At 57.5% G+C, this 56,918-nt stretch carries 57 protein-coding genes and 1 riboswitch (1 of these 58 running past the window's edge); of the genes, 33 read left to right on the top strand and 24 right to left on the bottom strand.

The window, feature by feature from the left end; all coding sequences use genetic code 11:
* From Q0955_RS11710 to Q0955_RS11685, 6 genes are all read left to right on the top strand, one after another.
* Positions 1-556 carry the 3' portion of an SPFH domain-containing protein gene (locus tag Q0955_RS11710; protein ID WP_299424463.1) on the top strand. Its footprint begins 329 nt before the window's first position, so only the last 556 of its 885 coding nucleotides appear in the window; its start codon lies off the left edge, out of view; the stop codon is at positions 554-556.
* 3 nt (positions 557-559) lie between these two features.
* On the top strand, positions 560-835 hold the full coding sequence (locus Q0955_RS11705) for a hypothetical protein (RefSeq protein WP_299424461.1): 276 nt from the start codon (positions 560-562) through the stop codon (positions 833-835).
* A gap of 196 nt (positions 836-1,031) precedes the next feature.
* Complete coding sequence (locus Q0955_RS11700; RefSeq protein ID WP_299424460.1) at positions 1,032-1,406, top strand: SUF system Fe-S cluster assembly protein; 375 nt, start codon at positions 1,032-1,034, stop codon at positions 1,404-1,406.
* A 28-nt stretch (positions 1,407-1,434) separates the two neighbouring features.
* Positions 1,435-1,833: an iron-sulfur cluster assembly accessory protein gene (locus tag Q0955_RS11695; RefSeq protein ID WP_299424458.1), complete on the top strand. Its 399-nt coding sequence runs from the start codon at positions 1,435-1,437 to the stop codon at positions 1,831-1,833.
* A gap of 67 nt (positions 1,834-1,900) precedes the next feature.
* The gene (gene tpiA / locus Q0955_RS11690; RefSeq protein ID WP_299424456.1) at positions 1,901-2,644 is read left to right on the top strand and encodes a triose-phosphate isomerase; all 744 of its coding nucleotides are present in this window, start codon (positions 1,901-1,903) and stop codon (positions 2,642-2,644) included.
* A gap of 4 nt (positions 2,645-2,648) precedes the next feature.
* Positions 2,649-3,263: a class I SAM-dependent methyltransferase gene (locus Q0955_RS11685; RefSeq protein ID WP_299424455.1), complete on the top strand. Its 615-nt coding sequence runs from the start codon at positions 2,649-2,651 to the stop codon at positions 3,261-3,263.
* A gap of 244 nt (positions 3,264-3,507) precedes the next feature.
* Here Q0955_RS11685 and Q0955_RS11680 read toward each other — a convergent pair whose 3' ends face one another.
* From Q0955_RS11680 to Q0955_RS11670, 3 genes are all read right to left on the bottom strand, one after another.
* On the bottom strand, positions 3,508-4,887 hold the full coding sequence (locus Q0955_RS11680; protein WP_299424453.1) for a TRAP transporter large permease: 1,380 nt from the start codon (positions 4,885-4,887) through the stop codon (positions 3,508-3,510).
* Positions 4,887-5,552 carry a TRAP transporter small permease gene (locus Q0955_RS11675; RefSeq protein ID WP_299424452.1) on the bottom strand — a complete coding sequence of 222 codons (666 nt, stop codon included), beginning with the start codon at positions 5,550-5,552 and terminating at the stop codon, positions 4,887-4,889. The genes Q0955_RS11680 and Q0955_RS11675 overlap by 1 nt, the downstream gene beginning before the upstream one ends.
* Positions 5,553-5,641: 89 nt before the next feature.
* Positions 5,642-6,646, bottom strand: coding sequence for a DctP family TRAP transporter solute-binding subunit (locus tag Q0955_RS11670; RefSeq protein ID WP_299424450.1), 1,005 nt, complete (start codon positions 6,644-6,646; stop codon positions 5,642-5,644).
* Positions 6,647-7,078: 432 nt separating this feature from the next.
* Between Q0955_RS11670 and Q0955_RS11665 the strand changes: the two genes are divergently transcribed.
* From Q0955_RS11665 to Q0955_RS11650, 4 genes are all read left to right on the top strand, one after another.
* Entirely contained in the window at positions 7,079-8,176 is a 1,098-nt protein-coding gene (locus Q0955_RS11665) for a fatty acid desaturase (RefSeq protein ID WP_299424449.1), read from the top strand.
* 60 nt (positions 8,177-8,236) lie between these two features.
* A complete protein-coding gene (gene pth, locus Q0955_RS11660) occupies positions 8,237-8,959 on the top strand; it encodes an aminoacyl-tRNA hydrolase (RefSeq protein ID WP_299424447.1) in 723 nt (240 codons plus the stop codon).
* A gap of 5 nt (positions 8,960-8,964) precedes the next feature.
* Positions 8,965-9,993, top strand: a complete 1,029-nt coding sequence (locus tag Q0955_RS11655; protein ID WP_299424446.1) for a DUF2332 family protein — start codon at positions 8,965-8,967, stop codon at positions 9,991-9,993.
* A gap of 71 nt (positions 9,994-10,064) precedes the next feature.
* The gene (locus Q0955_RS11650; protein WP_299424445.1) at positions 10,065-11,228 is read left to right on the top strand and encodes a serine hydrolase; all 1,164 of its coding nucleotides are present in this window, start codon (positions 10,065-10,067) and stop codon (positions 11,226-11,228) included.
* Between the two features lie 74 nt (positions 11,229-11,302).
* Here the strand turns inward: Q0955_RS11650 and Q0955_RS11645 are convergent, their stop codons facing one another.
* Positions 11,303-12,667, bottom strand: a complete 1,365-nt coding sequence (locus Q0955_RS11645) for an FAD-dependent oxidoreductase (protein ID WP_299424443.1) — start codon at positions 12,665-12,667, stop codon at positions 11,303-11,305.
* A gap of 127 nt (positions 12,668-12,794) precedes the next feature.
* Here Q0955_RS11645 and Q0955_RS11640 point away from each other — a divergent pair, with 127 nt between their 5' ends.
* Entirely contained in the window at positions 12,795-13,178 is a 384-nt protein-coding gene (locus Q0955_RS11640; protein WP_299424442.1) for a DUF2237 domain-containing protein, read from the top strand.
* A gap of 20 nt (positions 13,179-13,198) precedes the next feature.
* On the opposite strand, the gene Q0955_RS11635 is transcribed toward Q0955_RS11640, so the two are convergent.
* The 10 genes from Q0955_RS11635 to Q0955_RS11590 form a co-directional block, all read right to left on the bottom strand.
* The gene (locus Q0955_RS11635; protein ID WP_299424440.1) at positions 13,199-13,690 is read right to left on the bottom strand and encodes a LuxR C-terminal-related transcriptional regulator; all 492 of its coding nucleotides are present in this window, start codon (positions 13,688-13,690) and stop codon (positions 13,199-13,201) included.
* 39 nt (positions 13,691-13,729) lie between these two features.
* Positions 13,730-14,140, bottom strand: coding sequence for a hypothetical protein (locus tag Q0955_RS11630; RefSeq protein WP_299424438.1), 411 nt, complete (start codon positions 14,138-14,140; stop codon positions 13,730-13,732).
* A 158-nt stretch (positions 14,141-14,298) separates the two neighbouring features.
* Positions 14,299-14,691: a PepSY domain-containing protein gene (locus tag Q0955_RS11625; RefSeq protein WP_299424437.1), complete on the bottom strand. Its 393-nt coding sequence runs from the start codon at positions 14,689-14,691 to the stop codon at positions 14,299-14,301.
* A gap of 154 nt (positions 14,692-14,845) precedes the next feature.
* A complete protein-coding gene (locus tag Q0955_RS11620; RefSeq protein ID WP_299424435.1) occupies positions 14,846-15,145 on the bottom strand; it encodes a hypothetical protein in 300 nt (99 codons plus the stop codon).
* Positions 15,146-15,307: 162 nt separating this feature from the next.
* Positions 15,308-16,561, bottom strand: a complete 1,254-nt coding sequence (trpB, locus tag Q0955_RS11615; protein ID WP_299424434.1) for a tryptophan synthase subunit beta — start codon at positions 16,559-16,561, stop codon at positions 15,308-15,310.
* A 95-nt stretch (positions 16,562-16,656) separates the two neighbouring features.
* Positions 16,657-17,496, bottom strand: coding sequence for a LysR family transcriptional regulator (locus tag Q0955_RS11610; RefSeq protein WP_299424432.1), 840 nt, complete (start codon positions 17,494-17,496; stop codon positions 16,657-16,659).
* A gap of 256 nt (positions 17,497-17,752) precedes the next feature.
* Positions 17,753-18,397: a phosphoribosylanthranilate isomerase gene (locus tag Q0955_RS11605; RefSeq protein WP_299424431.1), complete on the bottom strand. Its 645-nt coding sequence runs from the start codon at positions 18,395-18,397 to the stop codon at positions 17,753-17,755.
* A 39-nt stretch (positions 18,398-18,436) separates the two neighbouring features.
* A complete protein-coding gene (locus Q0955_RS11600) occupies positions 18,437-18,787 on the bottom strand; it encodes a LapA family protein (RefSeq protein WP_299424429.1) in 351 nt (116 codons plus the stop codon).
* A gap of 3 nt (positions 18,788-18,790) precedes the next feature.
* Positions 18,791-19,072: an integration host factor subunit beta gene (gene ihfB, locus Q0955_RS11595; protein WP_294113766.1), complete on the bottom strand. Its 282-nt coding sequence runs from the start codon at positions 19,070-19,072 to the stop codon at positions 18,791-18,793.
* Between the two features lie 252 nt (positions 19,073-19,324).
* Positions 19,325-20,605: a DUF3422 domain-containing protein gene (locus Q0955_RS11590; RefSeq protein WP_299424427.1), complete on the bottom strand. Its 1,281-nt coding sequence runs from the start codon at positions 20,603-20,605 to the stop codon at positions 19,325-19,327.
* 189 nt (positions 20,606-20,794) lie between these two features.
* A riboswitch (FMN riboswitch) is annotated at positions 20,795-21,001 on the top strand.
* Between the two features lie 84 nt (positions 21,002-21,085).
* Between Q0955_RS11590 and Q0955_RS11585 the strand changes: the two genes are divergently transcribed.
* Positions 21,086-21,973 carry a DMT family transporter gene (locus tag Q0955_RS11585; RefSeq protein WP_299424426.1) on the top strand — a complete coding sequence of 296 codons (888 nt, stop codon included), beginning with the start codon at positions 21,086-21,088 and terminating at the stop codon, positions 21,971-21,973.
* A gap of 241 nt (positions 21,974-22,214) precedes the next feature.
* Here Q0955_RS11585 and Q0955_RS11580 read toward each other — a convergent pair whose 3' ends face one another.
* The 3 genes from Q0955_RS11580 to Q0955_RS11570 all read right to left on the bottom strand — a co-directional run bounded on the left by Q0955_RS11580 (position 22,215) and on the right by Q0955_RS11570 (position 25,836).
* Positions 22,215-23,657: an NAD(P)(+) transhydrogenase (Re/Si-specific) subunit beta gene (locus Q0955_RS11580; RefSeq protein WP_299424424.1), complete on the bottom strand. Its 1,443-nt coding sequence runs from the start codon at positions 23,655-23,657 to the stop codon at positions 22,215-22,217.
* Positions 23,658-23,670: 13 nt separating this feature from the next.
* Positions 23,671-25,242, bottom strand: a complete 1,572-nt coding sequence (locus Q0955_RS11575) for a Re/Si-specific NAD(P)(+) transhydrogenase subunit alpha (protein WP_299424422.1) — start codon at positions 25,240-25,242, stop codon at positions 23,671-23,673.
* Between the two features lie 135 nt (positions 25,243-25,377).
* On the bottom strand, positions 25,378-25,836 hold the full coding sequence (locus tag Q0955_RS11570) for an isoprenylcysteine carboxylmethyltransferase family protein (protein ID WP_299424421.1): 459 nt from the start codon (positions 25,834-25,836) through the stop codon (positions 25,378-25,380).
* Positions 25,837-26,185: 349 nt separating this feature from the next.
* On the opposite strand from Q0955_RS11570, the gene Q0955_RS11565 reads away from it, so the two are divergent.
* From Q0955_RS11565 to Q0955_RS11555, 3 genes are all read left to right on the top strand, one after another.
* Entirely contained in the window at positions 26,186-26,938 is a 753-nt protein-coding gene (locus Q0955_RS11565; RefSeq protein ID WP_299424419.1) for an SDR family oxidoreductase, read from the top strand.
* A 129-nt stretch (positions 26,939-27,067) separates the two neighbouring features.
* Complete coding sequence (locus tag Q0955_RS11560; RefSeq protein ID WP_299424417.1) at positions 27,068-27,754, top strand: pentapeptide repeat-containing protein; 687 nt, start codon at positions 27,068-27,070, stop codon at positions 27,752-27,754.
* Between the two features lie 374 nt (positions 27,755-28,128).
* Entirely contained in the window at positions 28,129-29,388 is a 1,260-nt protein-coding gene (locus Q0955_RS11555) for an NAD-dependent epimerase/dehydratase family protein (protein ID WP_299424416.1), read from the top strand.
* Between the two features lie 170 nt (positions 29,389-29,558).
* On the opposite strand, the gene Q0955_RS11550 is transcribed toward Q0955_RS11555, so the two are convergent.
* Together Q0955_RS11550 and Q0955_RS11545 are read right to left on the bottom strand one after the other, a co-directional pair.
* Positions 29,559-30,338: a gamma-glutamyl-gamma-aminobutyrate hydrolase family protein gene (locus tag Q0955_RS11550; RefSeq protein ID WP_299424414.1), complete on the bottom strand. Its 780-nt coding sequence runs from the start codon at positions 30,336-30,338 to the stop codon at positions 29,559-29,561.
* 126 nt (positions 30,339-30,464) lie between these two features.
* Entirely contained in the window at positions 30,465-32,597 is a 2,133-nt protein-coding gene (locus Q0955_RS11545) for a malate synthase G (RefSeq protein WP_299424413.1), read from the bottom strand.
* A 210-nt stretch (positions 32,598-32,807) separates the two neighbouring features.
* Between Q0955_RS11545 and pepN the strand changes: the two genes are divergently transcribed.
* The 5 genes from pepN (at position 32,808) to gatB (ending at position 39,578) form a co-directional block, all read left to right on the top strand.
* A complete protein-coding gene (gene pepN / locus Q0955_RS11540; RefSeq protein ID WP_299424412.1) occupies positions 32,808-35,393 on the top strand; it encodes an aminopeptidase N in 2,586 nt (861 codons plus the stop codon).
* Positions 35,393-36,130, top strand: coding sequence for an SDR family oxidoreductase (locus Q0955_RS11535; RefSeq protein ID WP_299424410.1), 738 nt, complete (start codon positions 35,393-35,395; stop codon positions 36,128-36,130). The genes pepN and Q0955_RS11535 overlap by 1 nt, the downstream gene beginning before the upstream one ends.
* A 2-nt stretch (positions 36,131-36,132) precedes the next feature.
* Positions 36,133-36,558, top strand: a complete 426-nt coding sequence (locus tag Q0955_RS11530) for a hypothetical protein (protein ID WP_299424409.1) — start codon at positions 36,133-36,135, stop codon at positions 36,556-36,558.
* A gap of 110 nt (positions 36,559-36,668) precedes the next feature.
* Positions 36,669-37,994 (top strand): hypothetical protein, encoded by a 1,326-nt coding sequence (locus Q0955_RS11525; RefSeq protein ID WP_299424407.1) that lies wholly within the window; start codon positions 36,669-36,671, stop codon positions 37,992-37,994.
* A gap of 75 nt (positions 37,995-38,069) precedes the next feature.
* Complete coding sequence (gatB, locus tag Q0955_RS11520; protein WP_299424406.1) at positions 38,070-39,578, top strand: Asp-tRNA(Asn)/Glu-tRNA(Gln) amidotransferase subunit GatB; 1,509 nt, start codon at positions 38,070-38,072, stop codon at positions 39,576-39,578.
* 90 nt (positions 39,579-39,668) lie between these two features.
* Here gatB and Q0955_RS11515 read toward each other — a convergent pair whose 3' ends face one another.
* Entirely contained in the window at positions 39,669-41,873 is a 2,205-nt protein-coding gene (locus tag Q0955_RS11515; protein ID WP_299424404.1) for a S8 family peptidase, read from the bottom strand.
* 200 nt (positions 41,874-42,073) lie between these two features.
* Between Q0955_RS11515 and Q0955_RS11510 the strand changes: the two genes are divergently transcribed.
* The 3 genes from Q0955_RS11510 to Q0955_RS11500 all read left to right on the top strand — a co-directional run bounded on the left by Q0955_RS11510 (position 42,074) and on the right by Q0955_RS11500 (position 43,752).
* Positions 42,074-42,547, top strand: coding sequence for a thioesterase family protein (locus Q0955_RS11510; protein WP_299424403.1), 474 nt, complete (start codon positions 42,074-42,076; stop codon positions 42,545-42,547).
* A 96-nt stretch (positions 42,548-42,643) separates the two neighbouring features.
* A complete protein-coding gene (locus tag Q0955_RS11505; RefSeq protein WP_299424401.1) occupies positions 42,644-43,237 on the top strand; it encodes a class I SAM-dependent methyltransferase in 594 nt (197 codons plus the stop codon).
* 32 nt (positions 43,238-43,269) lie between these two features.
* Positions 43,270-43,752 carry a DUF4177 domain-containing protein gene (locus Q0955_RS11500; protein ID WP_299424399.1) on the top strand — a complete coding sequence of 161 codons (483 nt, stop codon included), beginning with the start codon at positions 43,270-43,272 and terminating at the stop codon, positions 43,750-43,752.
* Positions 43,753-43,758: 6 nt separating this feature from the next.
* Here the strand turns inward: Q0955_RS11500 and Q0955_RS11495 are convergent, their stop codons facing one another.
* Positions 43,759-44,019 carry a BolA/IbaG family iron-sulfur metabolism protein gene (locus Q0955_RS11495; RefSeq protein ID WP_299424398.1) on the bottom strand — a complete coding sequence of 87 codons (261 nt, stop codon included), beginning with the start codon at positions 44,017-44,019 and terminating at the stop codon, positions 43,759-43,761.
* Between the two features lie 75 nt (positions 44,020-44,094).
* Between Q0955_RS11495 and Q0955_RS11490 the strand changes: the two genes are divergently transcribed.
* Positions 44,095-44,718 (top strand): DnaJ domain-containing protein, encoded by a 624-nt coding sequence (locus Q0955_RS11490; protein ID WP_299424396.1) that lies wholly within the window; start codon positions 44,095-44,097, stop codon positions 44,716-44,718.
* A 145-nt stretch (positions 44,719-44,863) separates the two neighbouring features.
* Positions 44,864-46,405: an adenylate/guanylate cyclase domain-containing protein gene (locus tag Q0955_RS11485; protein WP_299424394.1), complete on the top strand. Its 1,542-nt coding sequence runs from the start codon at positions 44,864-44,866 to the stop codon at positions 46,403-46,405.
* On the opposite strand, the gene Q0955_RS11480 is transcribed toward Q0955_RS11485, so the two are convergent.
* Both Q0955_RS11480 and Q0955_RS11475 read right to left on the bottom strand, forming a co-directional pair.
* A complete protein-coding gene (locus Q0955_RS11480) occupies positions 46,402-46,797 on the bottom strand; it encodes a hypothetical protein (RefSeq protein WP_299424393.1) in 396 nt (131 codons plus the stop codon). The two genes, Q0955_RS11485 and Q0955_RS11480, sit on opposite strands and share 4 nt — an antisense overlap.
* Positions 46,794-47,039: a hypothetical protein gene (locus Q0955_RS11475; protein ID WP_299424391.1), complete on the bottom strand. Its 246-nt coding sequence runs from the start codon at positions 47,037-47,039 to the stop codon at positions 46,794-46,796. Before Q0955_RS11475 ends, Q0955_RS11480 begins: the two co-directional genes overlap by 4 nt.
* 122 nt (positions 47,040-47,161) lie before the next feature.
* On the opposite strand from Q0955_RS11475, the gene Q0955_RS11470 reads away from it, so the two are divergent.
* Both Q0955_RS11470 and Q0955_RS11465 read left to right on the top strand, forming a co-directional pair.
* The gene (locus Q0955_RS11470; protein WP_299424390.1) at positions 47,162-48,178 is read left to right on the top strand and encodes an AraC family transcriptional regulator; all 1,017 of its coding nucleotides are present in this window, start codon (positions 47,162-47,164) and stop codon (positions 48,176-48,178) included.
* A 286-nt stretch (positions 48,179-48,464) separates the two neighbouring features.
* Positions 48,465-49,172, top strand: a complete 708-nt coding sequence (locus Q0955_RS11465) for a response regulator transcription factor (protein ID WP_299424388.1) — start codon at positions 48,465-48,467, stop codon at positions 49,170-49,172.
* 99 nt (positions 49,173-49,271) lie between these two features.
* Here Q0955_RS11465 and msrB read toward each other — a convergent pair whose 3' ends face one another.
* Positions 49,272-49,742 carry a peptide-methionine (R)-S-oxide reductase MsrB gene (gene msrB / locus Q0955_RS11460; protein WP_299424387.1) on the bottom strand — a complete coding sequence of 157 codons (471 nt, stop codon included), beginning with the start codon at positions 49,740-49,742 and terminating at the stop codon, positions 49,272-49,274.
* A gap of 196 nt (positions 49,743-49,938) precedes the next feature.
* Here msrB and cobS point away from each other — a divergent pair, with 196 nt between their 5' ends.
* The 6 genes from cobS to Q0955_RS11430 form a co-directional block, all read left to right on the top strand.
* Entirely contained in the window at positions 49,939-50,925 is a 987-nt protein-coding gene (gene cobS, locus Q0955_RS11455) for a cobaltochelatase subunit CobS (RefSeq protein ID WP_299424385.1), read from the top strand.
* Between the two features lie 163 nt (positions 50,926-51,088).
* The gene (gene cobT / locus Q0955_RS11450) at positions 51,089-52,963 is read left to right on the top strand and encodes a cobaltochelatase subunit CobT (RefSeq protein ID WP_299424383.1); all 1,875 of its coding nucleotides are present in this window, start codon (positions 51,089-51,091) and stop codon (positions 52,961-52,963) included.
* Positions 52,964-53,114: 151 nt separating this feature from the next.
* Positions 53,115-54,926, top strand: a complete 1,812-nt coding sequence (locus tag Q0955_RS11445) for an aminopeptidase P family protein (protein WP_299424381.1) — start codon at positions 53,115-53,117, stop codon at positions 54,924-54,926.
* Between the two features lie 54 nt (positions 54,927-54,980).
* Positions 54,981-55,322: a DUF427 domain-containing protein gene (locus Q0955_RS11440; RefSeq protein ID WP_299424380.1), complete on the top strand. Its 342-nt coding sequence runs from the start codon at positions 54,981-54,983 to the stop codon at positions 55,320-55,322.
* Between the two features lie 50 nt (positions 55,323-55,372).
* The gene (locus tag Q0955_RS11435; RefSeq protein WP_299424378.1) at positions 55,373-56,065 is read left to right on the top strand and encodes an ABC transporter ATP-binding protein; all 693 of its coding nucleotides are present in this window, start codon (positions 55,373-55,375) and stop codon (positions 56,063-56,065) included.
* On the top strand, positions 56,062-56,918 hold an 857-nt coding region (locus tag Q0955_RS11430; RefSeq protein WP_299424377.1), incomplete at its 3' end, for an ABC transporter permease. The genes Q0955_RS11435 and Q0955_RS11430, both read left to right, overlap by 4 nt.

The following is a 56,918-nucleotide window of genomic DNA, read 5'->3' as shown; positions in this document are numbered from 1 at the left end:
CCGCATCCGTGACGTGGACGGCGCTATCTCTACCACCGTCGCAGGTATCGTGCGGGCAGAAATTGGTAAGATGGATCTCGACGAGGTCCAATCCAATCGCGCCAGCCTGATCAGTTCCATTCAGTCCAGCGTCGAAACGGCTGTGGACGACTGGGGCATCGAAGTGACCCGCGCCGAAATCCTCGACGTGAACCTCGATCAGGCCACCCGCGACGCCATGTTGCAGCAGCTGAACGCCGAACGTGCCCGTCGCGCTCAGGTGACAGAGGCCGAGGGCACAAAGCGCTCTGTAGAGCTTCAGGCGGACGCCGAACTCTATGCCGCAGAGCAAACCGCCAAGGCCCGCCGGATCAGCGCGGACGCCGAAGCCTACGCCACCGAAGTGGTTGCCAAAGCCATCAAGGAAAACGGCATTGAAGCGGCACAATACCAAGTGGCGCTGAAACAGGTTGAAGCGCTCAATGCGCTTGGCAACGGCGACGGCAAGCAAACCATCGTGCTGCCAGCCGCGGCGCTTGAGGCCTTTGGCGACGCCTTCAAACTGTTGAAAGGGTAAGCGATGACAGACCTTCTGACAATTTGGTGGGTCTGGCTCGCCGCCGCCTTGGTGCTGGCCATTCTCGAAGTACTGGCACCGGGCTTTATCTTCCTTGGCTTCGCCATTGGCGCGGCCTTGGTTGGGGTTGCCCTTCTCGGCCCGCTACAGCTCCTGTCGGTGCCAATGCTCCTGCTGGTGTTTGCTGCCCTCAGCCTCATGGCTTGGCTGGTGATGCGACGGGTTTTTGCTTTGCCAAAAAGCGAAGTCAAAACCTTCAATCACGATATCAACGATTGATTTTTGGCGGGGCCTTCGGGCCCCGCTGCTTTGTCAAGGACGCCAAAGTCACGCCTCACAGGCTCCTCATGGCACCTCCGCAAAACAGCCGCGATACCGACGCAATACTGATGCGCCAATTTCGCTCACCTCCCCCTCTGGACGCCGCTTGCAAGTTTTCCTATATGAAAAGCTCAGGTTTATGGCAGGACAGAATATGACACAGGCCCCCGATCCAACTTCCGATCCCGTCGAAGGCACGCCACTGATCGCGCCTTCCAGCGTGGATCATCCTTTGCACGAGCAACTCGTAGAGGCCTGTCGCAGTGTATATGACCCGGAAATTCCGGTGAATATCTACGACCTTGGCCTGATCTACACCATCGAGATTTCTGCGGAAAACGACGTAAATGTGATCATGACCCTGACCGCCCCGGGTTGCCCTGTGGCTGGCGAAATGCCAGGCTGGGTACAAGAGGCCATCGCCGGTGTTGGCGGCGTGCGCACCGTTGAGGTTGCGCTGGTTTGGCAGCCCCCGTGGGGCATGGAAATGATGAGCGACGAAGCCCGCCTTGAACTGGGCTTTATGTAATCTTTCAATAGGTTAGAAAGGAAAGTCGATGTTTGGCATTCCCGGAAAACAAGCCCTGACCATGACACCTGCGGCGATCAAACAGATCGCCCGGCTCATGGACAAAGAAGGCCACGCCGGTCTGCGTATTGGCGTGAAGAAAGGCGGATGCGCGGGCATGGAATACACCATGGACTACGTGACCGACCGTGATCCGCATGACGAAGTGGTCGAAAAAGACGGCGCTGTTGTGATGATCGCCCCAATGGCGCAGATGTTCTTGTTTGGCACCGAAATTGACTACGAAGTCTCGCTCCTGGAAAGCGGCTTCAAGTTCAACAATCCCAACGTGGCCGACGCCTGCGGCTGTGGCGAATCCATCAAATTCAAAGATATGGACGAACTTGCAGAGCAAGTTGCCGCGAACGGTGCGCCAAAATTAACCTGATGGCCTTGACCTAGGACGTCCGCCCCCGCATGACTTTGCCAAACAACATCTTTTGAAGGGGCACGTCATGCGACGCAAGCTGGCAGCAGGCAATTGGAAAATGAACGGCACCGCCGCAGCACTGGTGGAGCTTGAGGCGCTTGCCGCACTCGAAACCGCCGACACCACCGACATCCTGATCTGCCCCCCTGCCACCTTGATTTCCCGCGCCAAAGACGTGGCGGGCACTTTCGCCATCGGCGGTCAGGACTGCCACGCCAACACCAGCGGCGCCCATACTGGCGATGTCGCCGCCGACATGCTGAAAGACGCAGGCGCCTCCCACGTAATCCTCGGCCATTCTGAACGCCGAGAAGACCATGGCGAGCGCGACGAAGACGTACGCACCAAAGCCAAAACCGCCTGGGATGCTGGCCTTGTCACCGTGATCTGCGTGGGCGAAAGCCTGTCAGAGCGCGACGCCGACAACACACTAGACATCATCGGGGGACAATTGGCAGGCTCCATCCCAGACGGTGCCACCGGCGAAAACCTGGTGGTGGCCTATGAGCCGATCTGGGCCATTGGCACCGGTAAAGTCCCCACCATGAGCCAGATCGGCGAGGTACACGACTTCATGCGCATGCGCCTGGAGCGTCGTTTTGGCGAAGGTGTCGGCCGCACTGTGCCGCTACTCTACGGCGGCTCAGTGAAACCCAGTAACGCAGAAGAGATCTTCGCGGTTTCCAACGTCGACGGCGCGCTGGTCGGTGGCGCCAGCCTGAAGGCCAGCGACTTCGGTGCCATCATCACCGCGCTTGACGCAAGCTAACCCCATGGCCAAGGCGCCGCTCTCGTCCCTGTATGCCCAGTTTTCTCACCGCTGGCACAGCGACATCACGCGCCTTGGTTACCCCGCCGCCTATGATGACCTCATCGCGGCCCTTCCCCCCCTAAAAACTCATCCAACGGTTCTGGACGCGGGCTGTGGCACTGGCGCACTGGCGCAGGCTTGGCTCAAAACCAACCTGCCCCACAGCGCCCTGCACATGCTGGACAGTTCCGAAGACATGCTCTCGCAGGCCCGCGACAACCTCTCTCAAGTGCCCTACACGACCTTTCACCAAGACACCCTCGGCAGCACCGCCGTCCCCGAAAACAGCTGTGATCTACTGCTCTCTGCCCATGTGATCGAACATCTCGACACACCGCAAGACGGCCTACGTTGGTTTGCCAGCCGTCTGCGCAAAGGGGGACAAATCGCCTTATCGGTTAGCAAACCGCATTGGTGCACTGCCCTCGTGCGCTGGCGCTGGGGCCACAAAGCTTTCACACCCTCGGACGTGCACGCCATGCTAACCGCCACCGGTTTTACCAACATCCAAGCCGTGCCTTTTTCCAAAGGCCCTCCAAGCCGCACCAGCTGCGGCTACATTGCCACCCGCCTCTAAGTCCGCCGCCGTTTGAGGGGGGCGGGTCAAGGCGCGCGTATGCGCCCGCGCAGCGGCATGGCCTTGATGCGGCTTTCTCAAACCACACCCTGGACAGGGCGCGTTCAGGGCAGACCTGCCCCTAAACCGCTTCTCAGCAAAGTCTCTACTACACCCCACAAAAAGAAACGACGCCCCAAACAGGAGCGTCGCCTCTCATCTCATCTGAATAAGTGCGCGGAAGCGCTCCTCTTTGTCACCTACGCTATTTGGTGATGATCTCCGGTCCCATGAAAGTGTTCGGCAAATATGTCGAAATCCATGGGATGTAGGTCACCATAATCAGGAAGACAAAGAGCACTGCGAGGAATGGCAGAGCCGCCTTCACAACAGACATCATTGGCATGCCAGCCACACCGGAGGTCACAAACAGGTTGAGCCCCACCGGCGGCGTGATCATCCCGATTTCCATGTTCACCACCATGATGATGCCCAGGTGGATCGGATCAATGCCCAGCTCGATCGCAATCGGGAACACCAATGGTGCAACAATAACCAAGAGGCCCGATGGCTCCATGAACTGACCACCAATCAGCAGGATCACGTTCACCACGATCAGGAACATCACCGGACCAAAGCCCGCGTTGAGCATTGCGCCCGCGATCTGCTGCGGTACTTGCTGTTCGGTCAGAACATGCTTCAAGATCAACGCATTGGCGATCACAAACAGCAGTGTAATGGTCAGCTTACCCGCCTCAAACAACGTGTGTTTGGTGTCGCCATGCACAAACGCCGTGAGCAACGCATAAGGCTTCTTGAACAGAGAGACCTTTTGACCACCGTTGTTGTCCGCCGCCAATGGCCCCATGTCTTTGTAGACAAAACAGGCAATCAGGAAGGCGTAGACAGCCGCCACAGCTGCGGCCTCGGTTGGCGTAAACACACCGCCGTAGATGCCGCCCAGAATGATCACGATCAGGAACAAACCAAAACCGGCGTCACGTCCGGATTCGAAAATCTCCCCCCAGCCCAGCCAGTCACCTTTTGGCAGGTTTTTGACTTTCGCCATCACATAAATGGTGATCATCAGCATCAGACCAGCCATGAGACCCGGGATCACACCCGCAAGGAACATCCGGCCAACGGAGACTTCCACAGCCGCCGCATAGACCACCATTACGATGGACGGTGGGATCAGGATACCCAATGTGCCTGCGTTACAAATCACACCTGCGGCGAACTCCTTGGAGTAGCCCACCTGGCGCATGCCCGCTATCACAATGGAACCGATGGCCACAACCGTTGCCGGGGATGAACCGGACAGCGCCGCAAACATCATACAGGCAAACACACCCGCAATTGCCAGACCGCCGGGCAAGTGGCCCACACAAGCAATGGAAAAGCGGATGATCCGCCGCGCCACGCCACCGGTGGTCATGAAGCTCGAGGCCAGAATGAAGAATGGGATCGCCAACAGGGTGAAGTGACCTTCAAAGGCCTCAAACAACGTGCCTGCCACGGAGGCCAAAGTGGCATCCGAGAAAAACAGCAGGAACAGGATCGAGCTGAGACCAAGGGACACCGCAATCGGCACACCGATCAGCAAGAGGCCAATGACCATGGAGAATAGTAGAACAACTTCCATCAGTCGTGCTCCCCTTGAAGTGCACGCACTTCTTCAATTTCGTCTTCCACCTCATGGCTCGCCACCAGACGGTCTGTCTGACCGCGGAAGATCTGCATGGATGCCTGGATAAAGCGGTAAGTCAGCAGCAGCATGCCAATGGGCAGCACGATATACGGCACCACTTTGGGCAGCTTCTCATACTCATCGCCATAGTTGATCAGGTCCTCAAGGAACTGGAACATGCCAACCATCGGCACATCCTGCACCTCATAAAAGGACTGGCTGCGGAACTTCTCGGCAAAACCGGTTGGGAACCAGCGGCCCGAGGTTGGTGGCAGATCAGCAAAAACCGCCCAGTAGTCATAGGCGCCTTTCAGCATCAGTACCGCATAAGCCAGACAGGCGGCTGCGGCGATAAGGCCAATGATGCGCGCCACGGCCGGGCTGACCATATTGATGATCACATCCACGCCCAGATGCGCATGTTTTTTGACCGCATAAGAGGCGCCCAGAAGCACCAGCCAGGCGAACAGGAAAACGGTCGCTTCCAGGGCCCATAGAATGTTGGAGTTAAAACCGAACCGGGCAATCACATTGGCAAAGGTAATCAATGTCATCATGCCCAGAAAAAACGCGATCAGCGTTTCTTCAATCCGGTCCACAAAGGTATGCTTGGTTTGCATTGTCCCGCGTCCCGTGAGTGTTTTTGTTTGCAAAACGGGCGGGCCATTTGCGGCCCGCCCGCTCTGTGTTTTCAAGTTAAGTCAAAGACTTACATAGAGGCGTTGATCGCCTGTGCCGCGTCGATGTTTTCCTGTCCAACGTCGTCAGAGAATTTCTCCCAAACCGGCTTCATGGTGTTCACCCACTCTTCACGCTGTGCCGCGTCCAAAGACCGGATGGTGCCACCTGCGTCGATGATGGACTGTTTTGCAGCCTGGTTCACCGCATAGGATTCTGCGTTCCGTGTGGCGGTCACTTCGTTGAAGATCGTCAGGAACTCTTCACGTACGTCCGCTGGCAGGCTGTCGAGCCAGTCCACGGAAGCCACAACCAGATAATCCAGAATGCCGTGGTTGGTTTCGGTCACACCGTCCTGCACCTCGAAGAACTTCTTGCCGTAGATGTTGGACCAGGTGTTTTCCTGACCGTCCACAACGCCCTGCTGCAGCGCGCCGTATACTTCGGAGAAGGCCATCTTCTGGGGGGAACCACCCATGGCTTCCATTTGTGCAACCAGCACGTCAGAGGATTGTACGCGGAACTTCAGACCGTTTGCATCGGATGGAACGTTCAGCGGCACGTTTGCAGACATCTGCTTCATGCCGTTGTGCCAGTAACCCAGACCCTGCAGGCCACGGCGCTGCATGCTGTCCAGCATGTCCTGACCGTTTTCAGACGCCTGGAATGCATCCACGGCTGCCACGTCTTTGAACATGAAGGGCAGGTCAAACAGGCGGAACTGCTTGGTGAACTTTTCAAACTTGGACAGCGAAGGTGCGGCCAGTTGAACGTCGCCCTGCAGCATCGCTTCCAGAACTTTGTTGTCGTTGTAAAGCGTGGAGTTCGGGAAAACCTCCATGCACATCTTGCCGTTCATCTCTTCGTTCACGCGCTTTTCCAAGAGCGACGCCGCAATCCCTTTTGGGTGCTTGTCGGTGTTGGTCACGTGGCTGAACTTCACAACAATCTCGCCGTCGTCACAGGCGGCAGAGGCAAAGCTCGCACCGGTCACAGTCAGCGCCAGCGCGGTGGCGGCAGTTGTCAAAAATTTCATATCGGTTTCCTCCCAGAATTTGTCCGATGTCCTCCTCACGCCTCTAAAGCGTGCGATGACAAAACTGTGACTGTCGGCGAAAGCCCGCTCAACAGTTTCTTTTTCCTTGCACCCATCTCTCCGTTATTTTGTGTCTTTGCAAATGGTTATACCGGAAACTTGGTAGGCTTCCGGGAGCAGCAAACCGCCCCCCGTGCGATTTCCCGCACAGTGCATTTCAGACTTGTGCGGAAACCCGCACAGCGACTCTCTAGGCGTTGGATCAGGCAAATGGGGGCGCGAGGCCCAGCCTCGCGCCTGAGGGGCGCTGCCCCTGGCGCATTGGTCATACGCCCAACCCGGGATATTTGAGGCCAAATGAAGCCCTGTCATTGACCCCACCTCTGCGTCACGTCAGGGTGGGGCCATCGATTTGAAGCTGTTTTATTTGTGATGACCAACCAAGCCCAACCAACGCGCCCCAAAGGCATCTCGCCCCAATCCCGTCGCCACAACGAGATGCGCAAAGAGGCGCTGGCGGCGCATCCGGAACTCGCGGCGCTTTCCGGCACGCAGCCACTCACCGCATTGTCCTTGCCTGTTTTGCTAGCTGTGCATTGGTGCATCGCCTGGTTGGTATCCGGTCAACCGATTTGGGTGATAGGCCTCACCGCCTTTCTGATTGGGCAGTTGGTTTACCACTCCGCCGCCAGCCTCATTCACGAAACCTGCCATAAGCTGGTGTTTCGCGACCCTGCGCCCAAGCTCGCCTTTGATCTCGGCTTGGAGTTCATCCTGACCTCCTACGGCAAACAGCTCACCTACCAACACCAGCACGTCACCAGCCACCATCCCTTTGTCGGCGACTACGACAACGATTATGAGCACGAAGACCTCTGCGCCCTGCAAGCCCGCTTTGCCATTGGCCGCACCCATCCTGTGCTGCAAAAGCTGCTCACCGCGCTGACACTGGTCCTGCACGCCCTGCCGCTTGGCTCCATCTTCATCGCAGACAAAATCCTGCCACCGCTCTACACCAAAGCCTCAGGTCGCCCCGTGCGCGACCCACAGCCGCGCTTCACCGGCACCTCCGCCACATCCGCCGACATGCGCCCCTACATCGTGGTCTCCGCGCTCTCCAACATCACAATGCTGGTATTGCTGGGTCCGTGGGCCCTGCTCTACCACCTCTGGTCGCTCTCCTTCTTCCTTGGCAAACTGGGTATCACCAACCTCGGCCAATCGCTCACCGAACATCCCGGCGATGATGATGTGAACCCAACCCGCTCCACCTACGGCCCCATCAACCGGCTGCTGTTCAACACCGGCTATCACAACGAACACCATTCCTTTCCCAACGTGCCCTGGACCCGCCTGCCGACCCTGCACCGCACGGCGCCGGAAGTGTTTCATGCTAAGGCAGAGCGCAGTTACCTTGGCGCCTGGTGGGATCACGTGCGTCAGGATTTCACCGCCTCGCGCAAACTCAAGCTGCACGACGACGACCACCTCGCCCGCTGCCAAAGCGATAAGACCACCCCAGCCGAGTGATTTGCCTCTCCCCGGCGGCAAAGCTATATTGCGCCGCAGAAACTTACGCGAGCAGACCTCATGAAACTCTTTGTTGGCCTTGGCAATCCGGGCTCCAAATATGCGCAGAACCGACACAACATCGGCTTTATGGCGATGGATCAGATCGCCTCTGATCATGGTTTTGCGCCTTTCAAAGGCAAATTTCAGGGCGCGCTGACCGAGGGCCGTTTGGGGCGCGAAAAAGTGCTCTTGCTGAAGCCAGAAACCTTCATGAACCTCTCCGGTCAATCCGTCGGTGAGGCCATGCGGTTTTACAAAATCGCACCGGAGGACGTGGTGGTGTTCCACGACGAACTTGATCTCAAACCTGGCAAGCTAAAGTACAAAATGGGCGGTGGTCATGCCGGCCACAACGGATTGCGTTCGATCCATCAGCACATTGGTGAGGCCTACGGTCGTGTGCGCATGGGCGTTGGTCATCCTGGCCGCAAAGACCTGGTCAGCCACTATGTGCTGCATGATTTTCACAAGATGGATCAGGATTGGCTCGACGACATGCTGCGCGGCATTTCCGACGGCGCGGCCCATTTGGCGGAGGGTGACACCGCCAAGTTTTCCAATGCAGTTGCCATGCGCCTCAACCCGCCGCGCCCTTCCACCGGTAAGGCCAATCCAAACGCCAAAGCCAATACCAAGCCAGAGACTAGAACTGAGACTCCAAAACCAGAGCCAGTCCCAACACCAGCCCCCACCGAGGACAGCCGTAGCCCCCTGCAAAAACTCATGGACAAATTCTCTTGAGAGCGATGCAGGCTGCATTTTTGTCGCAGGCCGAGAGCTGCGAGGCGCTCGACAGCCTGCTTATGGGCCGCCTGCTACGTCTGCTTGCAGACCATTGGCCAGAGGATACAGCCCTCGCCGCCAAATGCGCCACGTTTGAGGGGGACATCAGCCCCAAAGGCCATAGCCTACCGCTGCGCATCGCAGGCGGTTTGCATGCGCTGGTTCTGCAAGGCAAAGACGCAGGCCTCACCGCCGTCTACCCGCCCAACAAAAGCGATGACCGTGACCTGCAAAACGCTGTCCTGATTGCACTGCGCACCCACGACGCTTTTCTAACCGACTGGATCACCCACGCGCCGCAAACCAACGAAGTGCGCCGCTCCGCTGTGCTGATCGCCACAGCGCATCTTTTGGCAGATCGCTTTGGCCTGCCCATCAAGCTATCCGAACTGGGTGCCTCCGCTGGTCTGAACCTGATGTTTGATCAGTTTCATCTCGATATCGGTGAAGGTTACGGTCCGCAAAGCACAGTCGCCCTATCCCCCCAATGGACCGGCCCGCTCCCGCCCACGGCAAACGCAACCATCTCAAACCGCCGCGGCGTGGACCTCAACCCACTCAACAGCGCGAACCCCGAGGACGCCCTGCGCCTGCAAAGCTATCTCTGGGCCGATCAGGAAGAACGCTTACACCGCACCCAAGCGGCGATTGCGCTCAACACCGCCGAACTTGACCAAGACGACGCCATCTCTTGGCTGGACCATCGCCTGTCCGCGCCGAACGCCAACGAATTGCACATGGTCTACTCCACCGTGGCCTGGCAATACTTCCCGGAAGAGCGCCAAAGCCACGGCACGTCCTTGATGGAGGCCGCCGGTGCGCAGGCTACCGAGACCGCGCCTCTCGCGTGGCTGACTTATGAAGCGGACGACATCCCCCACGGCGCCGCGCTCACATTGCGCCTCTGGCCAGGCAACCACACAATCCCTCTGGGCCGCGCCGACTTCCACGGCCGCTGGGTGGAATGGCAAGCACCCGCCAAACTCCCCTAACGTCACCGTTGCTGCCCACCATCTCTTAATGCTCAACTCCGTCCAACAAAATTAGGGAGGGGACCCCACACATGCGCACCTTTGGTAAATGGCTTGGCCGCATTCTTCTGATGCTGATCCTGGCCGCGCTGACCGTCTATGCACTCAAACGCGAAGAAATCACCCGCCTGCTGGCAGTGAACTCGCTGTTCTCCGAGGAGAAGATTGTCTCCAACTTCTCCAACATGGACACGCTCTTCCTCTCAGCCGGGATTGCCAAGGGCGACGCAGCGGTTAGCCCCCTGCCCAACGGCGCCGACATGACCATGCCAGCCAGCTTTGACAGCTGGACCAAAGACCGCGCCGTGACCGGTATGGTGGTACTCAAAGACGGCCAAAAGGTGCACGAAAGCTACTATCAGGACACCGCCCCCGAAGACCTGCGGATCAGCTGGTCGGTGGCCAAATCATACCTGTCGTCCTTGATGGGTATCGTGGTGAACGAAGGCCTGATCGACATCAACGAACAGGTCACCACCTACGCCCCACTTTTGAAAGGCACCGCCTATGACGGCGCCACCGTGTTGAACGTGTTGCAGATGTCCTCCGGCGTGACCTTTGACGAGGACTACCTGGATTTCAACAGCGATATCAACCGCATGGGCCGCGTTCTTGCCATGGGCGGCACCATAGACGGCTTTGCTGCGGGCCTCACTGAGACCTTCGTGGAGCCCGGCAAACAATTCCAATACGTCTCCATCGACACCCATGTGTTGGGCATGGTCATCCGGGGCGCGACCGGCCGTTCCATCCCTGATCTTCTGTCTGAAAAAATCATCTCCAAACTCGGCTATGAACAAGAGCCCTACTATGTCACCGACGGCGAAGGCGTGGCCTTTGTGCTCGGCGGCCTCAACATCCGCACCCGCGACTACGCCCGCTTTGGTCAGATGATCCTACAGAACGGCGAATACAACGGCGCCCAAGTGGTCCCCGCAGACTGGCTCGCCGCCGCCACCGTGCCCAGCGCCAACACCAAAGAGGGCAAATTGCACTATGGCTACCAATGGTGGATGCCCAAAGACCCGCGCGACGGCGAATTCTTCGGTATCGGCGTCTACGGCCAATACATCTACATCAACCGCCCCCATGGCGTGGTGATTGCGGTGAACTCCGCCGACCGGAAATTCAAGGAAAGCGGCGTGACAGATGGCAACATCGCACTGTTCCGCGAAATTGCACAAACTGCCCCCTAGGTGCTGACCAATGCGGGGGCTGCCAGCCCCCGTTTCCAGACCACTTCTGGCTGGTTGCCCCGCTGCCCGTGTTCTTAGTGCACCCGCGCGCCCTGCCGAACCAGTTCCGCCTGAATATCCGTAATGTTGAGGTCATCAAGCGCTCGTCCTTGCTGCACGCTCAACGCCGCCGCCACACCAGCGCCCTGACCGATCACCGCACAGCACGCCATATTGCGCGTCGCCGCATGGGCCACCTTATGCCCCGCCGTGGCACGTCCTGACACCAGCAGGTTCTTCACACCTTGCGGCAACAGATTGCGATAAGGCACCTCAAAATAACGCCCCGTGGTGGGCAGGATCAGAATGCCGTAGCCATCGATAAACTCCGGGAAAATCCCGATGCTGTCCTCAAACCGCCCCTGCTCGCGCACATCCAATTCGGTCATGCTGTAGACCGTGTCCACCTTGCGCGTATCGCGAATGCCCAGGCTCATGCCAAAGTTCCGCAACCGCGCATTCTCACAGCCCGGCATGAACCGTTTGAGCGCCTCAATCGCCAGCATCGCCTGCTTACGCCCTTCAATCTCGCCCGCCGTCAGACTGTCCGGATCGGTGCCGTCAATTCCCGCCAGATGCACGAGGTTCATATAGGTCAGCTCACCGCTGTCATGCATCGCGCCCCAGGTGCCGGCAATCGTATTCAGGTGCGGCGGGATCAACCCGGCCTTGATGGCCTGCGCAAACGGCTTGTGCAGGAACGGCGAGAACATCTCATCTTCTTTGCCCGAGGTCTCAATGTTCCACTCTCCGCCGCCGCCCCAATCGGCGTAGGTCTGTGGATCGGCCTTAATCCCTTCCATGAAGGCTGTCTTGTCCACTCCGGCAAGATGAAACATCACCGAGGCCGCCATCAGGTCTTCACGCGGCGCCATCCGACACGGTGCCCCAGCCCGATGGGCAATGTCTGCATCGCCGGTGGCATCTATCACCACCTTCGCCATTATCGCTTCGCGTCCCGCTTTGGACTCGGTGATGATGCCTTTGATCTCGTCGCCTTCCATGATCGGCGCCACAAAAGCCCGGTGCAACATCGGATGAATCCCTGCGATTTCGACCATCCGATCCGCCACCAGTTTGAAGCCTTCACTGTCAATCTCATAGCTCAGCGACTGGCTCTCCGGTACCGCCGCGCCCGCTTCCTTGGCGGCGTCCTCAAACTCCTTGGGAATGCCCATGCTCTCCACGGTATGCTCATGGCGATACCAATGCATGCCTTCCACACCCACCACGGTGATATTGCCGCCAAAACAGCCAAACCGCTCCACCAGCGTGACCTCCACGCCCGCCCGCGCGGCTGCGAGCGCCGCCGACAGCCCACCGGGGCCGGAGCCAACAACCAACACCTCAGTTTCATGGATCACATCAATCTGGCGGGCGGGTTCAAGAATCTGTTTCATAAAGGTCATGCTTCGCCACGCACGCCATGCCCGTCAATCAAAACTTGAATGATCATTTAAGTTATTCCGCGCTGCCATCGCCGGATGAGCGTTGCCTGCCGCCCGCCCCCTGTGCCAAGGTCTCGGCATGGTAGAAAAAGATGCTTCCGTAAACGTGCTCGGCGAAACACTCGCTGCCTGCTCCACTGATCCCCTGACCGGTTTCTTCCGCGACGGCGCCTGCAATACCTGCGCCGAGGATCAAGGCAGCCACACTGTCTGCGCCGTCATGACTGCGGAGTTTCTCGCCTTTTCCAAATATGTCGGCAACGATCTCTCCACCCCACGGCCAAACTTCAATTTTGCAGGCCTAAAACCGGGCGATTCCTGGTGCCTCTGCGCCGCGCGCTTCTTACAAGCCCACGACGAAGGCTGCGCCCCCAAGGTCAACCTCGCAGCCACCCATATGCGCGCGTTGGACATTGTGCCATTGCGGGTCTTGCAAGAACATGACGCCCGCCAACCGGGATGAGCCACGCGCTGCTCACGCGCTTAGATGTCAGTCTCTTCCGCCAACAAATCTTCCAGAAACAAACTCAGCAGCTGGGCCCGCCCGCTCACACCGGCTTTGCGGTAAATGGCATTGCTTTGCGCCTTAACTGTGCCTTCCGACGTATTTCTCAGACCGGCGATTTCTTGAATAGACATGCCTTTGATGGTGAACAGCGCCACATCCCGCTCCGCCGGGGTCAGCGCCCAAGCCACAAATGTCGCCTCCAAATGCTCACGAAACGCACTTTGTACCCCCCGCAGGCTGGCCTCCGCGTCTTTTCGGGCCCGCACCGCCTGTTGCAGCGCAACCCCACCTAGGATCACCCCCAGCACAAGACCGACAACTGCGCCAAGCTCCAAAAGCTCGCGGATGTGCCAACTGATAGGCGCCGTGCGGGCACCGATCACCGTGAGCACAATCTCCGTGACAAAGAACAAGGCACAGAGGCCCTGCAGCACAAAAAGGCCAATCAAAACCCAGCGACGGTTCACGAAGTCACCTCCGCTGTAAACTGACAACAGGCGATCGCTCTAATCATCATCATTGTCATCATTATCGTCATCCGCGTCGTCGTTATCGTCATCCGCGTCGTCTTCGTCGTCGTCGATGTCGTCCTCGAGGTCGTCGCTTTTCACACCGCTGCTGGTCCGCTCCGATTTCTCGCTATCCGCCGAGCCGCCCAGCACCTTGTGCTCATCATCTTCTTCCCAATAGTCGCGCAGAATCTCCCCTGTGCGCGGATTAACGATGATCTCACGCTCCATGCCGTTTTTCTCAGCTTCGATACGTGCACGGCCCAGAAAGGTCCGGCCAATTTCAATGTCGTGATAGCCCTGCTCCGCCAAGTGACGCGCAATGGCTTCCACCCGTGTCTCGGCTTGTGCTGTGCCTGAAAGTGCAGCGACCAGCGTCAGGCCCAAGGCAAGTGCTTTTGGTGTCATGTAACTTATCCGCAAAATGGTCGACGCGTGGGACAACGCGCCGACCGGCTGAAGAAACTTCGATCCCATACCGTTTACCGGAACCGTGAGTGGATGGCAAAAATTGGGACCAGATCAGAGGCTGGCAGACCTCAAGCCTTCAGCTTTCCTACGCCTTCTCAGTCGTCATCTTCGTCTTCGCCATCATCATCGTCGTCATCTTCGTCTTCGTCTTCGTCATCATCGTCGGCATCGGAGCCATCATCGTCGGCATCGTCATCGTCCTCATCCTCGTCGCCGCCCTGGTCATCATCATTGTCATCATCGTTGTCATCATCTTCTTCGACCTGCTGAGACAAAACCTCCTCCGAAGCGGCGAGATACACGGTTTCAACCTCCATCCCGTCTTTCTTGCCTTCGACCTTAAGTTTGCCATCGACCAATTCGATCTCGATGTCGCTGTAACCATCCGCAATCATGGCCGCTTCGACGCGTTGTGCAAAAGTCTCCGCGTGCACCTGAACCCCCAGCCCCAATGCAATCACGCTGGATGTCAAAAGAATGCGTTTCATGGGTCTCTCTCCTCGATGTTGAGTGGAAGCGCCGTCAGTGGCGCTGTGCCCTCAACCTGTGATGAGATCGGCCCGCGCTCTATTGACCACGGGTTTATTGAACGCGCCATTGACCAAGGGTTTAGAAGCATAAACCTTGGTTTAGGCCCTTACATTAGAGCACAAAGCGGCGCTTCGGTACGGAGTGCCCGGCGTTCCGCCCGCCACCAAAGGACGACGTGGGCATTGAAAGGTATTGTGTGCGCGGCGCTTTGCCGGTTGCACTGGCCACCACCTTCAACTGGCACTCGGTCAGGATATACTCAATGTCCTGATAGCCCTGCTGGCGCATTGACGTAACAACACGCTCTGCGAGTTGTTTGGCCCGCTGCATAGGAGTGGCGGTTTCACGGGACGAGGACGCGGTATCTGTAAGGGCTTTCATTGGGTATTCCTCCGAAAATTTGGGTGGCATGTACGGCGCCTGTCCGCATGTGCCTTACATCCAAATTTACGCCATCTCTCCTGCGTGGCGGTGCCGCAAAAGCCTAGTCTTATACCCTTTGGTATAAAGCGCTGACCCAAAGAAAAAGGCGCCCCACAGGGACGCCTAGAATGTTTCGATGCGCCTAACGGATCAATCCGCGCTGCGGCCTTCGGTGTCAGACATGTCAAAGCCCAGATGACGCGCAACGGTCTGCACGTCCTTGTCGCCACGGCCACACATGTTCATTACCAAAATGTGGTCCTTCGGCAAAGTCGGCGCAATCTTCATCACATGCGCCAGCGCATGGCTTGGCTCCAGCGCCGGAATGATGCCTTCCATCGAGCAGGAGAACTGGAACGCCTCAAGCGCCTCTTTGTCGGTGATCGACACATATTGCGCGCGGCCAATGTCGTTCAGCCAGCTGTGCTCCGGCCCAATGCCCGGATAATCCAGACCGGCGGAAATGGAATAGCCCTCAAGGATCTGACCATCATCATCCTGCAACAGATACGTGCGATTGCCATGCAGCACACCAGGACGGCCACCGGACAAAGACGCGCAATGCTCCATCTTGTCGTTCACACCGCGACCACCGGCCTCAACACCAATGATGTTGACGGACTTTTCGTCGAGGAACGGGTAGAACAGACCAATCGCGTTGGACCCACCACCAATTGCCGCAATCACTGTATCCGGCAGACGGCCCTCGCCTTCCTGCTCTTCCAGCTGCCAACGTACCTCTTTGCCGATGATCGACTGGAAATCGCGCACCATGGCTGGATATGGGTGCGGACCAGCCGCCGTACCGATGCAATAGAACGTGTCACGCACGTTGGTCACCCAATCGCGCAGCGCATCGTTCATCGCGTCCTTTAGCGTGCCACGACCGGATGTCACCGGCACCACTTCTGCCCCCAGCAAACGCATCCGGAACACGTTTGGCGCCTGACGCTGCACATCATGCGCGCCCATATAGACCACACATTTGAGGCCAAATTTCGCACAGACCGTAGCCGTTGCCACACCGTGCTGTCCCGCGCCGGTTTCAGCAATGATCCGGGTCTTGCCCATACGACGTGCAAGAATGATCTGACCAAGCACGTTGTTCACTTTGTGCGCGCCGGTGTGGTTCAACTCGTCCCGCTTCAGGTAGATCTTCGCACCGCCCAGCTCTTCGGTCATACGAGAGGCATGGTACAGCGGGCTTGGACGGCCCACATAGTTCTTCCACAAATCGTCCATTTCCGCCCAAAAGGTCGGATCATCTTTGGCCTTTTCATATTCCGCTTCCAGATCAAGGATCAGCGGCATCAGCGTTTCGCTCACAAAGCGGCCGCCAAAATCGCCAAACCGGCCATTTTCATCGGGACCAGTCATAAAGCTGTTGAAAAGATCGTTAGACATTTGCGTCTCTCCCTTGCGTCGCAGTTACCTAAAACGCCGCATGTGGGATGCGCAAGCGCAAAGCGCGGCTGGCGTGTGCGGCGAGCATTCTGTGACTACGCTGGCACGCGTGACTTGGATGTCAAAAGCGTCGCCACCGCTTCCAAAGCTGCGCGAATGGGCGGATCATGTCGTGCCTCATGGTGGCACACCAGCCACTCATCATGGCTGAGTTCAGGAATAACCGGCGCAACCTGCTTCAACCCCGGTAGGCCACTTGCCACAAAGGTCGGCATCACCACCCGCCCGACACCAGCCACGGCCAAATCCACCAGTGTGCCTTCCTCGCAGGCGGTTGTGATGATTTCGCCCCCATGGTTGCCCCGCACCCAACGCACCGATGGCGTCAGCGGCCCATCCGCACTGAGCGCCACAAAACCTTCCACATCGTCTGAGGCGGCATACACCGCAAACTCCACTTTGGATGTGCGCCGCCCCGCCAACCACGGCTGATCCGGCCTGCGACTGCGTATCCCGATGTCCGCGTCCCGACGCGCGATATCCAGCATCCGTGTGCTTTCGACAAATTCCAACCGCCACGGGTCGTCCATATTCCAAACCTGCCCCAAACGCCGCGCCAGATAAGACGCCGTCCAAGCGCCAGCAGTCACCCTTACCCGCACAGCATCCGGTTGCCCCAGGCTGCGCGTCAGCCGCGCCTGAAGTTCTTTAAGGTCTTGCAACTGCTCCAAAACCGCGCGCCCCTCCGCGGTCAAGGCATAGCCGCGCGGTCCCCGTTCAAACAATTTGCGCCCCAGTTGCCGCTCTAAGGCCGTCATCTTGCGGCTGATTGTCGGCACAGTGGCTCCGGTCCGGCGCGCCGCCCCCGCCAAGCCACCTTCTCGGGCCACGTCCACAAACAGACTCAGATCATCCAGCGACGGCGATTGTTCCATTTTTGAAATCAAACTCTCATTTAGGCACTCTAATAATGGAAGCTCAAAATCGGCAGAGTGGTCAAGCCCAAACACAACATGAGGCTTTCCGATGAATTTCTATCTCCTCCCTAGCCGACCCACTGAGCCACAGCCTAAGTCCAGCTACGCCAAAGAACGCGAGATCTTCCTCGCCAAGGCCCAGGCACTAAAAAAGCGCCGGCAACTGCGGCGCTTTGCAATGCTTAGACTGTGGCTGCGCGATCCGCGCCGCGCGTCACAGCGCGTTCTCAACCGCTTTCATAAAGGCACGGATCATACCAATGTCCTTCACCCCCGGCGCGCTTTCGACACCTGAGGACAGGTCCAATTGACGTGCGCCGGTCATCTTGACCGCCTCGGCGACGTTGTCAGCAGTCAAACCACCGGCCAACATCCAGGGACGTGGCCAATACTTACGGTTCACCAAACGCCAATCAAATGACAGCCCATTGCCGCCCGGCAGCTCCGCAGTCTTTGGAGGCTTGGCATCCACCAACAGCTGATCCGCCACCGCACCGTAGGTATCAATCTTGGCCACATCCTCAGCATCGGCAATGCCAATCGCCTTCATCACCGGCAATCCAAAGCGCGTCCGCACCTCAGCAACCCGCTCCGGGCTTTCACTGCCATGCAGCTGTAACATGTCTAAAGGAACGGCCTCGACCAGCTTGTCCAGAAACGCATCATCCGCATTCACAGTGAGTGCGACCTTGGCGACCCCCACGGGAGCTTCAACCGCCAAATCCCGCGCCTGCGTGATGCCAACGTTGCGCGGCGACTTCTCAAAAAAGACAAACCCCACATAAGCCGCGCCAGCTTCCGCCGCCGCAGCCACATGCGCAGGCTCTTTTAGCCCGCATATCTTGACCCGAATATCCATGAGGGAGATCTACCTGACCCATCGGCCAAAGCAAAGCGCTCAGCTGGCTTCATCCAAAAGCGTCAGCACCTCGTCTTTCTTCTCCGCCTCGCGGCCCTTCAGACGACGCACCTCGCGCTGCGTTTTGTGCAGCTCTTTCTGCGCCTTGGTCTTGTCCGCACGGTGACGGTGCTCGCGCATCCATTCCCAGACAAACCCAACAACCAGGCCCACCACAATGGCACCAAAGATCACCGCAAAAAGCGGAACGTCAACCGCGTGATTGATCCCGAACCACTCCTCTGCCACCGCTGGCAACAAAGTCAAAGTGACCAAATCGCGGTTTGCCAAAGCAACCGCGATCAACACGACAGCCAAACTGCCGAGAAATGCATAGCGAATGTAGCGCATAGCTTACTTTCCGTTTAAACGATCCCGCAAAAGCTTGCCGGTCTTAAAGAACGGCACGTGCTTTTCTTCCACTTCCACCGATTCACCAGTGCGCGGGTTGCGCCCAACGCGGGCGTCACGCTGTTTGACGGAGAACGCGCCAAAGCCCCGAAGCTCAACACGGTCGCCGCGGCTCATCGCTTCTGTGATCTCTTCAAAGATCGTATTCACGATGCGCTCCACGTCGCGCTGGTAGAGGTGTGGGTTTTCGTCTGCGATTTTCTGAATCAATTCCGAACGGATCATCGGTGTCTATCTCCCTGAGGGCGTGCAGGTCTTTTCGCGTGCATCTTCTTGACTATAAGAAGAAACCTGAAGAACGGAAACGAATTGTCCCCTTTCCTTGGTGGAAATCCGCTCAATTCACCGATTTTTCCGGCACAGCCGCCTTTGAAACCTGCAATTTCTTGCCCTTAAGGTCGATGCGACCCGGCGTCACCCGTCTCGCCGCGTCGCAGAGAAGCCATTGATTCGCAACAAAAAGCCAAACCGCCTGTGTCAGTGCATCTTGGCCTTGATGCGCCGCACCATACCCCAGACCCCCAGCACCACAATGGGTGTCAGCACCGCCAGAACCACCCCTTTGCTCATGCCCAATGGCGTCGCCAACGGATAGACCAGATAGCCCGCCAAAGAGACCGCGTAGTAGCTGATTGCCACCACAGACAGTCCTTCCACCGTCTCCTGTAAGCGCAGAGCCAAGTCCGCCCGCCGATCCATGCTCTCCAACAGCGCCTGGTTCTGCGCCGAGCGCGCCACCTCCACTTTGGTCCGCAACAATTGCGCCGCGCGCCCCACCCGCTCCGCCAAAGACTGCAACCGGGCTTCGCTGTGGTCCACCGTGCGCATCGCCGGCTCATACCGGCGGATCATAAACTCGCTGAATGTCTGCCGCCCATGAAACCGCTCCTCACGCAGGATCTTGATGCGTTGCTGCACAATGCCCTCATAGGCACTGGTCGCGCCAAACCGGAATGACGTGTCTGCAATCAACCGCTCCACATCGCCCGACAACGCCAATAGCGCCTGCAAAGTCTCCGCCGCATCATTCTCATCACTGCGCAGATGCCCCATCAATCGCGCCGCGTCACTTTCCAACGCCCCCAGCTCGCGCGAGATCGCTTTCACGCGGAAATAACCCAGCATCGACATGCATTTGTAGGTCTCGATCTCACACAGCCGTTGCACCACACGGCCAACACGCCGTGCCCCGGTTTCCGGCGCCACAAACACCGCCATGTTCTGATGCCCGTTGGCCGCGATCCGGAAATCCGTCGCCACCACACAGGAATGATCCAACACATAGTTCGCCGCCACGGTCTCCGGCAGGAACCACTCATTGATCGAGGTGAGCATCTGCTCATCGCTCGGCATGTTCTCCACCCGGATCATGATCGAAGTCACCCGCTGCCCCGGCGCCGCCGCCAGCCAGTCCTCCGGGAACACATCCAGATCCGCCGGATCAAACGCCCGCGTGCTGACCTGAGGCAGGAACATCGTGTAGGTCACAAACTCCGCGTGCTGTTCCCACTTCAACGTGTCCCGCCCGATCTGGCAGGTAAAATGCGTGGCGCCCGGCTGCGGATGTGGCGCGCCATATCGATCAAGCAGATCATAAAGGTGATCCAACTCCGCCGCCGTGTCCAACCCCACCTGGTCTGGCGGAATGCGCCAGGCGATATAGACCGCCCGACACGGCGCACTCAACGTCGGAAACGGACGCGCATGCAACTCGTTGGCCAATTTGTAGCGCAGCGGATGGTCTTGAATGGCGGACATGCTCTTCTCCTGTTCGCGCCAAACTTACCCAGCCCCACTCAAAAGTAAATGTTTTTGTTCATTTTCAAGCACTTGCCGGAATACCACCGCATACCAACCGGGCACTACAAATGAGATCGCTAACATTTGCCCCCTTGCTCTCCCCCATGCCCCCGCCTATCCCTACCGCTGCGGCCCATCTCCGGGCCGTAACGTTCTCAGGGCGGGGCGAAATTCCCCACCGGCGGTAAGCAGCTTTGCTGTAAGCCCGCGAGCGGCTTTTTTTGTTGGAACGCGTCCTCATCCCCAAAAGTGGGAACCGGTTTTGGGACAAGATGCGGAGCCAATAAGAAAGTGTCAGCAGATCAGGTGCAACTCCTGAGCCGACGGTCACAGTCCGGATGGAAGAGAGCGGGAAGAACCTGAACAGTGCTGGCAACGGCGCTGTTTGGCCTGTCCTGTTTTGCCTTGAGTTGTGAGCGCAGACGAAAGGACAACGCCATGACTCGCATTTTTAGAAATACCCGCCCGGCCACCGCCGGGGCTTTCCTTATGATTTTTGCCGGATTTCTGTTCGCCGTGGTCAACACCGTCGTGCAGTGGGGCACGATGAAAATGGGCCTGCCCCCCACCCGGGTCGCCTTCTGGCAATATCTGATCGCCACGCTCTGGCTTGTGCCTTGGATTGCCCTCAAATCTCCAGACGCCTTACGCACAAAAGCCCCGCTCAAACACCTGCTGCGCGTGGGCTGCGCGGTGATTGGCGTGCAGCTTTGGGTAACCGGCTTGGCGCACGTACCGATCTGGCAGGCCATTGCCCTGATCATGTTGTCGCCATTCTTTGTGACCGTCCTGGCCAGCCTCTGGCTCGGTGAACAGGTCTCCGCCCACCGCTGGGGCGCAGTGGTGATCGGCTTCATCGGCGGTATGATCATTCTGGCCCCGTGGTCAGATGCTTTCACGCCACACGCGCTCTATCCGGTTGGCGCCGCGATTTTCTGGGGCCTCACAAGCCTGATGACCAAACAAATGAGCACCACCGAAGGCCCGGCCACTTTGACGCTCTATTTACTGATGTTGCTCACCCCGATCAACGCCGGCTTGGCGCTGGATGCAGGTCTCGGCTTTGAGGGCCTCACGGCTGGTGTCCTTTTGGTTGGCGCAGGCCTTTGCACCGCAATCGCGCAATACGCCTTGGCCCGCGCCTACAGCATCGCTGACGCCGCCTATCTGCAACCATTTGACCACCTCAAACTGCCGTTCAACGTCGGTCTCGGCCTGGTGGTCTTTGGCTACGCTCCGCCCGGCAGCCTGTGGTTGGGCGCCGCCCTGATCGTCGGAGCCTCCTTTACACTCATGCGCCAAGAAGCCCGCTTGCAAACCGCCTGAGATATCAGCGTGGCTCAAGCCCACAGGCTTGAGCCTTGAGGGGCGCTACCCCTGCCACAGCAAGCTGTGTCTTCCCCGGGATATTTCAAGAATGCGAAAACGGCAGGAGCCAACACGCCCCTGGCTTCTCATTCACCAAATATCCCCGCCGGAGGCTTCCTTGCTTTCCACTTTCACCACCGCACATAAAAAGGGCGCCCCGTTCTAGGGCGCCCTTTCCACACTCTATGGCAGTGATCAATTACTCAATCATACCCAGCAACTTATCGAGGCTGGCTTTCGCGTCACCATAGAACATGCGTGTGTTCTCTTTGAAGAACAGCGGGTTTTCGATGCCGGAGTAGCCGGTCCCCTGACCACGCTTAGACACAAACACCTGCTTGGCTTTCCAGCATTCCAGTACCGGCATCCCCGCGATGGGGCTGTTCGGATCTTCCTGAGCTGCCGGGTTCACGATGTCGTTGGAGCCAATCACGATGGCCACATCCGTATCCGGGAAGTCATCGTTGATCTCGTCCATCTCCAGCACGATGTCATAGGGCACCTTGGCTTCGGCCAACAGCACGTTCATGTGCCCAGGCAGACGACCCGCAACCGGGTGGATTGCAAACCGCACCTCTTTGCCTTTGGCGCGCAGACGACGGGTCAGCTCCGCCACGTTCTGCTGTGCCTGTGCTACCGCCATGCCATAGCCCGGGATAATCACAACGCTGTCCGCATCTTCAAGCGCGCTGGCAACACCATCCGCTTCAATCGCGATCTGCTCGCCTTCCACTTCCATGGCCGGACCAGTGGTCCCACCAAAGCCGCCAAGGATCACCGACACAAAAGAGCGGTTCATCGCCTTACACATGATGTAGGACAGGATTGCACCGGAGGAGCCCACAAGCGCACCAACCACAATCAACAGGTCGTTGCCCAGCGAGAAACCAATCGCCGCAGCCGCCCAGCCAGAGTAGCTGTTCAGCATGGAAACAACCACCGGCATGTCCGCGCCACCGATACCCATGATCAGGTGATAACCGATGAACAGCGCCGCAATGGTCAGGATCAGCAGTGGCAGGAAACCACCGGTGTTCAGATACCAGATCAGGCAAAGCAAAGAGAGACCTGCGGCACCCGCGTTCAGCAAGTGACCACCTGGCAGCTTTTCAGCGTTGGAGGACACTTTGCCGGACAGTTTGCCATAAGCAATCACGGAGCCCGTGAAAGTTACCGCACCAATCCAGACACCCAAGCTTAGCTCCACCAGCAGAATGCTGATCTCAACGCCGGATTTCTTGGCAATCAGCTTGCCAAAGGTGCCAAGCTCTTTCACCGCATCCGGACCTGCCGCCACAGCTTCCGCCGCGTTGCCAATCTCAAAATGTGCATTGAAGCCCACAAACACTGCCGCCAGACCAACCAGCGCGTGCATGCCAGCCACCAGCTCCGGCATCTGGGTCATCTCGACCTTGGACGCCAGCTGATAGCCAATCACACCGCCCGCCGCGATCAGCGGAATGGACAGCCACCACAGCCCCGCACCGGGGCCGATCAATGTGGCAAACACCGCCAGCGCCATGCCGGAAATGCCGTACCACACCGCGCGCTTGGCGCTTTCCTGATTGCTCAGCCCCCCCAAGGAGAGGATGAAGAGCACTGCCGCAACAACGTAAGCTGCGGTCGTAAAACCGTATTCCATTGCTCAGACCTCCTTAGGACTTCTGGAACATGGCGAGCATGCGCCGTGTCACGAGGAAACCGCCGAAGATGTTGATCCCGGCCATGAAGACAGAGAGCGCCGCCAGCAGGATCACAAGGAAGCTGCCAGAGCCAATCTGCATGAGAGCCCCCAAGATGATGATCGAGGAGATCGCGTTGGTCACAGCCATCAAAGGTGTGTGCAGCGAGTGCGCCACGCCCCAGATCACCTGGAAGCCGACAAAACAGGCCAATGCAAACACAATGAAGTGCTGCATAAAGCTGGCCGGAGCCACAAGACCCAGCAACAGGATCAAGGCCCCGCCGCCGCCCAACAGCATCACCTGCTGTTTGGTTTGCGCTTTGAACGCCGCCACTTCGGCCGCACGTTTTTCTTCCGGTGTCAGTTCCGGCACAACTTCTTTTGGCTTGGCCGCAATTGCCGCCACTTTTGGTGGGGGTGGTGGGAAGGTGATGTCGCCTTCAAAGGTCACGGTCGCGCCGCGGATCACATCGTCTTCCATGTCGTGGTTGATCTGACCGTCTTTCTCAGGAGTCAGGTCAGTCATCATGTGACGGATGTTGGTTGCATATAGGCTGGAAGACTGTGCCGCCATACGGGATGGGAAGTCTGTGTAGCCGATGATGGTCACGCCATTCTCGGTCACGATCTTCTCGTCCATCACGGTCAGCTTACAGTTGCCGCCCTTTTCCGCTGCCAGATCGACAATCACCGAACCCGGCTTCATCGAAGCAACCATGTCTTCGGTCCACAGCTCCGGTGCTTCGCGGTTTGGGATCAACGCGGTGGTGATCACGATATCCACTTCCGGGGCCAGCTCACGGAATTTTGCCAGCTGTGCTTCGCGGAACTCCGGGCTGGACACAGAGGCATAGCCCCCTGTTGCCGCGCCATCGGCCTGTTCTTCCTCAAAGTCGAGGTAAACAAACTCAGCACCCATCGATTCAACCTGCTCCGCCACTTCCGGACGCACGTCAAACGCATAGGTGATCGCGCCCAAAGAGGTCGAGGTGCCAATCGCGGCCAAACCGGCCACACCGGCGCCCACAACCAGAACCTTTGCGGGCGGCACTTTGCCTGCGGCGGTGATCTGACCGGTGAAGAAGCGGCCAAAGTTGTTGCCAGCTTCGATCACTGCGCGGTAACCCGCGATGTTGGCCATAGAGGACAGCGCGTCCATCTTCTGCGCGCGCGAAATGCGTGGCACCATTTCCATGGCAATCACGTTGGCGCCTTTGGCCTTCGCCGCTTCCATGCCGTCTTCGTTCCCTGCCGGGTTGAAGAAGGAGATCAGCGTTTTGTCCTTGGTCAGGCGCTTGAGTTCCGCAGCATCCGGTTGGCGCACTTTGGCGACAATGTCAGACGCTTTCCAGAGAGCCGCTGCGGTCTTGATAACCTCAACACCGGCTGCCTCATAGGAGGCGTCCGAAAATCCCGCACCGGCACCGGCGCCACTTTCAATGGCGCACTCATAACCGAGCTTCTGGAGCTGTTTGGCAGAGTCCGGAGTCATCGCGACCCGGTTCTCACCGTCAAACACCTCTTTTGGTGTACCTATCTTCACCTTTCTTATCCCCCTTCAGAGTCAGAGCAATAATGTTTCACGCAGACCATGCTGCACTTGCATAATGTTTTAACGCCACCTGAATTGCTGCACAAGCAAACAAGCAACTTACCGTATTTCTGCGACGCAACGGCATCACACCCACCTGCGCACTTTCTCGCAATAGCGCGCAAAATCCATCCGAAATGTCTTCCGCAGACGATTTTCTTCTGGAATGACAAAGCGTTTTTCCAAAATCCACAGGAACACCGGCACCAAAGGTAGGGCCAGCACCGCATCCCAGTAGAGGATCAGCCCCGCAAGGATCATCACATCTGCGAGATAGATCGGATTGCGGCTGCGCTTGAAAATGCCGCTTTGTACAAGGCGAGCACTGTCATGGTGCGGATGTATTGTGGTCTGATGCCTTCGCATCTCAACAACCGCCAATGCGGTCAGAACCACACCGCCGCCAACCAACACCCCGCCCAGCAGGTCCGCCCAGACCGGACCAAAGCTCAGCCCCATGGACCAATGGTTGGCTTGCAGCCACGCCACCGCTAAACCCGCCAGCAACCAGACCGGCGGAATATCAATCGACCGCAAAACCCTCATTGGCCCATCCCTTTCCGGCACGGACCAAAGCGCCAGCGCACCGACCGGCCCCAAATTGGTATTATCTTTACGCGTCGTTGTCTCATGTCTCTTGGTTTAACGATCCGTTGATACACTGCAATGATGCAGATCCGCCGTGCGTCAAAAAGGGCCAGAAAGCCGCATGCCACGCCCAAAAAAGGACAGGAGTTTTGCCCGAAATGCCATTTCAAGCGCATTTTCCGCACACGGCTTCGGACATTTTGACCACCTACTCCATTTTTGTGACCCTGCGGCGCAAACAACCAGAAGGCTTGTCCGGTCTTATTCGCCCGCTAAGGTGATCCCGATACAGCATTGGGAGAGCGACATGACACTATCGGGCAAACACGCATTGGTCACCGGCGGCGGTACCGGGATTGGCCTCGCCATCGCCAAAGCGCTGGCCGCAGAAGGTGCCCAAGTCACCATCACTGGCCGTCGCCTCAATGTGTTGGAAGAGGCGGCCACTAAGGGGCTGTTTCCCCTCGCCATGGATGTTGCGGATGAGGCCTCTGTGGTAGACGGCGTCGCCGCGGCAGTAGCTGCGCGCGGTCCCATCCAAATCTGTGTCGCCAACGCGGGCATCGCCGAGGGCCGCGCCCTGCATAAAACCGACATGGCATTCTGGCGTAAGATGATGTCGATCAACATTGACGGGGTCTTCCTCACCATCCGCGAAAGCCTCAAATCGATGAACCAGACCGATTGGGGCCGCGTCATGGTGATTTCCTCCATCGCCGGTCTGCGCGGATTAAAGGGCGCCCCCGCCTACTCCACCTCCAAACACGCCGTAAACGGCATGATCAAATCGCTGGCCGCCGACTATGCGCTCAAGCCCATCACCTTCAACACCATTTGTCCGGCCTATGTGGAAACCGCGATCATCGATCAAAACATCGAAAGCATCATGGCCCGCACCGGCTGTTCTGAGGAAGAAGCCCGCCACATGATGGTCGGCGTGAACCCGCATGGGCGCCTGATCAAACCGGAGGAAGTGGCCCACACTGCACTGTATCTCTGCTCCGACATGGCCGACTCCGTCCGAGGGCAAACGCTACAAGTCGCTGGCGGTGAAATGTAGACACAAACGACCGCCAGCATTGCGGGAGCGCCACGGCTCCCGCTCCCGCATTCGGCTTGGCCTTCCCAAACCGCAAATTCCGCCGTATGGCTTGGGGTCTACCCCACATTTCAGTGTCTGGAGCCGCGCGTGACTGTCAAAACCCACCAGTTTGTTGATTGCAGTCCCTCCCGGGCGGAAATTGAACGCGCCAGCAGAACCGGCCAGCCACACACGCTCACGCGCTGCACCTTGGTAGGGTGCGATCTTTCCGATCTCGACCTCACCGGCTGGCGGTTTGAGGGGTGCAACCTGTCTCAGGCCTCTTTCAAAAGCGCCACACTGGAAGACGTCACTTTCAAAGGCTGCCGCGCCAGCGGTGTCTTGCTTCAGGGCGCCAACTTTTCCGAAGGCACCATCGACGGGGGCGATTTCAGCAACGCCAATCTGCGTGGCGCCACCCTAACCCATTCAAAATTCCGCAATTGCAAAATGACCGGCGCTGACCTCAGAGAAACCCACTCTCTTGGCATCGAGCTTGAGGACGTGTTGTTGGCCCTCGCTATGCTGCCCAAATTCTCGTTTCGCAAAATGACCCTTAAACGGGTGGATTTTACCGACGCGGATATGAGCCAATGTGATTTTCGCGACGCAGTGTTTGAAGACTGCTCCCTGCGAGACACGCATCTGATCGACAGCCGTTTTGAGAACGCGGACCTGCGGGGCGCCGACTTGGGCGGGATCCGTCTCTCAGACCTAAAACGCTTCAAAGGCGCCATTCTCTCCAAGCAACAAGCTGCGATCTTGCTGGGGCAACTGGGTTTGCAGGTACATTAACAGCCCAAGTGGCCGCCTCTCCGAACAAGACTTCCGAGACGCAGAACCGGACAACTCGCTTTCCAAGCGGGCAGGCAAAATGTGCGGAAAAGTTCCAGCCACCGAAATTGCGGCCTCTCTCAAGGCGCCTCTTTGGGATAGTCTAACCGATGCCTCAAGCACGACTTGCCACAACAAAAAAGCTTTACGTCCGATTATCCGCCGCCGTACGCTTCCATTACTTTCACAAAATCCGAGGGGCGCAACACAAATAGCTGCTCCACAACCCTCCGTTTAAGAGACTTCTTTGGATCAAATCACATTCCGGCGAGGCTGGAAACCGCCAGCTCAACAATGCAAATCCAGTCTTTCAGCCTGAAATCAGGAGAACGCGTATGAGTAATGTCTTAGTAATTGGTGGCGACGGCTTTTGCGGCTGGCCCACCTCCCTCTATCTCAGCGAACAGGGCTACGACGTCACCATCGTGGATAATCTCTCGCGCCGCAAAATCGACAACCGCCTCGGCGTGGTCAGCCTGACCCCAATCAAATCCACGCAAGAGCGAATCGAAGCCTGGAAAGAGGTCAGCGGCAAAACCATCAAATTTGTAGAACTGGACGTCGCGCAGGAATTTGACGACCTCGCCATCCTGCTTGGCGAGCTTAGACCCGACGCGGTGGTGCATTTTGGCGAGCAGCGTTCTGCGCCCTACTCCATGCGCGGCGCCTGCCCCAAGCGCTACACCGTCGACAACAACATAAACGCCACTCACAACATTCTCGCCGCGCTGGTGCTGCTTGATCTAGACGCCCACGTTGTGCACCTCGGCACCATGGGCGTGTATGGCTACGACGGCGCGGGCCTGGAAATTCCTGAAGGCTATCAACAAATCATGGTGCGTGGTGACGACAACGTCATCCACAACCGCGAAATTCTCTACCCGTCCAATCCGGGCAGCATCTACCATATGACAAAAACCATGGATCAACTGATGTTCCAATTCTACGCCAAGAACGACGGCATCCGCGTGACCGATCTGCACCAAGGCATTGTCTGGGGCACCCAAACCGATGAAACCCGCCGAGACGAACGGCTGATCAACCGTTTTGCCTATGATGGCGACTACGGCACGGTGCTCAATCGCTTCCTGATGCAGGCCGCCATTGGCTACCCGATCACCGTTCACGGCACCGGTGGACAGACCCGCGCCTTCATCCACATCCGCGACACCGTGCGTTGCATCGAACTGGCAATCTCCAACCCACCGGAAAAAGGTGACCGCCCGGTCATCCGCAACCAGATGACCGAAACCCACCGCGTGCGCGAACTTGCCGATTTGGTCGCCCGCCTGACCGGCGCCGAGGTCGCCATGGTCGACAACCCGCGCAAAGAAGCTGCCGAAAACGACCTGCGGGTGTCAAACGCCAGCTTCCTCAAGCTTGGTCTCAATCCAACCACTTTGGCCGAGGGCCTGCTGTCTGACACTTATCAGGTCGCGCAAAAATACGCGGATCGGATCAATCGGGATCGGGTTGCCGCCGCCACAGTCTGGACCAAGAACCAGAAGCCCGGCGTTGTCACCGTGAAAGCGCTCGAAGAGGGCAAGGCTCGGGGTGACACGGGCGACGTGGTGCACATGCAAGACAGCGCCTGAGGCAAACATCAGCAAAGGGCCTGGCGCTGCCCCGAGCCCTTTCGCCATCTCATTGCGCGGTCGCTACGGCGTTAACGAATACATATTCCAAATTTATGGACAGTCGCGAAACAGTCGCAATACCGACAAGATACCGACGTGAAAATCAGCACCGTTTTGGTGGTTAACCTTTAGGCAGACTTGAGCATGGACCGCGCTTCTTGTCCCTGCGCCCAGGCCCGTACGGCTTCGCCAAAGGCCTCAAACAACGGACGGCTCACCGGATCATTCGCCGCATCCCACTCCGGGTGCCACTGCACCGACATCGTGAACCCCGGCGCGCCATCAATATAGATCGCTTCTGGCGTCTCATCCGGCGCATAACCATCTATAATCACACGACTTCCCGCGCGCTTGATGCCTTGCCCGTGCAGCGTGTTGGTCATCACTTTCTGACTGCCAAACAGATTATGGAACGGCCCGTTCTCGCTGAACTCCACCGTATGGCGCAGCGCAAACTTTTCTTCCAACGTGCCATCCGGCGGCATTCGGTGGTTGTCCCGCCCCGGCAAGTCTCGAATTTCCGGATAGAGACTGCCACCCATCGCAACGTTAACCTCCTGAAATCCCCGACAAATCCCCATAAACGGCTGCCCAGAGTCCACACAGGCCCGCACCAGCGGCAACACAATCGCATCGCGCGCACGGTCAAATTCCCCATGCGCCGCCGTCGCCGCCTCACCGTATTCTTCAGGGTGCACATTCGGCCGCCCGCCTGTCAGCAAAAACCCGTCACATTTCTCCAGCAACTCATCCACTGAAACAAACCGCGGATCAGCCGGAATCAACAGAGGCATACAGCCAGAAACCCCTGAAACCGCTTCGGAATTCATGGTTCCCCCGGCGTGCGCCGGATATTGGTCATTGATCAGATATTGGTTGCCGATGATCCCGACGACAGGACGCGTCATGCTGGCCTCTTTGACTTGTTGCGCCGCTAACCATAGGACGCGCTTCCCAAATGAGAAAGCCCCGAAGCGTTCACATCATTCAAGACAAAGAAAAAAGGCCGGGGCATCCCCCGACCTGATTGATTGTTAGGCTTGTGCCTTAAGCTCCAACCGCCGCGCATGCAGCACCGGCTCGGTATAGCCTGATGGTTGAATACGCCCCTTGAACACCAGGTCACAGGCCGCCTGGAATGCAATCCCGTCAAAGCCCGGCGCCATCGGCGCATAAAGCGGATCATTGGCATTCTGCCGGTCCACCACAGCCGCCATCTTTTGCATCGCCGCCATGACCTGCGCTTCGCTCACCACACCTTGGTGCAGCCAGTTGGCCAGACCCTGGCTGGAAATCCGGCAGGTCGCGCGATCTTCCATCAGGCCCACATCATTGATGTCCGGCACTTTGGAGCAGCCCACGCCTTGATCCACCCAACGCACCACATAGCCCAAAATGCCCTGCGCGTTGTTTTCGACCTCGGCGGCAATCTCCTCCTCTGAGAGGTTCTGCCCGTCCATCACCGGCACTGCCAGCAAGTCATCCAATGTGCCACGCGCACCACCCGCCTTAATCTCTTCCTGACGCGCCAGCACATCGACCTCATGGTAGTGTGTGGCGTGAAGCGTCGCTGCGGTTGGCGATGGCACCCAGGCACAGTTTGCGCCAGATTTCGGATGGCCAATCTTCTGCTCTAGCATCGCGCCCATCAGGTCCGGCATGGCCCACATGCCTTTGCCAATCTGCGCCTTGCCTTGAAGTCCGCAAGCCAGACCGATGTCCACGTTGCGATCCTCATAAGACAATATCCACGGCGTGCTCTTCATCTCACCTTTGCGCAGGAAAGCGCCCGCTTCCATAGAGGTGTGGATCTCGTCCCCCGTGCGGTCCAGGAACCCGGTGTTGATAAACGCCACACGTCCCTTTGCGGCCCGGATACATTCCTTGAGGTTGGCGCTTGTGCGGCGCTCCTCGTCCATGATGCCCATCTTCACCGTGTTGCGCGGCAGGCCCAGAATGTCCTCGACCTTGGCAAAGATCGCATCCGAGAACGCCACCTCTTCCGGCCCGTGCATCTTCGGCTTCACCACATAGACCGAGCCATGCACCGAATTGCCGCTCTCTCGCTTCAGGTCATGCATCGCAATCATCACGGTCACGAGCGCATCCATCAGCCCTTCGCCAATCTCATTGCCCTCCCGATCCAGCACCGCTGGGTTGGTCATCAGATGGCCTACGTTGCGCACCAACATCAAGGAACGGCCTTTCAGCGAGGTTTGCGCGCCGTTCGCTGCGGTAAAGGAAACGTCATCTTTTAGGCGGCGCGTAAAGGTCTTGCCGCCTTTGGAAACCTCTTCAGCGAGATCACCCCGCATCAGGCCAAGCCAGTTTCCATAGGCCACAACCTTGTCTTCCGCGTCCACACAGGCGACGGAATCTTCACAATCCATGATCGTGGACAGCGCGCTTTCCAGCGTGATGTCATTGATACCCGCTTTGTCAGATGCGCCAATATTGCCCGTGCGATCCACTTCAACAATCACATGTAGACCGTTGTTTTTCATCAAAATACGCGAGGGCGTGACGGCGCCTCCCACGTAACCAACAAACGCGCCTTCAGCCTTCAGGGCTGGCACAAGCTGCCCACCTTCAACCAACAGTCCGTCAATGTCTGCCCAGCTGCCCTCAGCCAACGGCAGTGTCTTGTCTAGGAAATCTCGACCCCAGGCGATCACGCGCGCCCCACGCGCCGAATCGTAGCCCTTGCCGGACGGCAAATCACCCATCGCATCAGTGCCATAAAGCGCGTCATACAGGCTGCCCCACCGGGCATTAGCCGCATTCAATGCAAAGCGCGCATTGGTGATCGGCACCACCAGTTGCGGCCCGGGAATCGCCGCGATCTCAGGATCAACATTGGCGGTTTCCACGGCAAAGTCTTCGCCTTCGGCCACCAGATAGCCAATCTCTTGCAGAAATGCTTTATACGCCTCCGCATCATGCGCCTGACCTTTGCGGGCCAAATGCCAGCCGTCAATCTTCTTCTGAATCTCTTCCCGCTTGGCGAGCAACGCGCGGTTGTTTGGCCCAAACTCATGAGCCAATACGCTCAAACCTTGCCAGAAAGCATCCGCAACGATGCCAGTTCCAGGAAGTGCCTTACCCACAATGAAATCATAGAGCTCGTCGGCAATTTGCAGCCCGTGCTGCTCAATTCTCTTGGTCATTGTGAAACTTCCTCATCTCTGGCGTCGCGTCTCAATTAGTGCACATGTTTTCTATAGGCAATAAAACCGCTTACCCTCCTTTCCCAAAGGGATTTTCAACTTTTTCCATAGATTTGCGAAACTGCACATCCATTTTGTGAAAAATCACCTACCCCCTTGCGGGTACCGCGCGAAAAGCTACACCAAGATGAGCAACCAATGGAGACCGTGATGAAAGACGCCGCGCCACAAACGATCTATCTGAAAGATTACACCCCGTTTGGCTTCATCGTGGATGGCGTCGAACTGACATTTCGCCTGCACCCTACTAAAACACGAGTGCTCTCCAAAATCGCCTTCCGCCCCAATCCTGAAGCCACAGACAAGCGGTTTTTCCTTCACGGCGAACAACTGAAGCTAATCAGCACCAAGATCGACGGCGCAGACGTTACGCCCCGTACAGTGGACGGCGGCATCGAAGTTGATGCACCCGATGGCCCTTTCACCTGGGAAGCTGAGGTCGAAATCAACCCGCAGACCAACACCACACTCGAGGGCCTCTACATGTCCAACGGCATGTATTGCACCCAGTGTGAGGCCGAAGGTTTCCGCAAAATCACCTTTTACCCGGACCGCCCAGATGTGATGGCCACCTTCACCGTGCGCATTGAAGGCGACGTCGAAAGCACGCCAGAGCTACTCTCCAACGGCAACGGCGAAGAATACGGCAGCGACCTGACAGTCACGCCCAACAGCAACTATGCCGTTTGGATCGACCCTTGGCCCAAGCCGGCTTATCTCTTTGCCTTGGTGGCTGGCGATCTGATTGCCCATGAAGACACATTCAAAACCATGTCCGGCAAAGACGTGCGCCTGTCGATCTACGTCCGCCCCGGCGATGAACACAAATGTGCTTTCGGCATGGAAGCCCTTAAAAAGTCAATGAAATGGGACGAAGACGTCTACGGCCGAGAGTACGACCTCGATGAATTCAACATCGTCGCGGTGGATGATTTCAACATGGGCGCGATGGAGAACAAGGGGCTGAACATTTTCAACAGCTCCTGCGTCCTCGCCTCACCGGAAACCGCGACAGATGGCAACTTTGAGCGCATCGAAGCCATTATTGCACATGAGTATTTCCACAACTGGACCGGCAACCGCATCACCTGCCGTGACTGGTTCCAACTCTGCCTGAAAGAAGGCCTGACCGTCTTCCGCGACGCACAATTCACCGCCGACATGCGCTCTGAACCAGTCAAACGCATCGACGACGTGCTTGCCTTGCGTGGCCGCCAGTTCCCCGAAGACCAGGGCCCCCTCTCCCACCCAGTGCGTCCCGAAAGCTTTCAGGAAATCAACAACTTCTACACCGCGACAGTCTATGAAAAAGGTGCCGAAGTCATTGGAATGCTGAAGACATTGGTAGGTGACAACGCCTATGCCAAAGCGCTCGACCTATACTTTGACCGCCACGACGGTCAGGCCTGCACGATCGAGGACTGGATCAAAGTCTTTGAAGACAGCACCGGCCGCGACCTCACACAGTTCAAACTCTGGTACTCGCAACCCGGCACGCCCGAAGTCACCGTGCGCGAAGAATACGAGGGCGACATTTTCACTTTGCACCTGAGCCAATCCAGCGCTCCAACGCCGGGTCAGGATACAATGGCTCCACAGGTCATCCCGGTGGCTGTGGGCCTGCTTAATGACAATGGCGATGAAGTGCTGCCCACCGAGATTCTAGAACTCACAGAAGCAGAGCAGACCTTCACCTTCAAAGGCCACGCCACCCGCCCTATCCCCTCAGTATTGCGGGGCTTTTCCGCCCCGGTGACGTTGACCCAAGGCATCGACAACGCCCGCCGCGCGTTCTTACTCGCGCATGACACCGATCCGTTCAACCGCTGGGAAGCGGGCCGCGATCTCGCACGCGACAGCCTGATTGGCACGATTGTGGATGGGACTGCCCACAACGACGACTATCTCTCTGGTCTCAAAACACTTTTGCGCGACGACAGTCTTGATCCGGCCTACCGCGCCTTGATGCTTGGGCAGCCGTCGCAATCCGAACTTGCGGGCATCCTGCACAAACAAGGTCACACACCAGACCCGGCCGCAATCCACGCCGCAACCGAAGCCCTGCGCGACGCCAAGGCCAAGGCCTTTGCAGACTTGCTGCCAGAAATCTACACAGCCAATCAGGTCGCAGGCACCTTCTCCCCAGACGCTGAACCCGCTGGCAAGCGCAGCCTTGCAAACGCTGCGCTCTCCTTGCTGACACGATTGGACGGAGGCGAAGCTGCTAAGAAGCAATACAATTCCGCGGACAACATGACTCTGCAACTCGCGGCCTTCGGCGCCTTGCTGGATGCGGGCAAAGGGGAAAATGCCGTCGAAGCCTTCTATGACCAATGGAAAGACGACCGGCTGGTGATCGACAAATGGTTCTCCATGCAGGTCATGTTTGCCAAACCCGAAGACCTTGCCACAACTGTCGCCACCCTCACCCAACATGCTGACTTTGATTGGAAAAACCCCAATCGCTTCCGCTCTGTGATGGGGGTCATGGCCGCCCATCACGCAGGTTTCCACCACGAGTCGGGCGCCGCTTATCAAGTGCTGGCAGATTGGCTGATTAAGCTGGACCCTGTGAACCCTCAGACCACCGCGCGCATGTGTAGCGCTTTCCAAACATGGAAGCGCTACGATGCCAACCGGCAGGCGCACTTGCAAACACAGCTTGAGCGCATCGCCGGTCAGGATGGTTTGAGCCGCGACACCACCGAAATGGTGACCCGCATTCTGGAGGCATAATGTCCAAAGTTCTACTGATCACCGGCGCCAGCGCAGGCATTGGCGCGGCCACCGCAAAACTGGCGGCCAAAGCCGGCTATGACCTCGCACTGAACTACCGCAGAGACACGCAAGGCGCTGAAATTATTTCGGAAACCGGACGCGCATTGGGCGTCCGTACGGAACTTTTTCAAGCCGACGTGGCAGATCCCGACCAGGTCGAGGCCATGTTCAAAGCCATCGACGCAAGCTTTGGCCGCGTAGATGCGCTAACTAACAACGCCGGCATCGTGGACCAAGGTGCACCTGTGACCGCCTTCACCCACGCACGCCTGAAGCGTATGTTTGATGTCAACGTGATCGGCGCCATGTTGGTCGCCAAAGAAGCGGTGATCCGCATGCAAGCGCAAGGCGGCGGCGCCATCGTCAATGTCAGCTCCGTGGCCTCCCGCACTGGCTCCGCCAATGAATATGTCGACTATGCCGCCTCTAAGGCAGCCATCGACACTTTCACTAAGGGACTGGCCGACGAGGTCGCCACACAGGGCATTCGTGTAAACAGTCTCCGCCCAGGCATCACCGACACAGAGATCCACGCTAAAGGCGGCGCACCGGACCGCGCCAGCCGTCTGGCACATAAGATTCCTATGCAACGTCCTGGCACCGCAGAAGAAATTGCCCGCGCCATTCTGTTTCTACTGTCAGATGACGCCAGCTATATCACCGGCAGCACACTCGATGTCTCAGGAGGCCGATGAAAATGGACACTCTCCAACACACTCATCACGGCCGTAACCCACGCAGTATTGTGATGCTGTGCCTGGTTAGCGCAGGCCTGCTCGGGCTGCTTGCCATTGGCTTGCACTGGGCAATTGTCGTTGTGCTCTCTCTTATCGCCGTGCCCGCGCTTGTCGACGTGATCTTCAACCCCACCGCAAGTTTCGCGCTCGACGAAATCGGCATTCGTTGGAAAAACGTCACCCAAGAGGCTGAGCTTGGCTTCCATCAAATCAAGTCAGCCCATATTGCCACCCGTCTCGGCGTTGCCTTTCGCATAACTCTGATCATGTTTGACGACGCTAAGGTGCGGATTCCACAAGATGTTTTACCACCTCGTGCCGATTTAGAGGCTGCTCTTTCACGGCACGACATCCCAATCAAACGTGAACGCCTGCGTCTGGTTTGAGTAACAATTCCGGCCAAAATTAGGCAGCATCTGACCATATGATTTCAACTTGGTGCCCTTTTTTGGCCTGAATACGCGCCCATTGTCCGATCTGATAGAAGATCGGAGCTATGATGAAATTGTTTTCCAAAAATCAGGCCAAATCCCAAGGGCTACCAGCGGCATCTGCGCTGGCCGCGCCGGTTTTGCGCCGTTTGGGACAGGCATTTTCCGCGCCGCGAAAGCCTGAAACATCCGATCTTGCTGGCGATGGGAGCAACACGTTCCGCACTCTTTTGAGCCGTCTGAAAATACCAATCAACGCCTCCACGCCCGATCAAATTGAAAGCGAGAAGATTCGCGATCATGGGCAATTCCTCGCCCGTCAGGAGCGCTGGGAAGACCTAGAAGAGTTGATCCACACACATGACCAAAACCGCGCCACCACAGCGACAGGCACGCCACTTGCAGAGCTCATGCTGTTTGGCGCACGTTCGGACGTGGTGCGTGCTGCAGAGCACGCGTTGCTTCATGGCCGCCCTGCGGAAGGAGCGGACTTTTTCTCAGGAATTGAAGCCCTTGAAGTCCTATTAGAAGACTACCCAAACAGCTATCCAATGGCTTTGGTTGTGGCCCATATGCACATTGATATCGGCTGGGCGTGGCGCGGTGCCGCCGCCAAAGACGATGTGCGTGATGTGAACCGGGACGCTTTTCAAGCACATTTTGATCGTGCCTCTGACATTTTGAATCGGTATTGCCCCAAGCAATACTACTCCCCTGCGCTCTCCGCAGCACGATGTGCGCTTTTGCCAGGATCTGCCCAACCTCTCAACACATTGTGTACGGAGTTTGAATCGCTGATCCAACTGGACCCACTCAATCCGCGCCACATGCGGGCTTTGGGCAACTATCTCCTACCGCGCTGGTACGGTGATTTTGCCCACCTCGACTTGCAAGCCCATCGCATTGCCGCACAAACCCACGACATTTGGGGCGCAGGCGCTTATGCTTGGGTGTGGTTCGACGCCTTGTTGGTTGATCCTAGCGGCTTAGAAATGATGGAGGTTGACTACTTCATCGACGGCGTCACTGACGCCTTGCAACGCAGCGGGGATCAACATTCCGCAAATCTTATGGCGGCTCATCTGTACCGCAGCTGGCAACATGCCAGATCCCAATATGGTGCGGATGGCCTGCGCGAAGACCTGCCTCCGGCGTTACGCGCCGGGTTTGACATGGTGGTACGCGAGCATTTGCGCGAAATTCACCCGCTGATCTGGGGACACGCGGAGATTGGGTTTGAAAACACGTCGCGTGTGATTTCCAAGGAACGCCTGTCTGCCAAGGGCCGAGATGTGGCTTTGCAGGCTGTTGCCATGCCGTTTATGGCTGGGCTGCAAGCTGGACAGACCGTGCATTTTTCGCCCGACGGCATCACCCAAATAAACCCATAAGTCACCCGCCCTCTTGCTCCTTTTATCTGGCTGGCCTAGAACGCAGATCAGCCAGATATTCAAGGAGCGTGAGCGATGCTCGACCTGACATATGAGACCCCAAAGCCCAAAGTGATTGCGGGCGCCAAACATGACTGGGAATTGGTCATTGGTATGGAGGTGCATGCTCAGGTCTCTTCCAATGCCAAGCTGTTCTCCGGTGCCTCCACCCAATTTGGCGCGGAGCCAAACTCCAATGTGGCCTTCGTGGACAGCGCGATGCCAGGCATGTTGCCAGTCATCAACGAGTATTGCGTTGAACAAGCCGTGCGTACCGGCCTGGGGCTGAAAGCCGAGATCCACCTGAAGTCCGCGTTTGACCGCAAAAACTACTTCTACCCGGATTTGCCGCAGGGCTATCAAATTTCTCAGCTCTACGAACCCATTGTGGGCGAAGGGGAAATTTTGGTCGACATGGGGCCGGGCGTGGCGCGTTTGGTGCGTATCGAACGCATTCACCTCGAACAGGACGCGGGTAAATCTGTACACGACATGGACCCAAACATGTCCTTTGTGGACCTGAACCGGACCGGTGTGGCGCTGATGGAAATCGTGAGCCGTCCTGATATCCGCGGTCCTGAAGAAGCTGCCGCTTACGTAACAAAGATGCGTCAGATCCTGCGCTATCTCGGCACCTGCGACGGCAACATGCAGAACGGCAACCTGCGGGCTGACGTAAACGTGTCGATCTGCCGTCCGGGTCAGTATGAGAAGTACATGGAAACACAGGACTTCTCGCATCTCGGTACGCGTTGCGAGATCAAAAACATGAACTCCATGCGCTTCATTCAGGCGGCAATCGACTATGAGGCGCGTCGTCAGATCGCAATTGTCGAAGCTGGCGGCACGGTTGATCAGGAAACACGGCTGTATGATGCGGACAAAAACGAAACCCGCTCCATGCGCTCCAAAGAAGAAGCGCATGACTACCGGTATTTCCCTTGCCCTGATCTGCTCCCACTGGAGATTGAACAAGGCTGGGTAGACGATATCGCCAAAGGTTTGCCAGAACTGCCGGACGAGAAAAAAGCCCGCTTTATCAATGACTACGGCGTAACCGAATATGACGCCTCTGTACTGACCGCCGAGGTGGATCTGGCAACCTACTTTGAAGCCTCTGTTGGCAAAGGTGACGGCAAGAAAACCGCCAACTGGGTGATCAACGAAGTGCTGGGCCGCGCCAACAAAGCGGAAAAAGCGCCGCAAGATCTGGTCGCGCCGGAAGCCAATGCGGCCATCCTCGCGATGGTGGCGTCTGATGAGATCAGCACCAAAATTGCCAAGGAAGTGCTTGAAATTCATATCGAAACCAAGGACGATCCGGCCAAAATTGTGGAAGAAAAAGGCCTCAAGCAGGTGACTGACACAGGCGCGATTGAAGCCGCCTTGGACGAGATCATTGCCGCGAACCCTGCACAGGTTGAGAAAGCCAAGCAGAACCCGAAACTGGCGGGTTGGTTTGTCGGTCAGGTGATGAAAGCGACCGGCGGCAAGGCCAATCCGAAGGCTGTTAACCAATTGGTGGCGCAGAAGCTGAACGGCTAAAAGCCGCATCGGTATTACTTCTGTATCGCGACTGTAACGCGTTGGTATCAAAACCGACGCGTTACGCATTTTTGGTGTTAACGAATTGGCTTAGAACCGTGTCCGCAAGCCAAACATCACAGCAGTTTCCCGCGCTCCCGGAATGTGGCCGCGGTTAATTGCATGCGCCAAAGACAGCCCCAAATTGGTGCGACGAGTGAGCGGACGCTCATAGCTCAGCGTCAGGCGCATCTCCCGATCCGAAGGGGCCAGATCAATGGGCACATTTTGGTGCGTGACAGCCCCTGCATCATTCACCACCGGCAACGCCACCGAAGTTGTGCCAGAAGACACCGCAGCCGGCATCGACAGCGACAGACTAATCCGGTCATTGTGTGAGAACGCATGTTGATGCGCGTAGGTCACGGCCCCGCCATTGAGCAAAACATCAGCAGACTGCCCTAAGTCGGAAGCCTCCTGCCCCAAGGCGTAGCCAAGTGCAAATTTGATCTGAGCATTGTCAGACACATCCGCGGACAATGCCATATCCATCGACATAAGAGACGTGTCAGTGCCTCCGTTCCAATCGGACAGCAGGTTCATTGTGTCCTCGCCAAGACCGCCGCCAATCTGCAAGCTGGCACCGCCAAGATCAAATGTACGGCGCAGGCCGAGGCCAAAGCGATCCGAGCCACCACTATAAGACCGGTAAATTGAGAGATCATATTCGCTGTCCAGAAGCTGCATCGGCAGCCCTGTGCGCGTGCCAAAGAAAGACGCCGAACCAAACTCCGGTGCGCGGTATTGGTCAAAGTTGATTGCGTCATGAGCGGCAAACATTGGCGCAGCTTGACGGTGCGCCACCATCTGGGAGGCATCAATCATAAAGGACGCAGACAGGGAGTCTTTGCCAACCACATTCACGTTGCGCAAAGAGCGCGCCACAGCATCGCCGCTGGCTGCACCAGCCACAGCAAGTGGCTCATTGGTGTTAACCACTGTGCCGTTGCGCGTGGTGACAGTGGTTTGCCCGATCGGCAACAGAGCAGCGGCCACATCCAGAAAGCCATGCCCCCATTCTTCACTGTAGGCGTGCTCAAAACCGGGAACCAGCTCCACTGTGCCCGACTCTCTGAAACCAGAAAACTCATTGTCAGCGGAAGCCAAAAGCCGAATGCGCAATTCCTGATGGGTCATATCTGGGAAGGCTTCGGCCAGCAACGCCAACGCGCCGGAAACCATCGGCGCCGCATAAGACGTTCCTGTGCCAAAGGAGTAGCTGTTATTGGAATTTGCGGTGGCGCCTGTCCAACTGCCGTTTGCAGAAATGCACCAAGCGGCGGCCTCACCGCAACCAGCAGACACACGCTCCGCGGACACAACATCATCGCCCCGTAAAGTCGGCACGCCATTTACAACCGCAAGCCAGCTGCCCTCCAGCGTGGGCTCCAAAACCGGCAAGCCGGCCATCAAACCCACATTGGCATCGGTGTAATCATTGGACACTGAAAAAACGACAATCCCGTCATCAGCATAATTGCGCAGCGCATCGAGATAGTCGCGCCCCGAGGAGGACCCAAAAATAAAATTGTAGTCCGAGCGGGTCGCGGTCATGCCCGAATACCCCCAGGAGTTATTGAGTGCCACGGCACCTGCACGGGCCGCCGCGTTGGCGGTTTCCGCAAGTTGGGAATAGGTGTCGAAACTGCCAAAAATCGCATCAGCATTTGGCGCAACACCAATCATATCATCAGAGATACCAGTTGCGATGGAGGCCACAGATGTCCCGTGGTCGTCTTGTGACATGCCGGACCCCGTGGTGATGCTTTTGCCGGTAAAGACCTCATGCCCTGTGCGAAACCCGCTGTCGGAAAAAGCAATAATCTGTCCTTCACCTGTCAAGCCAGCGGCATGGGCATAATGAATGCCCGAATGTTCAATGGGATTGCCTTCCAGTCTTGTGTCCGTGCTGGAATCAAAGCGCCAGTTGTTGTTGCGATCAACAAATTGATCTCCTGCGGCGGTCTGCACCTGGTACCGCACATCGCCGCTGAGAAGGCGATTAGCTTGGCTGCGTACGCTGTCCAGGCTGCTGAGGAACGACGCCAGTAAAACCTGACTGTCGGTTTGCGGCAGCGATGACCCCGCTGACCCACCTCCGGTATCTTTCACCGCCGGGGTATCTTCGCCGCCGCAACCAGCCAGAACGCTGGACACCAAAATCATTGCTGTTGAAAGACGTTTGTCTCGCCACTCCATCGTGCCACTCACCGTTGCCCACACATAGGGAAACGGTAGGCGGCGAAGCTTAAGCATTGCCTGAATCCGGCCCGCAAAAGCGCTTAGACTTTTGTGAAATACCCCTTTGATTTTGCTTAAAAATAAAGACTTTCAGCTATAGAAGAGCTGCGAAACGCAGCTTCATTCGCCTGTGCCCCTACGTTACATCCTCAGCCAAAGGTTGATCCGCACCGGAGCGAACGCCATACAGGCATAAAAGCATTAGGAGGATTGCCATGACCGCCCCATTTGTCTCCAAACCGATGGCCGTCGAAGAACAGTGGCTCGACTTCAATGGGCACTTGAATATGGCATATTACAACGTGTTGTTTGATCGCGGCGTGGACCAGTTGGGCGCGATTTTGGGCTTTGGTCCCGCCTATCGGGAGCGCACTGGCAACACAACTTTCTCCGCAGAGTTTCATTTGTGCTACCTGCGGGAGCTGCACCTGGGAGATAAGGTCACCGCCAGCTTTCAATTGCTCGACTATGATGCCAAAAGCTTTCACTTCTATCAGGAACTTATTCACCCTGACGGCTGGATCTCGGCCACCGGTGAGGGTGTTGGGCTGCATATTGACCAAAGCGGGCCGCGCGTTGCCCCGATGCCAGAAGAGATACTTGCCAAATTCGCCAAGCTGTCGGATGCCCATAGTGCGCTCCCCCGCCCGGAGCGGGTCGGACGGGTCATGGGGCTTCGTCGCAAGTGAGCCGCGATGCAGCGGTGACACGTTTGATCGGCATGCGCATCACAGACAGCCAATTTGCTGGACCTCCTTGTCGTCACGTGAAACGGTAGCCGCCAAATGGTAGACGTGATCGACATAATACAAGAGCGCAAGGAGCTGCCGCAGTTTCTGGAGCGCGATGGGCTCATTGGAATTGAGCTTGGGGTGGCCGGTGGCTGGTACTCCAAGAGGTTGATGGAAAGTGGCCTTTTTAAAGAGCTCTATGGGGTCGACATCTATGGTGATAAACACGACACCAAGGAATACATAAAAGCGTTGAAGAACATCGGCATGGGGCAAAATTACTGGCTGTTGCGGATGACTTTTAAGGAGGCATTAAATGCCTTTCCGGATGAGTTTTTCGACTTTGTCTATGTTGACGGCTACGCCCACACCGGTGAAGAGCGCGGCAAAACGATGTTCGACTGGCTCAAAAAAGTGAAAGTGGGCGGTATGATTGCCGGTCACGACTACCATGAAAAATGGCCATTGGTGCAGATTTGCGTGGACGCCTTGGGCGACGAGCTTGGCCAACCGGTGATGCGCACCCAGCTGTCCAAAAACCGCGACCCACAGGACAAATTCCCAAGTTGGGCTATGTTCAAGGAAAGTGCGGACGTGCCGGAGTATCCGGACCGCCTACGCAAATTACCAAAGAGATTGCGCGGCTGACCGCCGACAAACAATGAATACCGGATTTTTCAATGACTTATGAATACAAAGTGGTCCCCGCCCCGACACGTGGACAAAAGGCCAAAGGCATCAAAGGGCCAGAAGGCCGCTTCGCAAATGCGCTTGAGATCGAAATGAACCGTTTGGGTGCTGAAGGCTGGGAATACCTGCGCGCCGACACGTTGCCACATGAGGAACGCAGCGGCTTGACCGGGTCGAGCACAAGCTACCGCTCGGTATTAGTATTCCGTCGAACAAAGGCGGGGGATGTGGCAGCGTTTCAACCAGAAACACTGGAAGCCCCAAAGGTGGCAGAGCTGCCTGCGCCGGACACTGAGCCCGTAAAGCCAGAGCCTCAAGCAGAGCCAGCCGCCGACACTGAGGATACGCTGGTGCTAGCAGAAAACGACAAGACCGGCGCGTCTGCGGAAAAGGATCCCGATGAGGCAGAATCTGTGGATGACGTGAACGTGGCGCTAAAAAAGCGCGTCGAGACACTGGAACAGTCCAAGTAGTCCCGCTTAGGCCGTGTCTATATCCAGCGCCAAGGCGTGGATTCTCCCCACCAAGTCCGCCCCCAAAGCGGCGTGTACTGCCCGGTGACGGGCCAGGTGATTTTGCCCTGCAAAGGCAGCCGCACGGATGCGGACGATGAAATGGCTCTCCCCACCAGCTGGGGCTCCCGCATGTCCCGCGTGACTTTCGCTGTCGTCCACAACTTGCAAGTCAACCGGCGAAAAGACGGTGGACAATTTGTCGTGAATTTCCTGTGCGACACTCATAATTTTTATCTCCAGCCTCTTCAATCTGACGCCGGTTAGGGTAAACTCTCCGCTCCGAGTCGAATAGGTGCGCGAATGACAAAATCAGATCCTTTTGGTTTCGACATGTCGATTAAATCGGCAAAGAAGAAAAACCCGCGGGGACGGCGCGGCATGTCAGGGGCGTCAGAGACGTCACAGCGCGTTTGCGAACATGAAGGCTGCAATGAACCTGGCGCCTATCGCGCCCCACGGGCACCCGATGTGCTCGATGAATTCAAGTGGTTCTGCAAGGAGCACATTCGCGAATATAACCTGAAATGGAACTTCTTTGACGGCAAAACCGAGGCGGAGCTGAACGCGCAAAACTCCAAAGACAAAGTCTGGGAGCGCGAGACCAAGAAGTTCACCGACCCCGAGGCCCGTGCCTGGGCCCGTTTGGGCATCGAAAACCCGCATCAGGTGCTCGGCGGCAATGCAACGCAGAACCCGGGCAAAGGCGGTGGTGCGGGCAAACGCCTGCCCCCAACAGAACGCCGCGCTATGGAGATTTTGGAAGCCAAAGACAGCTGGACCAAGGCTGAAATTCGCAAGGCTTACAAAAAGCTTATCAAAGTTTTGCACCCCGATATGAACGGTGGCGACCGCAGCCAAGAAGACCAACTGCAGGAAGTCATGTGGGCTTGGGATCAGATCAAAGAGAGCCGCAACTTTAAATAACTGTGGTGCGACACGATGGTTGAGGCGTGACCGAAGGGTCGCGCCTTTTTCTTTGCGACGGAAAAATGCGTGATATCCGTTTGAGCTGTAACAACGCTTGAGTATCACTGAATTGTGAATGCGCGAGCACAGCGGGGAAATGGCGATGCGGCGACTGATTGAATACCTTACGGCACACCCAAAACGACTTTATACTGTGGTGGCGGGCGCCGTGCTCCTATTGCCTGTGGCCCTTTGGCTCGACCTCAACAGCCTGTCTCATCACAATCTGCATCGCCAGGCAACAAGCTTAAATAAGCTGATGGATGATGTCCGCTCTTACTATGCAGAGAACGTGGTCGCCCGCGTCCAGGCAGCACCCAATGCGCCCCAAGCCCGCCACGACTACCATGACATCGAAGGTGCCTTTCCGATCCCGGCCACGGCTGCCATCGAGTTGTCCGCCCGGTTCTCCGAAATCCTTCCAGGTGTGGACTACCACTTTGTGTCCGACCACCCGTTTGCCGGCCGCACACAACGCCATATGACAGACTTCGAAATGCGCGCGCTACAGGCCTTTCGAGACCCTGAGGAACAGCGCGACCGGATCATCGCAGAGGAAGGCAATTTACTTGATCACCGGATGACTTTAGCAGCTCCTGTTTACATGCAGGAGACCTGTGTGAACTGTCATAATGGCCATCCGGAGAGCACAAAAACTGATTGGCAAATTGGTGACGTGCGCGGTCTTCAGGTGGTGCATGTGCGCCAACCGTTGACCCTGGACTTGGCGTCCTTCAAATTCCTACTCAGCTACTTGCTGATCGCCGGGACCTTTGGGCTGGCCTTTGCCAAACATCAGCTCCAGCTGGCCGAGAAGTTTGCGGCAGCCAATGACGAGCTCACCGAAAACAACTCTTTCTTGGCAGATGTGTCCCTGAAAATCTCGAAATACCTCGAACCTCAGGTATACCGCTCGATATTTGAAGGAGAGCGCGACGTTGCGATCAGTACTGAGCGCAAAAAGCTCACGGTGTTTTTTAGCGACATTAAAGATTTCACCGCCACCACGGAACGCATGCAACCGGAAGAACTAACCGCGTTGCTCAACGAATATTTCACCGAGATGGGCGCCATTGCTCAAAAACACGGTGCCACCATCGACAAGTTCATCGGCGATGCGATTGTCGCCTTCATTGGGGATCCCACCACAAACGGCGTGACCGAAGACGCGCGCGCCTGTGTGCGCATGGCACTCGACATGCAAGCGCGTCTTGACGAGTTGGAGGTGCAATGGCGCGCCCGTGGGATCGAACATCCATTTCGCGCCCGCATGGGGATCAACACCGGCTATTGCAACGTGGGCAACTTTGGCAGCGACTCCCGCATGGATTACACCATCATTGGAGCCGAAGCGAACCTCGCTGCGCGACTGGAAGGCATTGCGGAACCTGGTGGCATTGTCATGAGTTACGAAACCTATGCGCACGCTCGTGATTTGGTGAAAGCTGAAGCGCTGGAACCTCAACACTTCAAAGGCATTTCCCGCGAGATCATTCCCTACCGCGTGCTACGCCACGGGGCCAACCGGCGTCCCGCCACCGCCCGCGAAGAAGGCGAGAGCCTTGTGGTCGACATGCAAGGCATGGACGCGGACTCCCGCGCCAAAATCGCCGCCGCTGTGCGGGACGCTTTGGACAAGGCTTAAGCCGCGCGGCCCACGCGATCCGGCAACAACGCCACTTTACGCGCCAAGTCAGAGGACAAGCAGTTCGCGCTATACCGCTCTTTTAGGAACGTTCCTTTCAGGAGGTCTGTATTCTGCGTCAGAAACGCCTCTGCGTCTTCTGCAGGCGCGGCGTGCATGGCTTCCGCTATGGCCGACATATATGCTTGCGTGATGGTGGCATGAAACTTCTCCGGCACGCCGGCCGCGACGGTCAACCGTTTGAGCCCATCCGCGATGCGCTTGGAAGCGGTGAAAAAGTCATCCTCCCGCAACGCTTCAAAGGCCACGGCAATATGAGCGCGGTGATCAAAATCCTGCGGCGCCAATGTGCCGGCATCCAACGCCGCCAAAACAACTCGGTAATCTGTCATGTTTCTGATCCTACTTCTGTCAGCTTGTGAGCGTCCTCAGCCGTCAAGGTCAGGTCATAGACCTCCTTGAGCATCGCCGCCTTCGCCAATGTCGCTGCCGAAAACGGTGCCTTGCCTTCCAAGGCGTGCAACATCACGCCTTCGACCAACTCAGCCGCCGACATGTCCAATTGTTCTGCCAAGGCTTTCATCACCTTGAGCAACTGCTTCTCCAGCCGCAGACCAGTTTGGACGCGTTCCACTTTCTTCAATGCGAATTCCCCACCTTGGTACCAAGGTAGCTTTTCTAGCGAAGATTGGCCTCCGTCGTCAAGTCCGTGGCCACAGCCTTGATTTTGAGCGACAAATGCGGTGATGTGAGCGCATGATGCAAAATTCCGCCAAACATGTTGCGGCCATGGGGCGCGATTTTTCCGAGTACGTCATTGGGCTTGGCTTTCCCGAGAGAGAGGTGCTCAAGGGCACTGGCCTCACCCTCGCGGAACTCCGGGAGAGCGAAAATCTGGTTCCACTCGCGGGATTGGCGCGGATTGTCGATAACGGCATTTCCCTGACGCAGGATGATCTTATTGCTGTGCGCTGGGGCCAAACGCGGCGCTTTGCGAAGCTTGGTCTCATCGGCTATCTCGGGCGGTCTTCCAAAGATATCCGTTGTATTGTGACAAACTTGGCCCGCTACGGGCAGGTATTTTCTGAGGCGATGGAAAGTGACATTTCCGAACTCGAGGACCAAGGCATCTTTAAGTGGCGGTTCGACATTCCGGCCACTGTGGAAACCGGGCGGTTCGTCGAGGCTCAGGTGAGTCAGTTTTTGAGCGGAACCAACAAGCTTTTGCCGCGTACAGTTTTGCCGAAGCACATTACCTTTTGCCACCGTCGCAAACACAATGTTGCCGAGCTTGAGAAGCTGTTGGGCTGTCCGGTCACCTTTGGCGCACAGTGGAACAGCCTGCAATACCGCACAGCCGAATTGGATGTGCCGCTAAGCACGTCAGACGAAGGCTTGCACAAGGTTCTACAAGCCCACGCGGATCTGGTTCTGGCACAGCGCCCCAAGAACCGTTCCAACATCGAGTTGGTGGTTGAGAAAGCCATCTCGGACCGGATGGCAACCGGGCAGACCTCTGTGACTGACGTGGCGCGAGATCTCGGCATGAGTGCGCGCACCCTGGCGCGGCGCCTGGGAGATGCCAACACCACTTATCAGACTGTATTGTCCAACTTCCGCCGGGCTATGGCGGACCGTTACCTGAAGAACAGCGATATGAGCCAGAGCGAGATTGCCTTTCTGCTAGGCTATTCTGACGTGAGTTCCTTTGCCTCCGCTTTCAAACGCTGGACCGGACAATCGCCTGGCGAACGTCGGCAATCTCTGGCCTGAGCAGAATTTGGCAAGACGGCCACGATTGGCGCAGTTTGACAAAACAGTGGCAGCTTTGCCCAAAGCAAGCGCCTGAACCTCCCCCATCTGTGTGATGAACGAAGAGACAAGACGCTCTCTTCGGATTTTCACATCAGATCTCAGAAGGGAGGCGCCATGTTTTTCAGTGCTTTAATGCTTAGTGCCCTGTTCCCGTTGCTTTGGTTACACCAGCGCGGGCGCCCGGAACCTGTGGCGATCAAACAGGATGTTTTCAGCCACAGCCAGAAGCGGATGGGGGGCGGCCATGTCTAAAATCCTTCTGATCGAACCGGACCGGCATTTGATGACAGCGATGCAGGAGGTCTTGCTCCTCGATGGCCACGAAAGCCTGCGCCATGTGTCTCCGGAGACAGCCATGACCGATTTGGCACGGCAGGACGTTGACCTGGTAGTTTTGGAACTCCGTCAACGATCCATAGACGCCGTTTCGGTGATCGAGCGCGTGACAAATTCCTACGGCGTCCCAGTCGTCGTGCTGAGCACAACCGCAAGCGCCACCGAAGAGTCGATGATGCTGCGCCTTGGGGCGGATGATTATCTCGCCAAACCGTTTTCCATGCGGGTGTTTGGGGCGCGGATTGCGGCAGCCTTGCGCAGCGCCGCGCCAAACCATCGAGATGCAGATGATGTGACCGTCATCCAACGCGGGGCGTTGCGTTTGGACCGGCTACGTCACGAGGCGCGTTGGGATGGCAAAGAGGTCGCCCTCACCGCCACCGAGTTCAACGTGCTGTGGATCATCGCGCAACGCCCCGGGCAAGTGCTTAGCCGGGCCAATATTTTGGACCTTGCTTATGGCGGCGACGTGTTTGTCACCGACCGCAGCATCGACAGTCAGATAAAACGCATTCGCCGCAAGCTGCGCGAAGTAGCGCCAGGCTTTACAGCGATCGAGACCCTTTACGGCCTTGGCTATCGTTTCACAGATTCCCCGGAGGATATGGCCGCGTGAGTGGTCTGTTCCATCCCATGATCTTCCTTCGGGGAGGAGAGACCGGGCGGCTTCATCTTCGTACCTTAATGCCCCACCTCGGCGGCGGAGCACCCGGTCTCATTTGGGCTTAAACACCAACGAAACGCCATTCAGACAGTGGCGTTTCCCTGTGGGTCGCGGACCATCGTCAAAGATGTGTCCCAGATGAGACCCACAGCGACGGCAGTGGCACTCGGTGCGGACCCGAAGCAATTTGCGGTCCGGCTTGGTTCCAATCGCTTTGGGGAGCGACTTGTAGAAGCTGGGCCAACCGGTGCCGCTGTCGTATTTATGCTTGGAGCTGTAGAGCTTCAGATCACATCCACGGCAATGGTACGTGCCTTTGTCGTAGTTCTTGTCCAGCGGCGACGACCCTGCGCGCTCCGTGCCCTCGTCGCGCATGACTTTGTATTGCGCGGGCGTGAGCATGGCACGCCATTCGGCTTCCGTGCGGGTGACTTCAAACTCCTTGGCCAAAGTTGCTCGGGGCAAAATCATGGCTGCGAGGGTTGCCGCGCCTGCGGCGGATAAGAAATGGCGACGTTGCATAATCCATTCTCCTTTGGTCGTAAAATTGCGTACCAAGGATCGGTTTAGCAACTAACGACTTAGCACATGGCTGTGAGTTTCGTGACAACACCACGTAATTTGCAGAGTTTCGCTTGTGATCCAGCAGGATTTGAGGCACCAAAGGCCGATAGATTTGGGCAGCTCCAAAGGGGCTGCCGGGAGAAGGACAGAGGACATGGCGGACGGCATGATGGACACCAACACAAAGCCCACCGAAGATATTGATCTGCGCGAAGTGTTCGGCATCGACAGCGACATGAAAATCAAGGGTTTTGCAGAGCGCACCGACCGCGTTCCTGAAATCGACCCGACCTATAAGTTTGACCCTGAAACCACGCTGGCGATCCTCGCGGGATTTGGCCACAACCGTCGTGTGATGATTCAGGGCTACCACGGCACCGGTAAATCGACCCACATCGAGCAGGTTGCCGCCCGTCTGAACTGGCCCTGTGTGCGTGTGAACCTCGACAGCCACATTTCCCGGATCGACTTGATTGGTAAAGATGCCATCAAACTGCGCGACGGCAAACAGGTCACCGAATTCCACGAAGGCATCCTGCCTTGGGCGCTGCGCAATAACACCGCCATTGTGTTTGACGAATATGACGCAGGTCGTGCCGACGTGATGTTTGTGATCCAGCGTGTACTGGAACATGACGGCAAACTGACCCTTCTGGATCAGAACGAAGTGATCACGCCAAACCCCTACTTCCGCCTGTTTGCCACCGCAAACACCGTGGGTCTGGGCGACACAACCGGGCTGTATCACGGCACGCAGCAGATCAACCAAGCCCAGATGGACCGCTGGTCGCTGGTGTCCACGCTGAACTACCTCAGCCACGACGCCGAGGCTGCGATCATCCTGTCCAAGGCGCCGCACTACAACACCGCCGAGGGCCGCAAGATTATCAACCAGATGGTGACCGTTGCTGACTTGACCCGGACCGCGTTTATGAACGGCGACCTGTCCACTGTGATGAGCCCACGGACCGTGATCAACTGGGCGGCCAACGCCGAAATCTTCCGCAACGTGGGTTACGCCTTCCGTCTGAGCTTTCTGAACAAATGTGACGAGCTGGAGCGCCAGACCGTGGCAGAGTTCTATCAGCGCTGCTTTGACGAAGAACTGCCGGAGAGCGCGGCAAGCGTGAGCTTGGGCTAAATAACAGCCTCGCCCGGCGGCAACGCCGGGCAGTGCCCGACCGCCCCCATGGGCGGGCACTTCGTTTTCCGCCCGCGGTCGGACACTGCCCTTCGAAAACATCCGAAAGGCTGGACAACGACCACTCGCAGCGGGAAACTCTTTCCATGGACAGGGTGCGACTATGAAAAAGCCAACTGACAACCCAGCTGATCCGTTCAAAAAGGCCCTGGCTGAGGCCACAAAAGTCATGGCCGATGATCCGGAACTATCGGTGTCCTATACGGTCGATCCTTCTGGCATGTCCGGCGACAGCATCCGCCTGCCCCAGGTTAGCCGCCGCATGTCGCGTGACGAGGTGCTTTTGGCCCGCGGCACCGCCGATGCGCTGGCGTTACAGCGCAAGTATCACGATGACGCCACCCACATGCGCTATGCGCCGGGTCAGGGCATCGCCCGCGATCTCTATGAGGCCATGGAAACCGCGCGCTGCGAAGGCATGGGCGCGCGTGACATGCCTGGCACTGCCACCAACATCGACATGAAGATCAGCCAGGAAGCCAACGGGCGTGGCTATGGTGATATGACCTCCACGGAACAGGCCCCCCTGCCCGTCGCGGCTGGCTACCTGATCCGCCATTTGGCCACTGGTCGCGATCTGCCTCCTGCAGCGGCCAACGTGATGAACCTGTGGCGCGGCTATATCGAGCAAAGCGCTGGTGACCACCTGAACGACTTGCAAGACCTTCTGTCCGATCAACAGGCTTTTGCCAAATTCGCCCGCCAGATCATCGAAGATCTCGGCTATGGCGATCAGCTGGGCGATGATCCCGACGACATCGAGGATCAGCAAGACGACGCTGAAGAACAGGCCGAAGAGCAGGAAGATCCGGATAGCCAAGGCCAAGACGACAGCGACGAAGAGGACACGGAAGCCAGCCCTGAACAATCTCAGGAAGAGCAGCAGGACATGTCCGAGGCGCAGGTCACCATGGATGACATGGCTGAGGACGAGATGTCGGATGAGGCTGAGATGCCCGATGGTGATGCGCCGTTGGATCCGCCGCCTGCACCTCCAATTTCGGACGCCGACCCGGATTACATCGCCTTTGACACCACCAATGATGAAGAGATTGCCGCTGAAGAGCTGGCCGAGCCCATCGAATTGGAACGCCTGCGGGCCTACCTCGATCAACAACTGGAGCCGCTCAAAGGGGCTGTGAGCCGCCTAGCCAACCGCCTGCAACGCCGCCTACAGGCACAGCAGAACCGCAGCTGGGAGTTTGACCTCGAAGAAGGCACGCTGGACGCCGGTCGTCTGGCACGGGTTGTGGCCAACCCCACCACCCCGCTCAGCTTCAAAATGGAGCACGACACCGAATTCCGCGACACCGTGGTGACGCTCCTGCTCGATAACTCCGGCTCCATGCGTGGTCGTCCGATCTCCATCGCCGCGATTTGTGCTGACGTTCTAGCGCGCACGCTGGAGCGTTGCAACGTAAAGGTCGAGATCCTCGGCTTCACCACCCGCGCGTGGAAAGGCGGCTTGGCCCGCGAAAAATGGCTGAACGATGGCCGCCCACAACAGCCTGGTCGCCTCAACGACCTGCGCCACATCATCTACAAACAGGCGGACGCCCCATGGCGCCGCGTGCGACCCAACCTGGGTCTGATGATGAAAGAGGGCCTGCTCAAAGAAAACATCGACGGCGAGGCGCTGGAATGGGCGCACCGCCGCATGATGGCCCGCCCGGAGCAGCGCAAAATCCTGATGGTGATTTCGGACGGCGCGCCGGTGGATGACAGCACATTGTCGGTGAACCCGGCCAACTATCTGGAAAAACACCTGCGCGACGTGATCGCTATGGTGGAAAAACGCAAGATGGTGGAGCTGCTGGCAATCGGGATTGGCCACGATGTGACCCGCTACTACGACCGCGCGGTGACCATCACCGATGTGGAGCAGTTGGCCGGTGCGATGACAGAGCAACTGGCCGCCCTGTTTGACAACGATCCACGCGCCCGTGCGCGGGTCATGGGGATGCGGAAAGTCAGCTAAGACCCGCATTCTCAATCTAAAAATATCCCGGGGGTGAGCGTCTGCGAGGGGGCTGGCCCCCTTTCTGCTTGTGGCCACAGGCAATACACTTGCCAATGGCTGCTCTCTGGGTATCACTGAACGCCCATTCATTTTACGCGAGGACCACCCCATGTTTCAGGATTTTGCTGTCACCGCCCGCCCGGAACAGGGTCCGAGCCGCTTGCAAGCGCTACGCGAGATTTTGGCCACAGAAGGTCTAGACGGCTTCTTGGTACCGCGCGCCGACGCGCATCAGGGCGAATACGTTGCCCCGCGCGATGACCGCTTGGCCTGGCTCACCGGCTTCACTGGATCGGCAGGTTTCTGTGTGGTTCTGCAAGACGTTGCAGGGGTGTTTGTTGATGGCCGCTACCGCACACAGGTGCAACAGCAGGTGGCGGATGTGTTCACCCCCGTGGATTGGCCGGAAGTGTTGCCAGGGCCGTGGATTGTGGAGCACCTTGGCGCAGGTAAGGTGGGGTTTGACCCATGGCTCTATACCGTGGGCCAGATGGAGGCGCTGATCAAAGCCGCCGAGGCCAAAGACATCACCTTTGTGCCAGTGCCCAATATGGTTGACGCCATTTGGGAAGACCAACCTGCCCCGCCAATGGCTCCGGTGAAAGGCCACCCGACATCTGTGGCAGGTGAGTCCCATCACGACAAACGCGCACGCCTGGCAGCAGACCTGAACGCCCGTGGCGAAAGCGCCGCTGTGATCACTCTGCCAGACAGCATTGCCTGGCTGCTCAATATTCGCGGGGCCGACATCCCCCGCAACCCGCTGGCCCATGGTTTTGCCGTGCTGAATTCCGACGCTTCAGTGGACCTTTTTATGGCAGCAGAGAAACTGTCAGATGTCATGGACCACTGTGGTGACGCTGTGCGCGTACATGCACCAGAGACCTTTATTCCGCACCTTGCCCAACTGACCGGCACCGTGCGGCTCGACAAAGGCAGCGCCCCAATTGCAGTTCAGTCGGCATTGATGCAAAGCGGTGCAGACATCAGCTACGGTCAAGATCCCTGCGTCATGCCCAAGGCGCGCAAAAACGCTGCTGAGATTGCCGGCATGGCTGAGGCGCACTTGCGTGACGGTGCAGCCGTGGTGAATTTCCTCAGTTGGTTTGACACGCAGGACAAAACCGCATTGACCGAAATCGACGTGGTGACAAAGCTGGAAGAATACCGCCGTGCCACCAACGCGCTCTTGGAAATCAGCTTTGACACCATCGCGGGTGCCGGTCCCAACGGTGCCATCATGCACTACCGTGTGACCGACGAGACCAACCGTTCGTTACAAAACGGGGACTTGATGGTGCTGGATAGCGGCGGGCAATACGCCGATGGCACCACCGATATCACTCGCACATTGCCAATTGGTGAGGTCAGCGAAGACGCCAAAATTGCCTTCACCCGCGTGCTGCAAGGCATGATCGCTGTCTCGCGTATGCGCTTCCCCAAAGGGGTCGCTGGCAGCCACATCGAGGCCATAGGCCGACTGCCTTTGTGGATGGCCGGCCAGGACTTTGATCACGGACTGGGCCATGGCGTGGGCGCTTACCTTTGTGTGCACGAAGGCCCTCAACGCCTGAGCCGGGTGAGCGACACACCACTGGAAGTTGGCATGATCCTGTCTAATGAACCCGGATATTACCGCCCCGGCGCCTTTGGAATCCGCATCGAGAACCTGATTGTGGTCGAGGAAGCCCCCGCCCTGCCCGGCGGTGACGCCCATCGCGAGATGCTACAGTTCCGCAACCTGACATACGCGCCAATTGATCGCAATCTGGTGGTGACAGCCCTCTTGAACGAAGACGAGCTGGACTGGTTAAACGCCTATCACGCGACGTGCCGTCAGGTATTGTCACCACGACTCGCAGCAGAGCAGCAGATGTGGTTGGATGCCGCCTGCGCCACGCTGACAAATTCCGCTGGATAAACAAGATATGTTATACTATAACCGCACCTGGTGCGAAACCGAAAGGGACCACACATGACAAACATCACAATCCGCAAAGCAGAAGGCAATTGGGTTGTCCGTGCAGGTGGTGCCATCCTAGGTGAAAGCAACAACGCGTTGGAGTTGAACGAAGGTGATCTGAAGCCGGTGATCTATTTTCCACGTGCTGACATCGCCATGGCGTTTTTGGACCCAAGCGAAAAAACCACGCATTGCCCGTACAAGGGCGACGCAAACCACTTCTCGATTGTGACCAAAAGCCAAACCATTGCCAATGCGGCATGGAGCTATGAGGCGCCGGTAGAAGCCGCCGAACGTATCAAGGACCACCTCGCATTTTATACCAGCGATCTGGTGGCGGTTGAACGCGTTTAGACCCCCAATCCGGCGCGCTGGATACGGCGCGCCTTCCCCAAAACGAGCTTATGTCCCAAATACATATTTCCGATTTGTCCCATAGCTGGCCCGGTAGTGACGCACCGGTTTTGCAAAACCTCTCATTAAACATCGATACCGGCGAACGCGTGATGCTACGCGGCCCCAGCGGATCAGGTAAGTCGACTCTGCTCTCCGCAATCTCGGGGGTGATCGACATCCCCAGTGGCTCGGTAACGATTGCAGGACAAGACATCGGCACGCTGCCCGCCAGCAAGAGGGATAGCTTTCGGGCCGACCATCTGGGGCTTATTTTTCAGGTATTTAACCTGGTGCCTTGGCTGAGCGCCGTGGACAATGTCCTGCTCCCGTGCAGGTTCTCCAAACGCCGACGCCAGCGTGTGAACGGTGCCATTGACACAGAAGCCCGTCGGCTATTGTCAGCGCTCGAACTAGACCCAGACACTCTGGGCGCCTCCAAAGCAAGCAATCTCAGCGTTGGGCAACAGCAACGCGTGGCTGCTGCCCGAGCGTTAATTGGTGCGCCCGAAGTTATACTTGCGGATGAACCAACCTCCGCGTTGGATCCCGACGCCAAAAACTCCTTCATGCAATTGCTTTGCCAGCAGGCTCAGGAAAGTGGTGCCGCTTTGCTGATGGCCAGCCATGACACCGGTCTGGATCAACACTTCGATCGTGTGGTCGAACTTTCAAGCCTGACTGCTGCGGGAGAAAACCAATGACTCTGGTTGTACAAAGCCTTTGGAACCGCCGGTTTGTGGCCTCGCTAACAGTCTTGGCGATTGCCTTAAGTGTGGCCCTGATCCTTAGCGTCGAGCGTCTGCGTGACTCGGCACGCACGTCCTTTGCAAATTCCGCGTCTGGGATCGATCTGATCGTCGCCCCTCGCGGCAATGACGTGCAAATCCTGCTGGCCACATTATTTGGTGTCGGCTCCACGGGTACAGGCATGTCCGGTGAGGTGGCCGACGTGGTTGCGGAGATGCCCGGAGTGGCCTGGACAGTGCCGCTGATGCAAGGCGACAACCACAAGGGATTCCCTGTTGTTGGCACGTCCCAGGACTATTTTGAGCACTTCAAACATAGCCGCGGTGAACCTTTGGTGTTTGCCGAAGGTGCCAAGTTTGCGGATGCGTCCTCTGCGGTCATTGGCGCGGACGTCGCGGACCAGCTCAGCTACGGCATTGGCACAGAGATCGTGAATGCCCATGGTTCTGGCACGGTCGCGCTGGAAGTACATGACGAAGCGCCGTTTGAGATTACCGGCATATTAAAGCGCACCAATACGGCGGTAGATCGCATGGTATTTGTGTCTTTGGAGGGTTTTGAAGCCATCCACGCGGAGGAAGAAACGCATGCAGCTGACCCTCTGGCGGCGCATGCTCTGGAAGAGCCGCTCCAGAGCAACGCCAATCACACGCATGATGACCACGGCGATCACGAAACGCATGGTGATCATGACGAGCACGAGGCGCATGGCGACCATGACGAGCACGAAGCGCATGGCGACCATGACGAGCACGAAGCGCATGGCGACCATGACGAGCACGAAGCGCATGGCGACCATGACGAGCA

This window comes from uncultured Shimia sp. (assembly GCF_947493595.1).
In the GTDB taxonomy this organism is placed as follows: Bacteria; Pseudomonadota; Alphaproteobacteria; order Rhodobacterales; family Rhodobacteraceae; genus Shimia.
This window is presented reverse-complemented; position numbering and strand designations above follow the sequence as displayed.

Bases quoted from the DNA above. Each gene is read 5' to 3' on its own strand.
- tpiA (WP_299424456.1), top strand. From the start codon at position 1,901: ATGCGACGCAAGCTGGCAGCAGGCAATTGGAAAATGAACGGCACCGCC.
- Q0955_RS11625 (WP_299424437.1), bottom strand. From the start codon at position 14,691: ATGAAACGCATTCTTTTGACATCCAGCGTGATTGCATTGGGGCTGGGG.
- Q0955_RS11480 (WP_299424393.1), bottom strand. From the start codon at position 46,797: ATGACAGATTACCGAGTTGTTTTGGCGGCGTTGGATGCCGGCACATTG.
- Q0955_RS11485 (WP_299424394.1), top strand. From the start codon at position 44,864: ATGCGGCGACTGATTGAATACCTTACGGCACACCCAAAACGACTTTAT.
- Q0955_RS11580 (WP_299424424.1), bottom strand. From the start codon at position 23,657: ATGGAATACGGTTTTACGACCGCAGCTTACGTTGTTGCGGCAGTGCTC.
- Q0955_RS11620 (WP_299424435.1), bottom strand. From the start codon at position 15,145: ATGCCACCCAAATTTTCGGAGGAATACCCAATGAAAGCCCTTACAGAT.
- cobT (WP_299424383.1), top strand. From the start codon at position 51,089: ATGAAAAAGCCAACTGACAACCCAGCTGATCCGTTCAAAAAGGCCCTG.
- Q0955_RS11685 (WP_299424455.1), top strand. From the start codon at position 2,649: ATGGCCAAGGCGCCGCTCTCGTCCCTGTATGCCCAGTTTTCTCACCGC.
- Q0955_RS11700 (WP_299424460.1), top strand. From the start codon at position 1,032: ATGACACAGGCCCCCGATCCAACTTCCGATCCCGTCGAAGGCACGCCA.
- pth (WP_299424447.1), top strand. From the start codon at position 8,237: ATGAAACTCTTTGTTGGCCTTGGCAATCCGGGCTCCAAATATGCGCAG.
- Q0955_RS11695 (WP_299424458.1), top strand. From the start codon at position 1,435: ATGTTTGGCATTCCCGGAAAACAAGCCCTGACCATGACACCTGCGGCG.
- Q0955_RS11440 (WP_299424380.1), top strand. From the start codon at position 54,981: ATGACAAACATCACAATCCGCAAAGCAGAAGGCAATTGGGTTGTCCGT.
- Q0955_RS11445 (WP_299424381.1), top strand. From the start codon at position 53,115: ATGTTTCAGGATTTTGCTGTCACCGCCCGCCCGGAACAGGGTCCGAGC.
- Q0955_RS11435 (WP_299424378.1), top strand. From the start codon at position 55,373: ATGTCCCAAATACATATTTCCGATTTGTCCCATAGCTGGCCCGGTAGT.
- Q0955_RS11510 (WP_299424403.1), top strand. From the start codon at position 42,074: ATGACCGCCCCATTTGTCTCCAAACCGATGGCCGTCGAAGAACAGTGG.
- gatB (WP_299424406.1), top strand. From the start codon at position 38,070: ATGCTCGACCTGACATATGAGACCCCAAAGCCCAAAGTGATTGCGGGC.
- Q0955_RS11650 (WP_299424445.1), top strand. From the start codon at position 10,065: ATGCGCACCTTTGGTAAATGGCTTGGCCGCATTCTTCTGATGCTGATC.
- Q0955_RS11605 (WP_299424431.1), bottom strand. From the start codon at position 18,397: ATGGATATTCGGGTCAAGATATGCGGGCTAAAAGAGCCTGCGCATGTG.
- Q0955_RS11550 (WP_299424414.1), bottom strand. From the start codon at position 30,338: ATGACGCGTCCTGTCGTCGGGATCATCGGCAACCAATATCTGATCAAT.
- Q0955_RS11505 (WP_299424401.1), top strand. From the start codon at position 42,644: ATGGTAGACGTGATCGACATAATACAAGAGCGCAAGGAGCTGCCGCAG.
- Q0955_RS11675 (WP_299424452.1), bottom strand. From the start codon at position 5,552: ATGCAAACCAAGCATACCTTTGTGGACCGGATTGAAGAAACGCTGATC.
- Q0955_RS11545 (WP_299424413.1), bottom strand. From the start codon at position 32,597: ATGACCAAGAGAATTGAGCAGCACGGGCTGCAAATTGCCGACGAGCTC.
- Q0955_RS11600 (WP_299424429.1), bottom strand. From the start codon at position 18,787: ATGCGCTACATTCGCTATGCATTTCTCGGCAGTTTGGCTGTCGTGTTG.
- Q0955_RS11490 (WP_299424396.1), top strand. From the start codon at position 44,095: ATGACAAAATCAGATCCTTTTGGTTTCGACATGTCGATTAAATCGGCA.
- Q0955_RS11470 (WP_299424390.1), top strand. From the start codon at position 47,162: ATGATGCAAAATTCCGCCAAACATGTTGCGGCCATGGGGCGCGATTTT.
- Q0955_RS11500 (WP_299424399.1), top strand. From the start codon at position 43,270: ATGACTTATGAATACAAAGTGGTCCCCGCCCCGACACGTGGACAAAAG.
- Q0955_RS11630 (WP_299424438.1), bottom strand. From the start codon at position 14,140: ATGACACCAAAAGCACTTGCCTTGGGCCTGACGCTGGTCGCTGCACTT.
- Q0955_RS11655 (WP_299424446.1), top strand. From the start codon at position 8,965: ATGCAGGCTGCATTTTTGTCGCAGGCCGAGAGCTGCGAGGCGCTCGAC.
- Q0955_RS11665 (WP_299424449.1), top strand. From the start codon at position 7,079: ATGACCAACCAAGCCCAACCAACGCGCCCCAAAGGCATCTCGCCCCAA.
- Q0955_RS11465 (WP_299424388.1), top strand. From the start codon at position 48,465: ATGTCTAAAATCCTTCTGATCGAACCGGACCGGCATTTGATGACAGCG.
- Q0955_RS11570 (WP_299424421.1), bottom strand. From the start codon at position 25,836: ATGAGGGTTTTGCGGTCGATTGATATTCCGCCGGTCTGGTTGCTGGCG.
- Q0955_RS11515 (WP_299424404.1), bottom strand. From the start codon at position 41,873: ATGCTTAAGCTTCGCCGCCTACCGTTTCCCTATGTGTGGGCAACGGTG.
- Q0955_RS11590 (WP_299424427.1), bottom strand. From the start codon at position 20,605: ATGTCCGCCATTCAAGACCATCCGCTGCGCTACAAATTGGCCAACGAG.
- Q0955_RS11640 (WP_299424442.1), top strand. From the start codon at position 12,795: ATGGTAGAAAAAGATGCTTCCGTAAACGTGCTCGGCGAAACACTCGCT.
- Q0955_RS11585 (WP_299424426.1), top strand. From the start codon at position 21,086: ATGACTCGCATTTTTAGAAATACCCGCCCGGCCACCGCCGGGGCTTTC.
- Q0955_RS11530 (WP_299424409.1), top strand. From the start codon at position 36,133: ATGGACACTCTCCAACACACTCATCACGGCCGTAACCCACGCAGTATT.
- Q0955_RS11670 (WP_299424450.1), bottom strand. From the start codon at position 6,646: ATGAAATTTTTGACAACTGCCGCCACCGCGCTGGCGCTGACTGTGACC.
- Q0955_RS11705 (WP_299424461.1), top strand. From the start codon at position 560: ATGACAGACCTTCTGACAATTTGGTGGGTCTGGCTCGCCGCCGCCTTG.
- Q0955_RS11645 (WP_299424443.1), bottom strand. From the start codon at position 12,667: ATGAAACAGATTCTTGAACCCGCCCGCCAGATTGATGTGATCCATGAA.
- trpB (WP_299424434.1), bottom strand. From the start codon at position 16,561: ATGTCTAACGATCTTTTCAACAGCTTTATGACTGGTCCCGATGAAAAT.
- Q0955_RS11535 (WP_299424410.1), top strand. From the start codon at position 35,393: ATGTCCAAAGTTCTACTGATCACCGGCGCCAGCGCAGGCATTGGCGCG.
- cobS (WP_299424385.1), top strand. From the start codon at position 49,939: ATGGCGGACGGCATGATGGACACCAACACAAAGCCCACCGAAGATATT.
- Q0955_RS11565 (WP_299424419.1), top strand. From the start codon at position 26,186: ATGACACTATCGGGCAAACACGCATTGGTCACCGGCGGCGGTACCGGG.
- Q0955_RS11680 (WP_299424453.1), bottom strand. From the start codon at position 4,887: ATGGAAGTTGTTCTACTATTCTCCATGGTCATTGGCCTCTTGCTGATC.
- pepN (WP_299424412.1), top strand. From the start codon at position 32,808: ATGAAAGACGCCGCGCCACAAACGATCTATCTGAAAGATTACACCCCG.
- msrB (WP_299424387.1), bottom strand. From the start codon at position 49,742: ATGCAACGTCGCCATTTCTTATCCGCCGCAGGCGCGGCAACCCTCGCA.
- Q0955_RS11495 (WP_299424398.1), bottom strand. From the start codon at position 44,019: ATGAGTGTCGCACAGGAAATTCACGACAAATTGTCCACCGTCTTTTCG.
- Q0955_RS11525 (WP_299424407.1), top strand. From the start codon at position 36,669: ATGATGAAATTGTTTTCCAAAAATCAGGCCAAATCCCAAGGGCTACCA.
- Q0955_RS11555 (WP_299424416.1), top strand. From the start codon at position 28,129: ATGAGTAATGTCTTAGTAATTGGTGGCGACGGCTTTTGCGGCTGGCCC.
- Q0955_RS11610 (WP_299424432.1), bottom strand. From the start codon at position 17,496: ATGGAACAATCGCCGTCGCTGGATGATCTGAGTCTGTTTGTGGACGTG.
- ihfB (WP_294113766.1), bottom strand. From the start codon at position 19,072: ATGATCCGTTCGGAATTGATTCAGAAAATCGCAGACGAAAACCCACAC.